This window comes from Wolbachia endosymbiont (group A) of Clivina fossor (genome assembly GCF_964026865.1).
Classification (GTDB): Bacteria; Pseudomonadota; Alphaproteobacteria; order Rickettsiales; family Anaplasmataceae; genus Wolbachia.
Genome location: NZ_OZ034707.1, coordinates 230,686 through 288,356 on the forward strand (window position 1 = coordinate 230,686; position 57,671 = coordinate 288,356).

General features: G+C 35.3%; 56 protein-coding genes, 5 tRNA genes and 4 pseudogenes (2 of these 65 only partly in view). 31 read left to right on the forward strand and 34 right to left on the reverse strand.

Translation table 11 applies throughout. From position 1 onward, the window contains the following. The 3 genes from AAGD99_RS01225 to mnmE all read right to left on the reverse strand — a co-directional run. A protein-coding gene (locus AAGD99_RS01225) for an NAD(P)/FAD-dependent oxidoreductase (protein WP_341822364.1) crosses the window boundary here: on the reverse strand, nucleotides 1–814 show its 5' portion. Its footprint begins 200 nt before the window's first position; 814 of the gene's 1,014 nt are visible here — the first part of the coding sequence; it begins with the start codon at nucleotides 812–814; its stop codon lies beyond the left edge, outside the window. A gap of 168 nt (nucleotides 815–982) precedes the next feature. Further along, nucleotides 983–1,070, reverse strand: a tRNA-Ser gene (locus AAGD99_RS01230). A 47-nt stretch (nucleotides 1,071–1,117) separates the two neighbouring features. Next, nucleotides 1,118–2,446, reverse strand: coding sequence for a tRNA uridine-5-carboxymethylaminomethyl(34) synthesis GTPase MnmE (gene mnmE, locus AAGD99_RS01235; RefSeq protein WP_264328417.1), 1,329 nt, complete (start codon nucleotides 2,444–2,446; stop codon nucleotides 1,118–1,120). Between the two features lie 213 nt (nucleotides 2,447–2,659). Here mnmE and nuoI point away from each other — a divergent pair, with 213 nt between their 5' ends. The 3 genes from nuoI to infC all read left to right on the forward strand — a co-directional run bounded on the left by nuoI (nucleotide 2,660) and on the right by infC (nucleotide 5,825). Next, entirely contained in the window at nucleotides 2,660–3,142 is a 483-nt protein-coding gene (gene nuoI / locus AAGD99_RS01240; RefSeq protein ID WP_341822365.1) for an NADH-quinone oxidoreductase subunit NuoI, read from the forward strand. Nucleotides 3,143–3,392: 250 nt separating this feature from the next. Next, complete coding sequence (gene thrS / locus AAGD99_RS01245; RefSeq protein ID WP_341822366.1) at nucleotides 3,393–5,294, forward strand: threonine--tRNA ligase; 1,902 nt, start codon at nucleotides 3,393–3,395, stop codon at nucleotides 5,292–5,294. A 12-nt stretch (nucleotides 5,295–5,306) separates the two neighbouring features. After that, the gene (gene infC / locus AAGD99_RS01250) at nucleotides 5,307–5,825 is read left to right on the forward strand and encodes a translation initiation factor IF-3 (protein WP_264730993.1); all 519 of its coding nucleotides are present in this window, start codon (nucleotides 5,307–5,309) and stop codon (nucleotides 5,823–5,825) included. Between the two features lie 28 nt (nucleotides 5,826–5,853). Here the strand turns inward: infC and nuoF are convergent, their stop codons facing one another. The 4 genes from nuoF to AAGD99_RS01270 form a co-directional block, all read right to left on the reverse strand. Beyond that, nucleotides 5,854–7,107 carry an NADH-quinone oxidoreductase subunit NuoF gene (gene nuoF, locus AAGD99_RS01255; protein ID WP_253309962.1) on the reverse strand — a complete coding sequence of 418 codons (1,254 nt, stop codon included), beginning with the start codon at nucleotides 7,105–7,107 and terminating at the stop codon, nucleotides 5,854–5,856. Between the two features lie 476 nt (nucleotides 7,108–7,583). Further along, a protein-coding gene (locus AAGD99_RS01260; RefSeq protein ID WP_341822251.1) for an IS630 family transposase occupies nucleotides 7,584–8,598 on the reverse strand; the annotation gives its coding sequence in 2 pieces (ribosomal slippage) (nucleotides 7,584–8,132 and nucleotides 8,134–8,598; 1,014 coding nt in all). A gap of 31 nt (nucleotides 8,599–8,629) precedes the next feature. Beyond that, the gene (locus AAGD99_RS01265; RefSeq protein ID WP_341822367.1) at nucleotides 8,630–9,004 is read right to left on the reverse strand and encodes a hypothetical protein; all 375 of its coding nucleotides are present in this window, start codon (nucleotides 9,002–9,004) and stop codon (nucleotides 8,630–8,632) included. A 13-nt stretch (nucleotides 9,005–9,017) separates the two neighbouring features. Next, the gene (locus AAGD99_RS01270) at nucleotides 9,018–9,329 is read right to left on the reverse strand and encodes a GNAT family N-acetyltransferase (RefSeq protein WP_341822368.1); all 312 of its coding nucleotides are present in this window, start codon (nucleotides 9,327–9,329) and stop codon (nucleotides 9,018–9,020) included. Between the two features lie 153 nt (nucleotides 9,330–9,482). On the opposite strand from AAGD99_RS01270, the gene AAGD99_RS01275 reads away from it, so the two are divergent. Then, complete coding sequence (locus AAGD99_RS01275) at nucleotides 9,483–9,641, forward strand: hypothetical protein (protein WP_341822369.1); 159 nt, start codon at nucleotides 9,483–9,485, stop codon at nucleotides 9,639–9,641. A gap of 43 nt (nucleotides 9,642–9,684) precedes the next feature. Here the strand turns inward: AAGD99_RS01275 and AAGD99_RS01280 are convergent, their stop codons facing one another. The 3 genes and pseudogenes from AAGD99_RS01280 to AAGD99_RS01290 form a co-directional block, all read right to left on the reverse strand. Then, a complete protein-coding gene (locus AAGD99_RS01280) occupies nucleotides 9,685–12,861 on the reverse strand; it encodes an ankyrin repeat domain-containing protein (protein ID WP_341822370.1) in 3,177 nt (1,058 codons plus the stop codon). 62 nt (nucleotides 12,862–12,923) lie between these two features. Next, nucleotides 12,924–13,130 carry a hypothetical protein gene (locus AAGD99_RS01285; protein WP_341822371.1) on the reverse strand — a complete coding sequence of 69 codons (207 nt, stop codon included), beginning with the start codon at nucleotides 13,128–13,130 and terminating at the stop codon, nucleotides 12,924–12,926. 332 nt (nucleotides 13,131–13,462) lie between these two features. After that, nucleotides 13,463–14,545, reverse strand: a pseudogene (locus AAGD99_RS01290) (IS110 family transposase); the annotation flags it as partial. Nucleotides 14,546–14,620: 75 nt separating this feature from the next. Between AAGD99_RS01290 and AAGD99_RS01295 the strand changes: the two are divergent. The 4 genes and pseudogenes from AAGD99_RS01295 (at nucleotide 14,621) to AAGD99_RS01310 (ending at nucleotide 17,930) form a co-directional block, all read left to right on the forward strand. Then, a protein-coding gene (locus tag AAGD99_RS01295) for an IS630 family transposase (protein WP_341822251.1) occupies nucleotides 14,621–15,635 on the forward strand; the annotation gives its coding sequence in 2 pieces (ribosomal slippage) (nucleotides 14,621–15,085 and nucleotides 15,087–15,635; 1,014 coding nt in all). An 87-nt stretch (nucleotides 15,636–15,722) separates the two neighbouring features. Next, a pseudogene (locus tag AAGD99_RS01300) lies at nucleotides 15,723–15,911 on the forward strand (hypothetical protein); the annotation flags it as partial. 65 nt (nucleotides 15,912–15,976) lie between these two features. Next, entirely contained in the window at nucleotides 15,977–16,897 is a 921-nt protein-coding gene (locus AAGD99_RS01305) for a helix-turn-helix domain-containing protein (protein WP_341822372.1), read from the forward strand. A 46-nt stretch (nucleotides 16,898–16,943) separates the two neighbouring features. Beyond that, nucleotides 16,944–17,930, forward strand: a complete 987-nt coding sequence (locus AAGD99_RS01310; RefSeq protein WP_341822373.1) for a helix-turn-helix transcriptional regulator — start codon at nucleotides 16,944–16,946, stop codon at nucleotides 17,928–17,930. A gap of 306 nt (nucleotides 17,931–18,236) precedes the next feature. Here the strand turns inward: AAGD99_RS01310 and AAGD99_RS01315 are convergent, their stop codons facing one another. The 14 genes and pseudogenes from AAGD99_RS01315 to AAGD99_RS01380 all read right to left on the reverse strand — a co-directional run bounded on the left by AAGD99_RS01315 (nucleotide 18,237) and on the right by AAGD99_RS01380 (nucleotide 27,980). After that, nucleotides 18,237–19,166 (reverse strand): patatin-like phospholipase family protein, encoded by a 930-nt coding sequence (locus tag AAGD99_RS01315; protein WP_341822374.1) that lies wholly within the window; start codon nucleotides 19,164–19,166, stop codon nucleotides 18,237–18,239. Between the two features lie 21 nt (nucleotides 19,167–19,187). Further along, a pseudogene (locus AAGD99_RS01320) lies at nucleotides 19,188–19,415 on the reverse strand (hypothetical protein). Between the two features lie 140 nt (nucleotides 19,416–19,555). Further along, complete coding sequence (locus tag AAGD99_RS01325; RefSeq protein ID WP_341822375.1) at nucleotides 19,556–20,098, reverse strand: ankyrin repeat domain-containing protein; 543 nt, start codon at nucleotides 20,096–20,098, stop codon at nucleotides 19,556–19,558. 37 nt (nucleotides 20,099–20,135) lie between these two features. Further along, nucleotides 20,136–20,579, reverse strand: coding sequence for a hypothetical protein (locus AAGD99_RS01330; RefSeq protein WP_341822376.1), 444 nt, complete (start codon nucleotides 20,577–20,579; stop codon nucleotides 20,136–20,138). Beyond that, nucleotides 20,521–21,219: a hypothetical protein gene (locus AAGD99_RS01335; protein ID WP_341822377.1), complete on the reverse strand. Its 699-nt coding sequence runs from the start codon at nucleotides 21,217–21,219 to the stop codon at nucleotides 20,521–20,523. Before AAGD99_RS01335 ends, AAGD99_RS01330 begins: the two co-directional genes overlap by 59 nt. Beyond that, entirely contained in the window at nucleotides 21,216–21,425 is a 210-nt protein-coding gene (locus AAGD99_RS01340; protein ID WP_341822378.1) for a tail protein X, read from the reverse strand. Before AAGD99_RS01340 ends, AAGD99_RS01335 begins: the two co-directional genes overlap by 4 nt. Beyond that, nucleotides 21,422–21,769 (reverse strand): phage tail protein, encoded by a 348-nt coding sequence (locus tag AAGD99_RS01345; RefSeq protein ID WP_341822379.1) that lies wholly within the window; start codon nucleotides 21,767–21,769, stop codon nucleotides 21,422–21,424. The genes AAGD99_RS01340 and AAGD99_RS01345 overlap by 4 nt, the downstream gene beginning before the upstream one ends. Then, a complete protein-coding gene (locus AAGD99_RS01350) occupies nucleotides 21,769–22,470 on the reverse strand; it encodes a hypothetical protein (RefSeq protein WP_341822380.1) in 702 nt (233 codons plus the stop codon). Before AAGD99_RS01350 ends, AAGD99_RS01345 begins: the two co-directional genes overlap by 1 nt. Beyond that, complete coding sequence (locus tag AAGD99_RS01355; protein ID WP_341822381.1) at nucleotides 22,406–22,882, reverse strand: phage tail tape measure protein; 477 nt, start codon at nucleotides 22,880–22,882, stop codon at nucleotides 22,406–22,408. Before AAGD99_RS01355 ends, AAGD99_RS01350 begins: the two co-directional genes overlap by 65 nt. Then, nucleotides 22,851–23,540: a phage tail tape measure protein gene (locus AAGD99_RS01360; protein WP_341822383.1), complete on the reverse strand. Its 690-nt coding sequence runs from the start codon at nucleotides 23,538–23,540 to the stop codon at nucleotides 22,851–22,853. Before AAGD99_RS01360 ends, AAGD99_RS01355 begins: the two co-directional genes overlap by 32 nt. 13 nt (nucleotides 23,541–23,553) lie before the next feature. Beyond that, nucleotides 23,554–23,973, reverse strand: coding sequence for a hypothetical protein (locus AAGD99_RS01365; RefSeq protein ID WP_341822385.1), 420 nt, complete (start codon nucleotides 23,971–23,973; stop codon nucleotides 23,554–23,556). Further along, entirely contained in the window at nucleotides 23,966–25,207 is a 1,242-nt protein-coding gene (locus AAGD99_RS01370; RefSeq protein ID WP_341822336.1) for a recombinase family protein, read from the reverse strand. The genes AAGD99_RS01365 and AAGD99_RS01370 overlap by 8 nt, the downstream gene beginning before the upstream one ends. After that, nucleotides 25,201–25,377 (reverse strand): hypothetical protein, encoded by a 177-nt coding sequence (locus AAGD99_RS01375; protein ID WP_182319925.1) that lies wholly within the window; start codon nucleotides 25,375–25,377, stop codon nucleotides 25,201–25,203. Before AAGD99_RS01375 ends, AAGD99_RS01370 begins: the two co-directional genes overlap by 7 nt. A gap of 782 nt (nucleotides 25,378–26,159) precedes the next feature. Beyond that, nucleotides 26,160–27,980, reverse strand: coding sequence for a heme lyase CcmF/NrfE family subunit (locus AAGD99_RS01380; RefSeq protein WP_341822386.1), 1,821 nt, complete (start codon nucleotides 27,978–27,980; stop codon nucleotides 26,160–26,162). Between the two features lie 22 nt (nucleotides 27,981–28,002). Between AAGD99_RS01380 and AAGD99_RS01385 the strand changes: the two genes are divergently transcribed. The 9 genes from AAGD99_RS01385 (at nucleotide 28,003) to ubiH (ending at nucleotide 39,309) form a co-directional block, all read left to right on the forward strand. Continuing rightward, nucleotides 28,003–28,182 carry a hypothetical protein gene (locus AAGD99_RS01385; protein WP_264328606.1) on the forward strand — a complete coding sequence of 60 codons (180 nt, stop codon included), beginning with the start codon at nucleotides 28,003–28,005 and terminating at the stop codon, nucleotides 28,180–28,182. Nucleotides 28,183–28,284: 102 nt separating this feature from the next. Next, a complete protein-coding gene (locus AAGD99_RS01390) occupies nucleotides 28,285–29,526 on the forward strand; it encodes a hypothetical protein (RefSeq protein ID WP_341822387.1) in 1,242 nt (413 codons plus the stop codon). 122 nt (nucleotides 29,527–29,648) lie between these two features. After that, nucleotides 29,649–30,974, forward strand: a complete 1,326-nt coding sequence (locus AAGD99_RS01395; RefSeq protein WP_264732082.1) for a dihydroorotase — start codon at nucleotides 29,649–29,651, stop codon at nucleotides 30,972–30,974. A gap of 208 nt (nucleotides 30,975–31,182) precedes the next feature. Beyond that, complete coding sequence (locus AAGD99_RS01400) at nucleotides 31,183–32,367, forward strand: dicarboxylate/amino acid:cation symporter (RefSeq protein WP_264732084.1); 1,185 nt, start codon at nucleotides 31,183–31,185, stop codon at nucleotides 32,365–32,367. A 3-nt stretch (nucleotides 32,368–32,370) separates the two neighbouring features. Further along, nucleotides 32,371–32,967 carry an orotate phosphoribosyltransferase gene (gene pyrE / locus AAGD99_RS01405; protein WP_341822388.1) on the forward strand — a complete coding sequence of 199 codons (597 nt, stop codon included), beginning with the start codon at nucleotides 32,371–32,373 and terminating at the stop codon, nucleotides 32,965–32,967. Between the two features lie 368 nt (nucleotides 32,968–33,335). After that, nucleotides 33,336–34,004 (forward strand): hypothetical protein, encoded by a 669-nt coding sequence (locus AAGD99_RS01410; protein ID WP_341822389.1) that lies wholly within the window; start codon nucleotides 33,336–33,338, stop codon nucleotides 34,002–34,004. A gap of 181 nt (nucleotides 34,005–34,185) precedes the next feature. Continuing rightward, the gene (gene typA, locus AAGD99_RS01415; protein WP_341822390.1) at nucleotides 34,186–36,015 is read left to right on the forward strand and encodes a translational GTPase TypA; all 1,830 of its coding nucleotides are present in this window, start codon (nucleotides 34,186–34,188) and stop codon (nucleotides 36,013–36,015) included. Between the two features lie 605 nt (nucleotides 36,016–36,620). Then, entirely contained in the window at nucleotides 36,621–37,631 is a 1,011-nt protein-coding gene (locus tag AAGD99_RS01420; protein ID WP_264736105.1) for an Mrp/NBP35 family ATP-binding protein, read from the forward strand. 529 nt (nucleotides 37,632–38,160) lie between these two features. After that, a complete protein-coding gene (ubiH, locus tag AAGD99_RS01425; RefSeq protein WP_341822391.1) occupies nucleotides 38,161–39,309 on the forward strand; it encodes a 2-octaprenyl-6-methoxyphenyl hydroxylase in 1,149 nt (382 codons plus the stop codon). 120 nt (nucleotides 39,310–39,429) lie between these two features. Here ubiH and AAGD99_RS01430 read toward each other — a convergent pair whose 3' ends face one another. Beyond that, nucleotides 39,430–40,431 (reverse strand): gamma-glutamyl-gamma-aminobutyrate hydrolase family protein, encoded by a 1,002-nt coding sequence (locus AAGD99_RS01430; protein WP_341823188.1) that lies wholly within the window; start codon nucleotides 40,429–40,431, stop codon nucleotides 39,430–39,432. 80 nt (nucleotides 40,432–40,511) lie between these two features. Continuing rightward, a tRNA-Phe gene (locus tag AAGD99_RS01435) sits at nucleotides 40,512–40,584 on the reverse strand. An 81-nt stretch (nucleotides 40,585–40,665) separates the two neighbouring features. On the opposite strand from AAGD99_RS01435, the gene coaD reads away from it, so the two are divergent. Beyond that, on the forward strand, nucleotides 40,666–41,172 hold the full coding sequence (gene coaD / locus AAGD99_RS01440) for a pantetheine-phosphate adenylyltransferase (protein WP_253309665.1): 507 nt from the start codon (nucleotides 40,666–40,668) through the stop codon (nucleotides 41,170–41,172). A gap of 68 nt (nucleotides 41,173–41,240) precedes the next feature. Continuing rightward, nucleotides 41,241–41,432, forward strand: a complete 192-nt coding sequence (locus tag AAGD99_RS01445) for a zinc-finger domain-containing protein (protein WP_341820626.1) — start codon at nucleotides 41,241–41,243, stop codon at nucleotides 41,430–41,432. Between the two features lie 24 nt (nucleotides 41,433–41,456). On the opposite strand, the gene AAGD99_RS01450 is transcribed toward AAGD99_RS01445, so the two are convergent. Further along, the gene (locus AAGD99_RS01450) at nucleotides 41,457–42,083 is read right to left on the reverse strand and encodes a phosphatidate cytidylyltransferase (RefSeq protein WP_264732170.1); all 627 of its coding nucleotides are present in this window, start codon (nucleotides 42,081–42,083) and stop codon (nucleotides 41,457–41,459) included. After that, nucleotides 42,073–42,768 (reverse strand): polyprenyl diphosphate synthase, encoded by a 696-nt coding sequence (gene uppS / locus AAGD99_RS01455; protein WP_015589050.1) that lies wholly within the window; start codon nucleotides 42,766–42,768, stop codon nucleotides 42,073–42,075. The genes AAGD99_RS01450 and uppS overlap by 11 nt, the downstream gene beginning before the upstream one ends. 353 nt (nucleotides 42,769–43,121) lie before the next feature. Between uppS and AAGD99_RS01460 the strand changes: the two genes are divergently transcribed. Next, the gene (locus AAGD99_RS01460; RefSeq protein WP_341822392.1) at nucleotides 43,122–43,514 is read left to right on the forward strand and encodes a hypothetical protein; all 393 of its coding nucleotides are present in this window, start codon (nucleotides 43,122–43,124) and stop codon (nucleotides 43,512–43,514) included. A 124-nt stretch (nucleotides 43,515–43,638) separates the two neighbouring features. Here AAGD99_RS01460 and frr read toward each other — a convergent pair whose 3' ends face one another. The 4 genes from frr to rpsB are packed head-to-tail and all read right to left on the reverse strand — an operon-like array spanning nucleotide 43,639 to nucleotide 46,638. Then, on the reverse strand, nucleotides 43,639–44,196 hold the full coding sequence (gene frr, locus AAGD99_RS01465) for a ribosome recycling factor (protein WP_341822393.1): 558 nt from the start codon (nucleotides 44,194–44,196) through the stop codon (nucleotides 43,639–43,641). Nucleotides 44,197–44,203: 7 nt separating this feature from the next. Beyond that, nucleotides 44,204–44,938 carry a UMP kinase gene (gene pyrH, locus AAGD99_RS01470; protein ID WP_182182811.1) on the reverse strand — a complete coding sequence of 245 codons (735 nt, stop codon included), beginning with the start codon at nucleotides 44,936–44,938 and terminating at the stop codon, nucleotides 44,204–44,206. Between the two features lie 10 nt (nucleotides 44,939–44,948). Continuing rightward, on the reverse strand, nucleotides 44,949–45,809 hold the full coding sequence (gene tsf / locus AAGD99_RS01475; RefSeq protein WP_264732175.1) for a translation elongation factor Ts: 861 nt from the start codon (nucleotides 45,807–45,809) through the stop codon (nucleotides 44,949–44,951). Then, entirely contained in the window at nucleotides 45,790–46,638 is an 849-nt protein-coding gene (gene rpsB / locus AAGD99_RS01480) for a 30S ribosomal protein S2 (protein WP_341822394.1), read from the reverse strand. The genes tsf and rpsB overlap by 20 nt, the downstream gene beginning before the upstream one ends. 192 nt (nucleotides 46,639–46,830) lie before the next feature. On the opposite strand from rpsB, the gene AAGD99_RS01485 reads away from it, so the two are divergent. From AAGD99_RS01485 to AAGD99_RS08975, 4 genes and pseudogenes are all read left to right on the forward strand, one after another. After that, a tRNA-Asp gene (locus tag AAGD99_RS01485) sits at nucleotides 46,831–46,907 on the forward strand. A 137-nt stretch (nucleotides 46,908–47,044) separates the two neighbouring features. Next, on the forward strand, nucleotides 47,045–47,491 hold the full coding sequence (gene yajC / locus AAGD99_RS01490; RefSeq protein ID WP_253302548.1) for a preprotein translocase subunit YajC: 447 nt from the start codon (nucleotides 47,045–47,047) through the stop codon (nucleotides 47,489–47,491). A gap of 32 nt (nucleotides 47,492–47,523) precedes the next feature. Next, nucleotides 47,524–49,335: a glutamine--fructose-6-phosphate transaminase (isomerizing) gene (glmS, locus tag AAGD99_RS01495; RefSeq protein WP_253309670.1), complete on the forward strand. Its 1,812-nt coding sequence runs from the start codon at nucleotides 47,524–47,526 to the stop codon at nucleotides 49,333–49,335. Nucleotides 49,336–49,539: 204 nt separating this feature from the next. Continuing rightward, a pseudogene (locus tag AAGD99_RS08975) lies at nucleotides 49,540–49,676 on the forward strand (IS4 family transposase); the annotation flags it as partial. A 637-nt stretch (nucleotides 49,677–50,313) separates the two neighbouring features. Here the strand turns inward: AAGD99_RS08975 and AAGD99_RS01500 are convergent. Then, nucleotides 50,314–52,215: an ankyrin repeat domain-containing protein gene (locus tag AAGD99_RS01500; RefSeq protein ID WP_341822395.1), complete on the reverse strand. Its 1,902-nt coding sequence runs from the start codon at nucleotides 52,213–52,215 to the stop codon at nucleotides 50,314–50,316. Between the two features lie 117 nt (nucleotides 52,216–52,332). Between AAGD99_RS01500 and glpX the strand changes: the two genes are divergently transcribed. Further along, a complete protein-coding gene (gene glpX, locus AAGD99_RS01505; protein WP_341823189.1) occupies nucleotides 52,333–53,250 on the forward strand; it encodes a class II fructose-bisphosphatase in 918 nt (305 codons plus the stop codon). 181 nt (nucleotides 53,251–53,431) lie between these two features. Here glpX and AAGD99_RS01510 read toward each other — a convergent pair whose 3' ends face one another. Further along, nucleotides 53,432–53,902 (reverse strand): hypothetical protein, encoded by a 471-nt coding sequence (locus AAGD99_RS01510; protein WP_410529928.1) that lies wholly within the window; start codon nucleotides 53,900–53,902, stop codon nucleotides 53,432–53,434. A gap of 213 nt (nucleotides 53,903–54,115) precedes the next feature. On the opposite strand from AAGD99_RS01510, the gene carA reads away from it, so the two are divergent. From carA to rplC, 6 genes are all read left to right on the forward strand, one after another. Beyond that, entirely contained in the window at nucleotides 54,116–55,207 is a 1,092-nt protein-coding gene (gene carA / locus AAGD99_RS01515) for a glutamine-hydrolyzing carbamoyl-phosphate synthase small subunit (protein ID WP_341822397.1), read from the forward strand. A 114-nt stretch (nucleotides 55,208–55,321) separates the two neighbouring features. Then, nucleotides 55,322–55,403 (forward strand) — tRNA-Tyr (locus AAGD99_RS01520). Nucleotides 55,404–55,407: 4 nt separating this feature from the next. Next, nucleotides 55,408–55,478: transfer RNA gene (locus AAGD99_RS01525), tRNA-Gly, on the forward strand. A 79-nt stretch (nucleotides 55,479–55,557) separates the two neighbouring features. After that, complete coding sequence (gene tuf, locus AAGD99_RS01530; protein WP_264329094.1) at nucleotides 55,558–56,730, forward strand: elongation factor Tu; 1,173 nt, start codon at nucleotides 55,558–55,560, stop codon at nucleotides 56,728–56,730. 14 nt (nucleotides 56,731–56,744) lie between these two features. Then, entirely contained in the window at nucleotides 56,745–57,065 is a 321-nt protein-coding gene (gene rpsJ / locus AAGD99_RS01535) for a 30S ribosomal protein S10 (protein ID WP_096616846.1), read from the forward strand. Nucleotides 57,066–57,074: 9 nt separating this feature from the next. Then, nucleotides 57,075–57,671: the 5' portion of a 50S ribosomal protein L3 gene (gene rplC, locus AAGD99_RS01540; protein WP_265021969.1), read on the forward strand. The gene runs 126 nt beyond the window's last position; 597 of the gene's 723 nt are visible here — the first part of the coding sequence; its start codon is at nucleotides 57,075–57,077; its stop codon lies off the right edge, out of view.

The window sequence follows — 57,671 nt, forward strand, 5'->3', positions numbered from 1 at the left end:
GGTCGACAATTATGCGGCCATGTTCTAACTCTATACCCCAACTGTTTATTGGACCAAGATTCATTGACAATCCAAAAAATGGCAGCAAAGAATCAGCGGATATTTCTTTTTCTTCCTTAGAGGCAATGTTTTTTACTATCACTGCGCTCAACTGCCCATTACCTCCTGCTAGTTCGTGTAATTGATATGGCACTACCAGTTCTATCTTTCCATCATTTTCAAGTGATTCTAATTTATTTCTAGTTTCAGGAGTGCAGCGAAATTCCTTTCTTCTATGTATCACATAAATTTTCTTTGCAACTTTAGAAAGTTCTACAGTCCAATCAGCTGCAGAATCACCCCCCCCTGCAATGACTATAGTTTTGTCCTGAAAATCAGAAATTTTATTTACACTGTAAAATACAGATTGATTTTCATATTCTAATATACCACTTAAGGGTGGACGGTTAGGTTCAAACATTCCGTTACCTGCAGCAACAATAACAGCCTTACATTTTACCTCTGTACCTGTGTTAGTTATGATAGTAAAGCTTTGATCACAGTTATTCGAAATCTTTTCCACTTTTTGACTTAAATGGTAAACAGGCTCAAATGGTGAAGCTTGCTCCATTAATTGCTCAATTAATTTTTGGGCAGTAATTACAGGATAACCAGGTATATCATATATTGGCTTTTCTGGGTAAAGAGCTGTGCATTGTCCTCCTGCTTGATCCAAAACATCTATTATATGACATCTCATATCAAGCATTCCCGCTTGAAAAGCAGTGAATATTCCAATAGGCCCTGCACCTATTATTACTATATCGGTTTTCATATTCAGATGGTAATCTATTTATAGATATTAGCTTTCTTCGCTAATAAGGTCAATTTACAAAGGGATGTATTTTTAAAAGATGTGGCTAGATTAGATAAGATTTCCAGCGTTATGAACCACATAGTCCAAATAAGCTCTAAAAATCAGCTAACATCGCGGGATGCTGTGCGGACGGAATGGGATTCGAACCCATGGTACGCTCATCACGTACGTCAGTTTTCAAGACTGGTGCCTTAAACCGCTCGGCCATCCGTCCATTTCTTTTCTATCACAACATTTGATTTTAAGCAATCTATAAAAGCTTTACTTGCCCACGCAAAAATTGCTAAACACACTACTCAATATTTCCTCAACATTAATAATTCCAATCACCGCACCAAGTTCAAATGCAGCAAGCCTCAAATCTTCAGATATTAACTCAATTGGATTATCGATATTAAAACGTTGTAAATGTTCCAGTGCTTTCTGCATGTGACTCCTATGTCTTTGCCGAGTAATCACAGGAGTGTCTCTATCATGCCCAAATTTTTCCTCTGCCTTCTTTTTTATGAGAGAGATCAACTTGTTTGTACCTATTCCCTTTAAAATAGAAATAGGTAGAAAATCTACACCGCCAATCAGTATATTTCTGTCATTAATTGCATCGTCAGCTTTGCTCAATACATAAATAGTATCGCTATTTACAACGTTGCAATTGATATTATAACGTTGTTCAAAAGGAAATAGTTCTATTCTTAGATCAGCTTCAAAAGACCTCTTTTTTGCTCGACTTATGCCTTCTGATTCTATCGGGTCTGAACTCTCACGAATTCCAGCAGTATCAGAGAGAATGATTGGGTATCCGCCAATGTCAATATGAGCTTCAAGCACGTCTCTTGTTGTGCCTGCATATTCAGAAACAATAGCAATATCACGCTTGGCTAAGAAATTAAACAGAGTTGATTTACCGACATTTGGTTCACCAGTTATTACAATATGTAAACCCTCACGCAACCTTTCGCCCCGTCTATTATCATTTAAATGCTCTTGTATCAACTGCACGAGAGATTGCACTTCATTATTAATTTTTTTCAATTCACTTTTTTCTGCCCAAATGTCCTCTGGAAAGTCTATATATGCTTCGATTTTGGATTGTATCGTTATTAATCTTTGCCTCCAATTGCTGTATAGTCTCTCCAATTCTCCTGATATCTGCTTAATTGCTTGTTTAGCTTGCATTTTCGTCTCAGCATCAATTAAGTCTGCAATCCCTTCTATTTGCGTTAAGTCAAATTTACCATTTAGAAAAGCCCTAAGTGAGAATTCTCCAGGCCTGGCCATAACAAAAATTTTTGATAATTCCTCCAAGATGATTTTTATGACTGCCTTGCTTCCATGCACTTGTAACTCTATAACGTTCTCGCCAGTGAAACTGTTTGGAGCAGGGAAATAGATGATTATTCCATTATCTATCAATTGATTGGAATCATCATATAGATCAACTAAAGTAGCAAATCTTGGTTTAATTTCTTTCTTAATATGAAAATGATTTAAAGCTTTAAGCGCGTAGTTGCCTGAAATTCTGATTACTGCAACTCCTGACTTACCCAATACGGTCGATAAAGCGAAAATAGTTTCATTTGTGTTTGTCATTATTTATATAAACTACTTAGCAATATTACACTTAAGAAACCAAAATACCTAATTTGAAAATATTCAAAATTTTTATCTATCTTGCTAGTTTATAGTAATATCATATTAATAAATACATTATATAAAAAACTGCAAAGGTCACTCAGGTGAAAATATTTATTTTGAAAACTGATAATATGATTTATAATTATCAACATAGGTTTTAAATATTTTATGCTCAAGAAATTAGTTTGGTATTGGTCTTTTGTAGAGTTAATTAAAGGGTTTGTTATTACATTAAAATATATGTTTAAGCCAAAGGTTACTTTGAGGTATCCTATGGAGAAGGGCCCTTTAAGTCCAAGGTTTCGTGGTGAGCATGCGTTGCGTAGGTATCCAAACGGTGAAGAACGATGCATAGCTTGTAAATTATGCGAAGTTATCTGCCCTGCTCAAGCAATAGTTATTGAAGCAGAGGAAAGAGAAGACGGTAGTCGTCGCACCACACGCTATGATATTGATATGACAAAATGCATATACTGCGGACTTTGCCAAGAGGCATGTCCAGTTGATGCAATTGTGGAGGGTCCTAACTTTGAATTTGCTACTGAAACAAGAGAGGAGCTAATGTACAATAAAGAAAAGTTATTGCGTAATGGTGAAGTTTGGGAAGACGCAATTGCACTCAGGTTAAAAAAGAATAGACCGTACTACTGATGTTAAAAATTTATAGCTTTCAAATCATTCCTCTGTTACCCAGGTGCTGTTTTTCTGTCATTTCAGTGTTCCTTTTTTTGTCATCCCAGTGCGTGACACTGGGATCCAGGTATAAAAATATTTGTAATTTGTGCAATGGACAACAGATTTTAGGAGCATACGTTAAACTAATTTCCATTATAAAAATAAGATGGATCCCAGTGTCACGCACTGGGATGACAAAGAGAGGGTTAGACAAAAGGGTCGATAAATGATTAAAATTACTTTTCCAGCTGAAAAAAGAATAGAAGAATATGACGATAAAGTCACTGGCTTTGATATATTACAACTGGATGCTTTGAAAGAAGCAGTTGCATTGAAAGTAAACGGTGAGTTGTATGATCTCTCACGTGAAATTGAATCTGATACAGAGATAGAGGTGATACAACTGAGTGACGAAGTGGGTTTGGACATAATAAGGCACGATGCTGCTCATATAATGGCGCAGGCAGTGAAAGAGCTATTTCCTAATACTCAGATTACTATTGGCCCAACAATTCAGGACGGTTTTTACTATGATTTTGCTACAGATCGTACCTTCACTACGGATGATCTTGCTGCAATAGAAAAGAAAATGAAAGAGATTGTAAAAAGTAATCACAGATTTGTTCGAGAGGTTTGGACTCGCAAGCAGGCAGTTGATTTCTTTAGTGGTATAGGCGAAAAATATAAGGTTGAAATTATATCCTCTATACCAGAGAGTGAAAACCTAACTGTTTATAGACAAGGCGATTTTGTTGACTTATGCCGCGGTCCACATTCTCCTTCAACTGGCAGAGTCAAAGCGTTTAAGCTTATGAAAGTTGCAGGAGCATACTGGCGTGGTGATTCTAAGGGTCCAATGTTACAGCGAATATATGGCACCGCATGGAGAAATAAGGATGAATTAAACGCTTACCTTGAGTGTCTCAAAGAAGCAGAAAAACGTGATCACCGCAAAATTGCTAAGGATATGGACTTATTTCATATTCAGGAAGAAGCTGTTGGACAGATTTTTTGGCATGAACAAGGATATACTCTATATAATGTTCTTGAGTCTTACATCAGAAAGAAGCTAATAAATAATGGCTATTTTGAAGTAAAAACTCCTATTTTGGTAAGTAAAGAACTGTGGGAAAAGTCGGGACATTGGGATAAATTTCGTGAAAATATGTTCATTGTTGATGAATCTGAAAGCAAAAAGCTAGCAATAAAACCTATGAATTGTCCTTGTCATGTGCAGATTTTTAATTCTCACACCAGAAGCTATCGCGATCTACCAATACGTATGGCAGAGTTTGGCACATGCCATAGAAATGAAAGCTCAGGCTCATTGCACGGACTGATGCGAGTGCGTGGTTTTACGCAAGACGATGCACACATTTTTTGTATGGAAGAACAAGTAAATTCTGAAACTGTAAAGTTTTGTGACCTTTTAAAAGAAGTATATTCAGAGCTTGGATTCAATGAAATTTCTGTGAAATTTTCAGACCGTCCAGATATTAGAGCCGGTAATGATGAAGTGTGGGATAGAGCTGAAAAAGCGCTGCTTGAAGCCATTAAAGAAGCGGGCTTGAGTTATGAACTGAGCCCTGGTGAAGGTGCATTTTATGGTCCAAAGTTAGAGTTCGTTTTGAAAGACGCAATAGGCAGAAATTGGCAATGTGGAACATTACAAGTTGATTTCATTTTACCAGAACGTCTGGGAGCTTTTTATATAGGGGCAGATGGGCACAAGCATCACCCTGTCATGCTACATAGAGCGCTTCTTGGAGCTTTTGAACGTTTTATCGGAATTTTGATAGAGCATTATGCAGGAAAATTTCCAGTTTGGCTTGCTCCAACACAGCTTGCTATCCTGAATATTACAAATGAAGCTGACGGTTACGCCACAGAAATTAGCAATATTTTAAAAGAACAAGGTGTGAGAGTCAAGACTGATTTGACCAATGAAAAAATTAGTTATAAGATACGTTTGCATAGTTCAAACAAGGTTCCTATATTATGGATTATAGGCAAAAATGAAGTTACAAGTAAAACTGTGTCAGTGAGAAATTTAGGATCAGAAAGACAGGAGTCTTTTTCTTTGGAAAAGGCTACTGAATCGCTGTTAAAAAGTATTAATTTGAATTAAGGGAGTTAAAGTTTGCAAGTTAAAAAGAACAATAAAAACAGAATTAATGGATTCATCACAGCTAAGGAGGTACGCTTAGTTGATCATAGTGGTGAAATGGTCGGAATCGTGCCAATAGAACGAGCTCTGGAATGTGCACAGGGTGTTGGTTTAGACTTGGTGGAAATTGCACCTGATTCAACCCCTCCAGTATGTAAAATTCTGGATTATAGCAAACAAAAGTATGATATAAAAAAGAAAGCAAGTGAAGCAAAAAAGAAACAAAAAACATTAACTATAAAAGAAATTAAACTAGGTCCTAATATTGGTGATCACGACTACGAAACAAAATTGCGTCAAGCAAGAGACTTACTTGCCCACGGACATAAAATCAAAGTTACAATGAGATTTAAGGGCAGAGAGCTTATAAACACTGAAGTCGGACTGGAAAAATTAGAACGGCTAATTAGAGACACTGAAGATATTGCAAAGGTAGAATTGGCACCTAAAAGAGAAGGGAATCAATATTTTTTAGCTCTGGTTGCTAAGTAGCAAGACGGCTTAAGAAGTATAAGTAGAGTTAAATTATCGCTCTCTCTTTGATAACATGGCGAAAATGTCTTATTAATCCTTGAATCGGCCAAGCTGCAGCATCACCAAGCGCGCAAATTGTATGTCCTTCTATTTGAGTTGTAAGGTCAAGCAGCTTATCTATTTCATCAGGCTTAATATCTCCTGCCACCATCCTCTTCATAATCCTCCACATCCATCCAGTACCTTCACGGCATGGTGTGCATTGTCCACAGGACTCATGCATGTAAAAGTGTGATAACCTCTCTATTGCAGCTATTATATCAGTTGATTTATCCATCACTATTACAGCAGCAGTACCAAGCCCTGATTGTGCGGTTCTTAATGAATCAAAATCCATTTCAATAGTATCGCATATAGATTTTGGAATTAATGGCACTGAAGACCCACCAGGTATTACAGCAAGTAAATTATCCCAACCCCCTCGCACTCCACCTGCGTATTTTTCAATCAATTCACGTAGTGGAATTCCGAGCTCTTCTTCAACATTACACGGGTTGTTTACATGTCCTGAAATACAAAAAATCTTAGTACCAGTATTATTTGGTTTACCAAGAGATGCAAACCATTCTCCTCCGCGATTTAGAATATCTGGAACCATGGCTATAGTTTCAACGTTGTTTATTGTGGTTGGACAGCCAAAAAGTCCAACACCTGCGGGAAATGGAGGTTTCATGCGAGGAAAGCCCTTTTTTCCTTCAATTGATTCGAGTTGAGCTGTTTCTTCCCCACATATGTAAGCTCCTGCACCCCTATGGATAAACACATCAAGATCATAACCTGATTTGCAGGCATTTTTTCCAATTAAGTTTTCTTTATAGGCTTCCTCAAGTGCTTTTTTTAGAACTAAATATTCATTATAAAATTCACCCCTGATATAAATATACGCAACTGATGCGCTGATCGCTTTGCCGGCTAGGAGAATTCCCTCAAGTAACTTATGTGGCTCATATCGCAATATATCTCTATCTTTACATGTACCAGGTTCTGACTCATCTGCATTGACTACTAAATATGCTTTTGGGAGATTTTTGGGCATAAAGCTCCACTTAAGGCCGGTGGAAAATCCTGCACCCCCTCGACCTCTCAAACCAGATTTCTTTACTTCATCAATGATCTTTTCTGATCCTAAATCTAGTAACTCCTTTGTTTTTTGCCAGCTACCACGTTTTTTTGCACCCTTAAGTAGTGGAGTTTCTTTACCATTTAGGTTGGTGAATATTTTGTCTTGTTCTTTTAGCATGTTTTTCAAAATTTGTGAGTGAAGGAGTAACACTAAAAAAGAACTCCTCTCACGCTTGCTTGTCAATTTGACAAAATTAGCGATATAGAATGCGTTTTATTAATCTTCACTCACGTAAGGATACACACCCAGTTGAGAACTTACAAGAAAAATTAAAGCAAATTTGTAGAATAAAATAGAATTGAGTCAATAAAAGATTTTTTGTTGTTACTAATTTCAACCAAGTTTTCTAATTTTTATAGCTTCCTTCAATCTTACTTTGCTTAACTTAAAATTCTGCCTATCTTCGAATTTGCCATCTACGCTTCTTCATATGCAACAAAGCCGAAGATACTTTAAACAATAAAACATAGCTTATTGAAGATACCGAAGCTATGGAGAGAGCAACTGCAACTACTACCACTAAATCAATAAATCTTAATAGGGGAAAACATTATGAAAACGTCAAAATTGACATTAGTATGTGATACCAAATCTCATAAATAAGTAGGCAAATAACTCACAGAACAAATGGTTTTGATCGAACTTTCCGTAATATTACGAATGAATGCACATACAGTATCCTCCAATAAACTAACAGAGTCATATATTCTATTTTTAATGAGATTGTCTTTCAAATATTGCCATAAACGCTCTACTGGATTTAACTCTGGTGAATATGGAGGTAAATAGATTAAGGTAATATTTTGTGGTATTTTTAAACCTTTGGATCTATGCCATCCTGCACAATCCACAACAAGAAATGCCTCCCTTGTTCCTAAATATTGTGACATCTGCTCAAGGAATATATTCATACAATCAGTATTGACGTTTGGTACGAATAAGCTAGAACTCTCTCCATTTCTAGGATTAACTGCACTATAGAGATAAAAGTTTTGCCTACCTAATTTTACCTTAACCTGTGTCCTAATGCCTTTTTTAAACCACCCGTGTCCAATCTTTGAATGTGTGCCAAACCGCGACTCATCGAAGAAAAATAGCTCTTTTTCGGGATACGTGACAATAGTTTCATTAAGATTTTTTTTTAAACTCTTCTTGTTTATTTTTATCCTGTTTATTGTGCACAGGCCTTGGAGTAATATACGAAAAACCTAACTTTTGCATCAGTCTATGTGCTGTAGACTTACTTACCTCAATAGAAAACATTTTCTCAATTATGATTTTTAATTTCTTAGCCGTTAGGTTGGCTCCTTCTTCTGCTATGACATTTTTAATTTCTTCTTGCTGCTTGTAGCTCAACTTCGGCTTTACTCCACGTCCTGGTTGTATTTTAAACGCATTGACTCCTCCTTCCTTAAATCTTGTAATCCACTTCATCAATGTAGTTCTAGTAATTCGGTATATTTGAACAACTTTTGTTATTCCATATTCTTTTGCAGATATTATTGCCTGTAATCTTCTTCCTATCTCTCCTCTTATGCCGTGCTTCTTTAATTCCAGGTTACACTTATTATATAATTCTTCTCCTATTGCTTTACTTTTTCCTGCCATAACTCCCCACTAATTCTTAAATTATTCTATTTTAGAAATTTTTCTTTATTCGTCTATTTATTTTTAGGAATTGGTATAAGAATAGTAGTAACAAAATTATCTTATAATGATAAGCTGAAAAATACAAAATAATAGATAAAGCTGCTCGAAAAACATCAGAATAAATCAAAATAGGTATTGGATTTTTATTATCTACTGATACTCCTATAATTGAACCAAAAAAGACGCTTGGAGCTGCCATAGCAATCTCAACAATAGCGAGCATTTGTGATGGTAAGCCAATATCATAGATGAATAATGAGGCAATAATGGGTATTATCATCCAATCACCTAAACTGGAAATAAAATCGGCAATAAGTAAGTTGACGTAGTTAGCATTACCGATCAAACGATTTATTTGTACCATAATCCATATTCCATTAAACTTTACATGCTAGATGGTATGCTTTAGCTTGAAATCCATTATTTAAATAAAATTTTAAACCTAAGTAGTTACTTACATTTATATCTAAATGAATTTGATTACAATCTGTTCTTTTACTTTCTCCTTTTATCCATTCAATTAACTGATGGCCATAGCCTTTTGACCGATACTCAGGTAAAGTTACCAAATCATCAATATAAATATATTTTCCAAATGCAAACTTATAGAGTAACCTATACCCTAAAATAGCAACAAGCTTGTTGTCTACGTATTTACCAATAACTTTATATCCGCTGCTATTACACAAAGACGTAAAATTAGTGAACTAATAGAAAAAGGCAATGTTGAAATTGAAAGAAGTAATGAGGATAGAGAAGGAGAAAATGGAGTACTAGATTTAGTGAGAGAGTATAATAAAATTGAGGATGAAGAAATACGTGATAAATTTTATTCATTAATTATGTCAGTATCTAAAAGAATACAGATTGATAAAGAAAAGGGTAAAAAAATAGGGAGAACAGAAATGGCAAAAAACCTACTTGAAGTGGGTATTCCTACCAATGTAATATGTCAAGTGACTGGCCTACACAATCTTGAAGCTATAAGACAATTTCTTTAGAAAATCTCTTAAACTATTAATTCAATATCACCATCTGTCCTTACTATGGACAACGGCTTACTGTTTCTTTGAAACTTGAGACTCCTCTTATTTCATCAAGTTTTGTCAAAGGACCGATTTTTCCATTAGATTGACTCATTGCTTCAGAACGCATCAATTTTCCAGACCTTTCAAAATATCCCTGTTCAATAGCATCGTATACTAAATACCCACCAAATGAGCAATTCTTCCCTATTTCTTCTTTACAATCTTTTAATTGCTTCAGCAAATCTTGATTATTTACTTCTACCCTTATAAGGTCTTTATTTCGCATATCAGGATATAATCTAACCTCTAATTCTCCTAAACTAGTATAGAAAGTTAATACTATATCGCTACCATCTGCAAGATCAGTGTAATGCCTTATGCCATTTGCCGTTATAATTTCTACCTCACTTTTACCGATTCTTATTATATCTCTTCCGTACTCTATTTCTCCTTGAGTTAGTCCTAAACTCCTTGCTCCATCTGTAATCTTCGCAACATTTATTGTGCTGTCCTCTGAGTATTCTAAGTAAAAAGTAGAATTATCCATTTTTGCATTTTTTACTCTACCAGTAGCTGCACTTTTAACGATTTCCATAAACTTAAAAGTATTATTGAAACATTCTTCATGAGCTTTTTTCATATTAGTTTTGTGATCTTTAAATTCTGACTCCAGTGTATCGATTACATCTATACTACTCAAGTTATGCAACACTGCTCCTTTTGATACTAATTTACATATTATATCACTAGCAACTTTAGGATTCTTTTTTAATCCACTAACCCTTTTTATTACATAATCTGTAAAATTATATGTATCTTGGTACATCATTTCACCTGGACGAACAAGAAAATTAAACCTTACTCCAGACTCTATAGCTTTATTTACAACTTGTTCTAGTTGATTCATGTCTTGAGCTTCACCTACTCTGTCTAAAAACATTTTCAACTTCTGCTGCTGGTTTAATATTAAATTATCCCATAGAGTTCCAGATTCAGGCGAATGTTCTTTTCTATCTAATCTTTCATAGTCAATCGCTCCCGCTTCTAACAGCAGTCTTTTTGCTTCTTCATAAGGAGTTTCGCAATAACGAAAATGTCTTGAGTAAAAAATGATTCTGAGATTTAGAAGAATTTCTGATTTTCCTTCACGATCACGAAGGTTCAAAATCCTTTTAAGATCTTGAGTATTCTTGTATTTATTCAAAAATACTTTTAGTTCAGTAAAGTCTGTACTTGCGTCAACAATACGACCAAATTCTTGGCACAATCTTTTTTGATTGTCAGTTAAAAAGTGCCTTTCAACATGGTAGTTATGATTATCAGTTGCAACTTGTAGCGGAGTTTTTTCCTGTTTATCCTTTTTACTGGAGTCAGCTCCGTGCTCTAGAAGAACATTTATACTTTTCTCATCACCAATACTAGCAGCGTAATGCAAAGGTGTTCTCTCTTCACTATCCTGCGCATTAGGATCAGCCCCTGCTTCTATGAGAGACCCTATATTATTATACGAAGCATAATGTAATGGTATTTTTCCTCTATCGTCCTTTATATTAGGATTAGCTCCAGCCTCCAAAAGTAAATCCACACATTTTTCTACTAACTTACCATCCATACTTGATATTACATGTAGTATTGTCAACTCAGATTCTCCTCTTGTAAGATTAAGGATGTATTTTAGATCGTCATCATCTTTATTCTCTCGTAAAAAATCACGTAAAATATCTTTATCACGATAACTTTCATCACTCAAATATGGAAGGTCTTTAAGAATACTTAACAATTTTTTATTCAACTCGTTTTGCTTTGGTGTTAAGCCAGATACGTCAGCAAACCATGTGCATATTAAATTATCAAATGTGTCTTTTCTAACAGTATCAATTAAGGAGTAACCTTTACGAAACAGCAATGAATATTTAAGCAATTCATATTCATCATCCACTTGCTCTTCTTCCCCTCCTGTTGTTGTTTTCTCTGCTTTTTTCGGAAGATGCTCTAAACTATTATTTTTGATTAATTCAATTAAACGCTTGAGAGTTCTATAACTTTTATTCTCCAATAAAGGATCTGCTCCTTTTTTCATTAAAGCCTTGACTGCTTCTGCATGACCACTTTGAACAGCAAGGTATAATGGAGTCACCTTATCAGATTCACTCAACACATTAACATTTGCTCCATTTTCTATGAAAGTATTTACTATCTCTGTATGACCCATTTGAGCAGCAAAGTGTAATGGAGTATATCTATGTCCATCTATAACCACTGCTTCAACATTTGCCCCGTTTTCTATGAGGGCATTTACTACCTCTGTGTGGCCATTTTTAGCAGCAAAGTGTAATGAAGTATATCCCATAATATCCACTGCATTAACATTTACCCCTTTTCCTATAAGGGTATTTACCATTTCTGTATAGCCATTTTTAGCAGCGAAGCGTAACAGAGTATGTTCATCAACAATTGCCCCGTTTTCTATGAGGGCTTTTTCTATTTCTGTATGGCCATTCTCAATAGCAAGGTGTAATGGAGTACATTTATCTCCTCCCACTACATTAACATGTGCCCCGTTTTCTATGAGAGCATTTACTATCTCTGTATGACCCATTTGAGCAGCAAAGTGTAATGGAGTCCAACCGTTTTGATTCACTGCATTAATATCTGCCCCGTTTTCTATGAGGGCCTTTATTGTCTTTATATGGCAATTTTCAACAGCAAGGTATAATGGAGTCCAGTTATTTTCTCCCACTGCATTAACATCTGCTCCTTTTTCTATGAGAGCATTTACTATCTCTGTATGGTCTCCTACAGCAGCAAAGTGTAATGGAGTAGACCCGTTTTGATTCACTGCACTAACAATTGCCCCTTTTGCTATAAGGGCATTTACTATCTCTGTATGGCCTTCTACAGCAGCAAAATGTAATGGAGTACATCCGTATTGATTTGCTTTATCAACTTCAACACCTTTTTTTATTAGAAACTCTGTTACCTTTGCAAGGCCATTTGCGGCAACTATATGCAACAACGTAAGTTGATCATTGCATGTATAATTTATGTCAAATTGATTATTCCTCCACTCTTTATATGTGCCTGGATCTTCTTTTTCTAACTTCTCTTTTATTTTTCCAATTACATTACTCTCATTTAAATCATTGTCAGCATTTATTGAAGTTAATATGCCTAACCACTGCTCATATTCCATGATTCACACCTCAAATTGTTTATTTTGCTATACTATATAAAGTTCAGTAAGATTACCTTTAGCTAAGGTCCTTGTACCATTTTACCGATACTGCATTCAATAAAGAAAGCTTTGTAATGTGCGTATAAACGTCTTTTAATCAATTCATGCTCACCACCCACCTGCTCTTTCTCTAGCTTTTTTGGCAACCCTTCCAATGTTTCATTTATTTCTGGATTTGTTTTCGCATTAGAAACCTGCTCAGGCTTCGAAATATCTCTAGTTAACATATTTCCCCCCAGTCTATAAAGATATTATGTATAATACATAGCACGAATAAAAGCTAATGCAAGTATAATTTTTATAACTTTGTTATTTTTTTAGAGAGCTGTGTTTTCTTTCCTTCTATACCCACCTTTCCTCAAATAGCTCACATGTTTACACAATGCTGTTTACTTTGTCCTTAAGAACGTTTCCACCTTTACGGATTCCATTCAAATTCTTGAGCAGCAAACCTTTTTCCTTATACAAAACCCCAAGCAGAGTGGAGCCAAAACCCACCATAATACTTGATACTTTCTATTTTCCTTCAACTTTACCAGCACTTTTCCTCCTAAGAAACTCACTCAACTAACTCTTCTTGTTGAACTAATATGTAGCCAAATTCGCTCGCTTTTTTGATCAAATTTTTTACAGTTCTATCTTTATAGCGTGTTTCATAGTATTCCATTCCTTTTTCTACATATTCCTGTCCGTATTTGAGCATACTATAAAATATGCATGCCATTTTTCTTGCAGTAGCTGTTATTGCTTTTGGTGCTCCTAGTCGTTTTTTCAATCTTCTGTAGTATGCACCCAACGCACTTTTACTATTTCCTACAGAATGAGCAGCTATTCGCAAAGCATTCGCAGCACGGTTAATGACTTTACGTGTTCTTGTGTTAAACACTTTTTCCCCTGTAACTTTATTAGCAGGACTGAGTCCCAACCACGACGAAAAGTGCTTTTCTGTTGGCCATTTACTATGGTTTATACCAACTTCTGAAATTATGGTTTGTATACTTAATACATCAAATCCAGGAATTTTAGTGAAATCCATACCAGTTATTCGGTGCAGTTCCTCATACAAAGCAAAGCTTGGCTTACTTTTGCTATTTTTATTCTTTTGCTTACTTAGCTGTTTGCTTTCACAAGACTTTGTTTCAAACGTTTTATAATAGGCTTCAATATTTCTATCACATTCTGCTATTTTTTCTTGATAAATATTATATAATTCAAATTCTTGCTTTAGCGTGAATAAGTGTTCCTCTCTATAGTCACCAGCTAACGCTTTTGCAATAGTAGACTGATCATTTTTCATTCGCACGTCCCTGAATTCTGCTAATTTTTCAGAATCTCTTTCGCCTTCAATTATAGCTTCAATGATTTTCATACCAGTTATCCCAGTAATATGACTAATAACCTTGTGTAATTGTATATTCATTTGAATTAATGCCTTCTGCATACGCAGAATATGTGTAGATGCACTTTCAGTGAGATTTTTGCGTTGCCGCACGTAACTGCGCAATACACACATCTGATTATCTGGCCTAAACGATCCATGAAGCAGTCCGTAGCTATGCAGTTGTTGGAGCCATTGGCAATCTTGAACGTCAGACTTCCTACCAGGTACATTCTTTACATGCCGTGCATTTACCAATCTTATACCAATTCCTAAAAATAAATAGACGAATAAAGAAAAATTTCTAAAATAGAATAATTTAAGAATTAGTGGGGAGTTATGGCAGGAAAAAGTAAAGCAATAGGAGAAGAATTATATAATAAGTGTAACCTGGAATTAAAGAAGCACGGCATAAGAGGAGAGATAGGAAGAAGATTACAGGCAATAATATCTGCAAAAGAATATGGAATAACAAAAGTTGTTCAAATATACCGAATTACTAGAACTACATTGATGAAGTGGATTACAAGATTTAAGGAAGGAGGAGTCAATGCGTTTAAAATACAACCAGGACGTGGAGTAAAGCCGAAGTTGAGCTACAAGCAGCAAGAAGAAATTAAAAATGTCATAGCAGAAGAAGGAGCCAACCTAACGGCTAAGAAATTAAAAATCATAATTGAGAAAATGTTTTCTATTGAGGTAAGTAAGTCTACAGCACATAGACTGATGCAAAAGTTAGGTTTTTCGTATATTACTCCAAGGCCTGTGCACAATAAACAGGATAAAAATAAACAAGAAGAGTTTAAAAAAAAATCTTAATGAAACTATTGTCACGTATCCCGAAAAAGAGCTATTTTTCTTCGATGAGTCGCGGTTTGGCACACATTCAAAGATTGGACACGGGTGGTTTAAAAAAGGCATTAGGACACAGGTTAAGGTAAAATTAGGTAGGCAAAACTTTTATCTCTATAGTGCAGTTAATCCTAGAAATGGAGAGAGTTCTAGCTTATTCGTACCAAACGTCAATACTGATTGTATGAATATATTCCTTGAGCAGATGTCACAATATTTAGGAACAAGGGAGGCATTTCTTGTTGTGGATTGTGCAGGATGGCATAGATCCAAAGGTTTAAAAATACCACAAAATATTACCTTAATCTATTTACCTCCATATTCACCAGAGTTAAATCCAGTAGAGCGTTTATGGCAATATTTGAAAGACAATCTCATTAAAAATAGAATATATGACTCTGTTAGTTTATTGGAGGATACTGTATGTGCATTCATTCGTAATATTACGGAAAGTTCGATCAAAACCATTTGTTCTGTGAGTTATTTGCCTACTTATTTATGAGATTTGGTATAAGAAGAAGCACAGAGTTCCTCCCTTCTCCACCTAATGCTTAAGCTTAAAACATTAGATGCTTTTGACAAGATACAAGAAGAAATAGGAAAAAATTGTCTTCTTGCTGGAGTAAAACTTAAAGAAGCAGTAGAGAGAGGTAATTTCACTAGATGTGGCATATGGAGTGAAAAGTATGCTATAAAAGAGATTAGCAATGATGAAGTATTGTCTTCATGGGTAAATAGGGTATGTGGAGGTAGTAAAGAAACCTTTAGGGAACTTTAATTCATTTATTTTAAGGTTCCAGAGTTTACTGGAGCCTTTGAGCTATAGTAGAAAATATTATATATATGGTTTTTTGCGTGGAAAAAAGTCTAGACTATGAAGTAGGACAAAAAGTAAAAAGTTGGAGGTTAGAGCGAGGTTATACTCAGAAGGGTTTGGCTGAGAAAATTGGTGTAAAGTACTGGGTAATACTGCAATATGAGAAAGGGAACCGTAAAATTCCAATTAAGAAGTTATATACCATAGCAGAAGCATTATCAGTGAATGTTAAAGGTCTAGTTTGTGGAGAGACACTACCAAATGAAAAAAGATATTTTGAAGAGGAAGAAATATTAAGTTTAGTAAAGGGATATAAGGATAAAGAATTACGTGAGATATTTTATTTATTAACCAAATTTATTCGTTTGAGCAAGGAAAGAAGCAGAAAAGCGGTAAAAATAGAAGTAGCAAGGGGTTTGATGAAAGTAGGAGTTTCTGCTCATGTTATCTCTCGAACAACTAACTTATCTATTGGTGAGTATGAGGAGAACAAAATTTCGGTTCCATACAAAGTAGGGCAAAGGATAAAAGAGTGGAGATTGATACGAGGATATACTCAAAAAGATTTAGCGAATAAAGTTGGCATAACAAATCAAGGAATATACGAATATGAACAAGGGCGAGCTGCTGTCTCACTTGAAATGTTAGATGAAATAGCAAAGGTATTATCAATCAGTATCATAGATCTACTTCCCGAATCAGATGAGGATAGTGAAGCGGAAGAAAAGCTATCAAACTTGATAGAAGAATACAAAAAGATTGAGAGTCGGGAATTACGCGATATGCTAATCAAGTCTTTATTTGAAGGTATACATGTTTGTAGAGAAAAGGTCAGAGAGGAAAAGAAGATTGAAGTTGCAAGGAATTTAGTGAAAGAAGGAATTTCTGTTGATATTATCTTGCAAACGACAGGCTTATCAAATTATATGATTGAGAAATTTTTGTGATTTCATAAAAACTTAGCCAATAGTGGATTTTTTTGTGATAGAATATATGTTTGCTTCTGTAGGAAAAACAGCTTTTAGAGGATTTATCTATGATAATTCAGAGCATATTGGCTCAGTAAGCTACGAGCTAGGGAAAAAAATAGAAGGTTGTAGGATAGTACAAGGGTATACTCAGGCAAAATTAGCAAGCAAAATTGGTTTAACACATAAGGAAATACATAACTTTGAACTAGGGTGCAAGGCTATTACAATCAAAGAATCTTATATAATAGCAGGAGCATTGTCAGTTAGTGTTGTAGATCTACTTCCAGGACCAACAGTACTAAGAGAAAACGGTTGGTACAAAGATGAGGATAAAGAAATAGTCTATCTAACAAAAATACATAGAGAAATTAAGGATCAGGAATTACGCAAGAAGCTGTATCCATTAGTAAGGTTTGTATATATTAGCGAGAAAATTAGTCAAGAAGAAGCGAAAATAGAAGTAGCAAAGAATCTAGTGAAAGAAGGAGTTTCAGTTGATATTATTTCCCAAGTGACTCGCTTATCTACTTACGAATATGGTGATATAGAGAAAGAAATTTGTACTGATTCTATACTCTACAAAGTGGGGAAAAGGATAAAAGAGGAGAGATTAATACGGGAATACACTCAGGAGGACTTGGCAAATAAAATCGGTTCAACACCTAAAGAAATACACGACTATGAACGAGGATATACAGACATTCCAATTGAAATATTATATAAGATAGCAAAGACATTATCAGTTAACATTAAAGCTCTTGGACTAACAGAATATGAAAATGAGCCAATTTTGCGGTTTGTAGGTAAATGCGAAAAAATTGAGGATCAAGAATTACTGGATACGGTAGCCAGATCTTTATCTGAAGGAATGCAAACTAGTAAAGAAAAGGTTAAAAAAGCAGAGAAAATCAAGGTTACAAAAGGTCTAGTTAAGGCAGGTGTTGCTATTGATATTATTGTGCGAGCAAGTGGTCTAACTGCTGATGAGTTGGGTGATTGTGAAAATTGAATTGTGTTAAAGACGGTTGGGAGTGTTAAATAATATATTAAGATACAAGTAAAGATAGTTATATACTTAATATAAATAAAGGTTGCAAATAATCTACTTATGTTGGATGTTTCTATTGATGCTATTTCTAAAATAACAGATTTATCTATTGAGGAGCTTGAAAATTATGCTTTCAAAACTTAGCCTGAATTAAAAACAGCAGTAGGTTACTGATTCACAAATAATATACTAAGATATAAGTAGAAATAATTATATATTTAATATATCTATTCTGAACCCTTGTTTAGCTCTGCAGAATTTGACGTATCAAGATGCAACATCACAGAATTTATCTATCAGTTCCTGATTGTCCTTTATCATTGCCTTTGCCTCTTGCTGAAGAGATTTGATATTTTTTGATGTAATGTTATCCATGTCAGCCGACGCTAGCTTCAATTGCGATTGTATTCTTACGTATCTATTGCCTATTACTTGATTCATCTGATAATTTACGCAGTCCAATCCAGAGGCAAACATCACATTTAACAAAGGTTTTATCCATCCTATTTTTCCAAATCTCTTTGAATTGGCATACTCTATGCTTCTATCTGTTCTTCCAGTACCTATCGATAACAATAGAATATCATCATTTGGAAATAACCTCTTACCACTTGCATATGCGCAAGCCGCAGGATTATTGGCAAACACCCCACCATCCACTAATAATCTGTCTATCTGGTCAATTTTTAGATATTTTGGTATGAAATAAGTAGGTGCAGCCGTTGCAGCTCTGAGTGCATCTTTTAGCCTGATAAAATTTCTGTCTTCTCTCCAGCTCTTAAAAAAGAAAGGATAGTTGTTGTTAATATCATAACTTGTTATCAGTACCTTACTTAATGTGTTTTTTAGAATATCCTCTCCAAAATATTTATCCAGTACAGATTCAATATTTTTATGTGGGTATTGTGCACAGTTAAACCAAGATAGTATTGATCGCCTCAAGAATGATGACTTGAAAATATATGCTCCGTACTTTTGGTAAAACTCAACTAGGTCGTTGGCTGAGTATTGGGGATTTCCCCGTTCATCTTTTTTACATAATCCCGCTACAACAATTCCACCGGTTGAAGTACCTGCCATAAGATCAAAGATTTCAGCTATCGGTTTCCTTGTCCTTTGCTCTATTTCTGCGAGAATAATGGCTGGTATGATGCCTCTAATTCCACCTCCATCAACGGATAAAATGTATTTAATCAATTGTAAATTTAGGTAAGGATATTAAGATTTAATTTTTCCGCTTAAAACCTGCAATTTAAACTCATCTAATTCTTCAGAAAGATTTTTTACCCTTTCCTCAAGTACTAATACTTTTTCCATTAAACCATATTCAATAAGTTTATCGTGAAATTGTACCCTTGAGTCTAGCTTGGATAACCATCATATCAATGCTACGGTTTGGATTAATATGGTAATAATTACTGTAATTGGGATTTTTTGGTTTAGCATATTTTGTACTGGTTGTAAAATAACTGCAAATTACTGGTAAAAAAGAAATATGTTCAGTTTCTATATTTTGCTGTGGTAGTCACTATTTGAATTCGTATTACTCTTCTGCAGATCCTTATGACTCCAATATATCTTTGATATTACTTGCTATTTTTGAGCGAGCCTTCTGCATTGGAAAGTAGTTTTATTACTTCCCTGTATTGCTTGTTTTTATCTTTATTACGTTGTTCTGATATTACAGCCATGCTTCTAGGTGTTCTTCCATCTTTAGCTATAGCACTGGGATCTGCTCCTTTGTCTAATAGAAATTTAACAATTTCCAAACGTCCTTGATCTGCAGCATAATGCAGCGGTGTCCATCGCTCGTATCCGTCAGAAGCACTTACATCAGCTCCTTTTTGTACTAGAAACTTCACGACTTCTAAACAATCTACCTCTGAAGCATAATGTAATGCTGTTAATTTAGGAACCTGCACATTAACATCTAATAGATTTTCTACCAAAAATTTTACAACCTCTAAGTTACAATTTTCAGAAGCAATTTGTAGTACTGTTTTATAATTACTCACAGCTTTACTCTTTGTATAACAACATGTAACAACAACACATATAACTGTTATCATCAGCCATAGAAAATTTATCTTATTCTTTATGTTCTTACTTATTTTGTTCATGTCTAACATTTTTTTAGAATTAAATGACCATTTGCTTAAGTTTCACTTAAACAGCTTTGCTCACTGCTGCCTCTACTATAGTTTGATATCCTCTATTATTCAGAATATGCTCTGCCTTGCTAATTACCCATTCACCTTCAATTTCCTGACAAAATCCTGAAAGGCTGATCTTAGCTTCTGCAAATAATTCTGGATTACCAGGAACAGTTACATTTAAATTTGATGTACTACGTTTTAGTTGTTTTAACTTAGCTGCTGCTGCACTAATTGCTGATTCTGCAGTAGAGTAAAGCGTTTGCAGAGTATAACTTGGACCCTCATTTCCCACTTTCTCTTCTATAGTTTCTCCCTTTTCATAACTGTGCCATTTTGCAATAACAGATCCATATTTGTTACGTACATTAAAATTTACCTCCCAATTTATAATATCTTTAGGTGTTATACCAAACTTCGTTATTGGGAAGACAAATAGAATATACGATAAATTCACTTAAACCTCCAGTTATAGGCGGAAAGCACTCTTTTTCATTTGTCTCATTATTATTGAGAATTGGTATTAATACTGTTGTACCTAACATCTTTCCAGTTGCTGATCTTGCTTCTCCCTTTGGAATAAAAATTATATATCCTACTGCTGGTTTTACTAACGCATCATATTTTTTGCCTAATCCTTCCAAAAAACTCATGTCGCTTTCATCTGCTTGAATGGTATGTGGTATAAATATATTTTCAAATCTTTCAGCGACTTTACCTTCATACCCATGCTTTTGTGCTATTTCTTTAATTAAATCTCCTAAGGTAATGTCCTTCCATTCCTTTGATTTTCTTTCCTTTAATGATCCTCTTAAACTTGCAGCATCACATTTTATTCTTAAAGTTTGCGGTGGACTTTGTATTGTAATTTGATTTGCCTTATATACTCCCATAGGTAGTAAACCTGTTTCTTTGTATCCTAGAAAAATTTGTAAATTACCCTTAAGTTCTAAAGCGCTAGAGTTATAACTAATATATATCTCAGCTTCGTCACTTGTAGTACCTGATCCATCAGTGACACGTAGTAATATTAAACTCTTTTTTAAAACCTCTGTTACTGGGTTATTTTTTGCTACTATATCAAAATCTGGTGTCATTCATCTAAAATATTTATAACAGATTCTTTCAATATTCTCTGAATTTTAGGAAGCTTAATTTTTAATCCAGCGGGCAAAAAGCTTCCGTATTTTGCAAGGCCTGGATTTTCAAGCAATATTTCCTCCACTGCTCCACTACTGTATCCATAATGTTTCCAGCAAATGTAATCCAACATTTCATTTTCTTTAGTGTAATAATAAATCATTTATTATAACTTTTTAACTTCAAAATAAACTCAACTTTTCTTGGTTTTCCATCAGGAAAAAATAATATCTGTTTTTCTTCTACATTAGTAATGACAAAATTTCCAAGTATATTTCCTGAATTATCAACCAGAACGTGCGGTTCTTGAGTATCACGTATATTTTTTAGTTGTTCTAAGCCATTACTCTGATAACGTGGATAAATCACTCCTGTCAGATCAATACATTCAATTCCTGAACCAATGTTTTGTAGCAACGTTTTTTCAATACATTCAATCGTATACCACCTTTCTTCTTTACTGTATCTTAGGCTTGTTGGTTCAAGCTTACATTTTCCAAGCAACATTAATGCAGCTCTTCAACTATATCAAAAAGTGCTCCACGTGCTTGTTCTCTAAACCTTTCTATTACTGCATCAGCAACACTGCGGACATCTTCAGACTTAATATTGATATTAAACGTTTGATAGAATGCTTGGTTATATACTTTAGATTCCCTATTTTCATATCTACTTTTCTTGAATGCTTTCTCAACTTCTTCTTGTTCTATAGCTCTTTTTTCTTCTATAACACTTTTAACTTTAAAACTCTCAAAATTGCTTTTACTATTTTCTGAAAATTGTTTAATAGCACTATTATTTGTCAATGGGTTTCCATTACTGAAAATGCTATTTTTAGAAAGCTTATTAACAAAATTTCCATTACTTTCAAATTTTCTAATCGGGCTGTTCTCAGTAAATATGCTGCTTCCCATCCACGAAAAGGCTTCTCCTATAGGTTTAATGATTGACTTCCAAAAGCTAGAGAAAAAGTCTTTTACTTTCTGCCAGTTAGTTAGAACATAAGCTGCACCAGCAACAAGACTCGCTATTAAAAGTCCAATTGGGTTACTCATTGCAGCGAGTGTTATTGCTCTTAGCCCTGTTATTACTGCAGGAAAAACTATACTTGATAAAGATGAAAATGTTGTCAGTATCGTTGCTTTAAGACCAAAAATTGTACTTCCTAATAAAGTAATTCCGTAGCCTACTCCCACTACTAATACCAATTCTCAATAATAATGAGACAAATGAAAAAGAGTGCTTTCCGCCTATAACTGGAGGTTTAAGTGAATTTATCGTATATTCTATTTGTCTTCCCAATAACGAAGTTTGGTATAAGACTTTCAAACTTATCAAAGCTGCTAAAGTACTCATGATTGCCGTAGTTAAAGTTGGATGTTTTTCTGCAAAAGAAGCTATACGCTCTGTTATTGCTTTCAAACTTCCAGCTACATAATTTAAAGTAGGCAACATTACTGACCCTAGATTCATGCCAGCTTCAAATACTGCATTTTTAAGTAATTGTAATTTATTAGCTGTAGTATTTGCCCGATTGTTAAATTCGTCCTGCATTGAAGCGTTATATTTTTCTTTATCAGCTAAATGTTCAATAGCTTTCTTGTAAATGTCTAATACCAATTCTCAATAATAATGAGACAAATGAAAAAGAGTGCTTTCCGCCTATAACTGGAGGTTTAAGTGAATTTATCGTATATTCTATTTGTCTTCCCAATAACGAAGTTTGGTATAAGCTTCCTACTAAAAGAGCAATGTCATCTTGAAACCCAGCACCAAATAGATTCATAAGAATACCGGCACGCTCTTGGTCATCTATTTTTTTTAAAGTTTCAAGAAATTGCAATATTGCCTCTTGAGGATTTTTTTTAATAGTTTGTTCGAGCTCTTCTATACTTGTTCCCATCTCATCTAATGCATCGTGAAATTCAGGACTTTGCTCCCTTGCGGTCTGTAGTTTACTAAGAAAGTTATTTATAGCAGTTGCTGCTTTTTCAGGTTGTTTACCTAAACTTATGAACGCACTTGCTAAGCTACTTGCTTGATCAATTTCTAAACCAAACTGTTTAGCATTACCACCAATTCTATTCAGTGTAAGAACCATTTCCTTAGCTTTGGCAGCAGTATTATCTGAGAGATGGTTTATTATGTTACCTACATTTTCCATGCCATCAACTTTAATTCCGTAGACATTGGATATTTTCGCAATAGCATTACCAGCTTCTTCTGCCGACATATCAAACGCTGTGGTCATTTTAGCAACTACTGTTGTAAACTTCATAAGATCATTTTTGTCAATACCAAGTTGACCACCACTTACCCCTACAACAACATTGCAAGCATTGATTTTTCTCCATATGAAAAGAGTCTGGAAGCTCTTTTACTCTAAACACGATGTTTACATCCTCAAAATTAATCTCAATTCGCTTAACTAACGTTCTAATAATATCACGTTTAGTTAGCCAGTCTGCATTATTAAGACTTGAGTTAATACTAGAGGAAAACCCCTCTAAATTTGTTACTACTAGAGTTAACTCTTGTGTGAGTTTTTTCTGATCAAATATCTTTTTCTTTTGTTCTTCAACCATTTTTAAGTTTTGTTTCATTGCTTTAATTCTTGGCTCAAATTCTTCTTGATCAATATATTCTTGAGTATAACTATCAATTAACCTTGCAATACCTCGTTTTAATTTATCTTCTTGTGTTTCAAGCAAAGCGCTTTTTTGATCTAGTGGTAAGTTCTGAAAGTCTACGTTTATACTCCTCTAATATTCTATTCGGATTTTTTAATAGATGTTTCACCTCTTCCCACACAGCCATGTCTAATGTATCTGTACGAATTAATTTGTTGTTACACATTTTATTACCGCCAAAACGGTATGAATCCGTGCCAACACAACGATAATATACCTGATTATTAGTTTTTTTCCCCTCCTTATTCCTTGCAGTGCTAGTACCATAATATGCATAATTGCAAAGCTTACATACTACTAAACCTTGCAATAAATGTCTTGCTCCTCTTTGTCTTGTTCTTGCTATTTTTCTATTCTCAGCTAATTGTTCTTGAACGATTTCAAATAAATCTTCGCTTACTATACTAGGTACTTTAATATAAATCCAATCCTCTTTTGGAACAGGATAAGTAGAATAATTATCTTTTGGATGCTCGCAGGAGTTTTTTTTCGGTCTTATATGTTTTAGTTTTACGCCAAACCTTGTTTTACCAAAAGCTGCTTGTCCTTTATAAGCAGAGTTTTTTAACATACTCAAAACTACAGCCCTATCCCAATACTCTTTTCCAGTTCTCGTCATAATGGACATAGCACTTAGCCTACGACATACTTCTCCTATACTGGCTCTTTCTCTTCCTACCAAAGAAAATACTTTACGAACAACTTCAGCTTCTTCTTCATAAATCTCAAATAAGGCCTGTCCTGTTTCTGTATTTTTGTTTATATAACGATAGCCATAAGGAGCAGCACTCATTACACTTATACAACCCTTATTTGCTGCATAAATCTTTCCTCGACGACTTCGTTCCATGATTTTTGCACGTTCGTATTCTGCTATCATACCTTGCATTTGTAATAGTAATTGAGATTCTGGATTATCGCTAATTTGATAATTTAAAAAAATGACTTCCACTCCTAATTTCTTAAACTCTTCAAGTAATATCATCTGATATGCATACTTACGAGATAAACGATCAGGAGAATGAATATAAACCTTATCAATGTTACCTTCTGCTATTTTATCACGTAATTTTTCCAAACCAGGACGGATTATGTTAGAACCACTATAACCATTATCAATAAATTTATATTCATTTAATAATTTATGTCCATCCATACTAATTTGATTCTCTATAGCAGCAATTTGGCTTGCTATTGTATCTTCTTGTGCTTGCCTACCTGAAGAAACTCTTGCATATAAACTAACTGTTACCATTTTACCGTCCTCAAATCTACTTTCTTATATTCAGAGTTTTCTTCCTTTTTGCTCGCTTTTATTGGTTTACTTAACACTAATTTTTCATATGCATCTAATAGATACAACTCTGCTAATCGATTTACTTCATAACTACAACTAATCCGAACTATTAATTTTTTGTTGCCCATGAGCTCTACCATATATTATTCATCGAGACATATGGTTATTTGATCATTAGCTCTATAAATAAATTCAACTCTCCGTTCTTTTTGTAGAAGCTTTCGAGAAATAGTCTTCTCAAGTTTCAGGTTTATTGCAATATTGTTGGCGGAGTCCCGCCGCGGTATCTCTTAGCATAGATCCCGCTAACACATAGCGGAATGACGAAGTTATCGTCATGCCACCGCGAACCGTCATACCGCCGCGAATCGTCATACCGCCGCGGTATCTCATCCGCTAACAAGAGATCCCGCTAACACGTAGCGGGATGACGGTTGTCGTTTAGCTATAAATATTAAGGAATTTACCAAACAAAAAAAAGGCAAAAGAAGCCCTAGTCATTGTCTATTTTCAGTATTTGGCGTTTTTTAAGTCTTAAACACTGCAATTTAGCTGCTTTTAAGTGCAACTAACTTAAGCTATAAATGTTTAAGAAATTCACTAAGCAGAAAAAAAGGCAAAAGAAACCCCGCGTTAGCTAGTTGTCACTCTCTAATCCTGCAAATTGGCGTACTATACTGTCTTAAACGACTTATAAGCGCGTTTCAGCTTGTGTAGGTAAAAACCTAGAAATATTGTGAAGACATAAGGTGCACATAGTGCAAAAAATTAAAAATAAGACGCCAACTACGTTGTTTTCTTGCTGTTTAATCTGCACAGATGAAGATAACTGAATACCTTCAATACCATGATAAGGGCGCTGGCGGAGTTTGTCAAGGAAGTTTTTTCGTTATAGTATAAAGGAGTCCTATTAAAATCTTCTCAATAAAGGAAAAGCAGCAAGGAGCGAACCAAAAGCGATGAGAAAGGATCCAAACCAGATTATAGACATTCCAGGTTTATAGTGCACTTTAGCTGCGATTTTGCTCTTACTCTTATCAATCTCACCGATTACAACATAAATATCAGAAAATAAATTGTGGTAGATACTGCTTTCAACATTTTTCTGACCTTCCACAAGGTAAAATCTATATTCAGGGGTTATCTCACCCAATATCTTATTATTCAGCAAATTCCTAATGTCCATTGTACCTCTCACTGCATGGAAATTTTTTTCTTTTATTAGCTCAATATTTCGTAAAGTAACTTTAAATTTATTGACTGTTATGCTATCCCCTATTTTTAAGTAATTTTCTTTTTTCTCCTGCCAACCAACTGAATAAGCTATACCAAGCACTAAAATTGCCACTCCAGCATGAGCTGCCATCATTGCATAGTAGGATTTAGAAACTTTTCTTGCTAATAAAATTGATTCACCAAATGCTACCTTAAATAAACAAATTCTTTTACTATATGCTTCTAAAACAAAGATTAATAATGCTATGGAGATAGTAATTGATAGCACAATTATTAGCTCCATGTGAAAGATAAACGGCAAAATAGCTGCAGCACTACAGAATGAAAATCTGTATTCACGAAATATTGGCAATAGACTATTTCCCTGCCAACGGCAGTATTGCCCGATCATGGTGAGCACTAGAATAGCCAGTGCAATAGGATTAAATAAAGAATTGTAATATGGTGCTCCAACTGAAATTAATTCACCGGTTAAATACTCAAGCACTGTAGGGTATAAAGTGCCAACGAACACAATGAAAAAGGCAGTAATAAATAATAAATTGTTCATCAGCATCATCGTAAGGCGTGAAAAGAATCTTCTACCCTCTGTCACTTGAGTAGCAGATTTCTTTCTGGATTCCAATGTCGAGCACTGGAAAGATGTGCGATTTTTTCTCGTAAACACTACAAATATTACTAAGCTACTGACTGTAATTACACCAAGTAGAGCTAATATATACAGTCCATACCTTGAGTCATCTGCAAACGTGTGCACTGAGGTGAGTATTCCTGAGCGGACTAGAAATGTTCCAGTTACACTCAATATAAAAGTTGTAAGCGTAAGTAAAATAGCGAAATTCCTTAAAGTATTGAAATTTCGTACAACGAGCAACAAATGTGTCAGCGCCACTGCAATTAGCCACGGTATCAAAGAAACGTTTTCCACTGGATCCCAAAACCAAAATCCACCCCACCCAAGTTCGCGATATGCCCACCAGCTACCCAAGCTGATGCCCAAAGTGAGCAGCGACCAAGAAATAAGTACCCAAGGCCTGACAATTTTAGCCCAAACATTTCCTTCAGTATTTGCAATTAATCCAGCTATAGAGAGCGAAAAAGGAACGCTAAATCCAAGGTACCCCAAATATAATATCGGTGGATGAATAGCAAGGCCTATATCTTGCAATATCGGATTAAAACCCAATCCATCTTTTTCAACGCTTGGCATTTTAGTGAAGGGGCTGGATTCAAGTAAAGTGAACAGTAAAAAACAAAAGCAAATCAAGCCTTGGGTGATCAAGGATACTTTCTTCAATTTACTGTCGTTATCAGTAAAAATACCCATCAGAAATAGGTAAAAGGTAAGCACTAATGTCCAAAGCAACATAGACCCTTCTTTATTTCCCCAAACTCCACAAATCTTATAGATCAAAGGTTTTGTTGTGTGTGAGTGGTAATATACGTTTTCGAGTGAGAAATCATTTGTAATGTGGCAGTAGATCAAAATAGCCATTGATGTTGATACACAAAAAAATATGGCAGTGGTAATAAACCGACAAGAACTAAGTGGTAAAAACAAATATGTCAAAGACAATAAGCAGGCTACCAATAGCAATATATTCCCAAGCTCAGGCATAAAAAATTATAGTTTTTATATAAACAATATTACTGATGACAAGTTAGAAGTTAAAGTGTTAATTGACGCTTGCTATTGATGCTAGCATAATGCCCCCGTAGTTAGCTGTGCTAGTATTAATTAAAAATTAAATATTAAATCTTTATACTTTTATAGATAGCGTTAATATTGAGGTAACATTGTGGGTACAACTAAGATTAGTAAATTTCCATTCAATATAAAAGGTAAAGTGGCAAAACAACATGCCGAACCAATAGTTGAAAAAAATCTCTATACTATTTTAGGATTCAAAAGTAGAGAAGATTTTGAAAATAAGACAAGTAAGCTTGTTAATAAAAAAGTTTGGCAATCATTTGTTGACTGCTTTGCAAAAGAAATAGATTATGCAGCAACTGAAAAAGTTGTAAAAAACATCGTTTGTAACATTGCAAAGAGTGATCAAGGTAATGCTTTTACCAAAACTGAACATCTGATATTAAATGAAAAGCAAGATAATAAAAAGAGAGAAAAAGCGATTAGAAAAACTGTTGGTATTTTGAGAAAAATCAATCCAGAAAAAGCCTTCAATGAACTTTCAGTAATAAAAAAACAAGCTGAAGATTTTTTACAAACCGATTTTTATAAAGCTCAGAGTAAACCACTTCAAGGATTTGCTCCATCTGGTGGACAGCTCTTTGCGGAAGTTCTGAAATATATAGAAACACTAGAAAAATTATCCGAAGTAAAAAGAGAAGGGCTAGTTAAAGATTTCTTGTTAAATCATGTTAGTTCATTGAATAAAAAGTATCCTAAATCACAAGGTAAAAGGGAAGATGCTATAACAATACTATCAAGTAATGAGTTGAAGAATTTTTACAATAAAGGTGTAGAAGAAGGAATATTACAACCAATGGTATCTTACAAAGAATGCAGAAACCTGTATGACAAAATGAACCAAATGAAAAATGAATCCAAAAGTATAATTAAAAGAGAAGGACGGGAAGAAAATTTGAAGAAAATAGATAAGTCGATAGTCAGTGCAATTAATGACATAAAAAAACATAGAGAAGCAATCCTTAACTGTAAAGACTTTCAAAGTTCTTACATAAAAGAGAAAAAAGAACATCCATTTAGAGGCAACGCATGTCAAAAAATAATTGATATATATCAAGAGAGAATTGCTGGATATCAGGAGAAAATTCGTCAAAATTTAAACCAAATAAAAGCGATATTAAAAAGTGCTCCGCAAGAAATGGATGATGTGGAAGAATTAGAGGAAATAATCGATGGTATGCATGAAGCGAAGCAGTGTGATGAAAATTTTGACTCAGCTTTGATTTGTTTATCGAACATACAGAATGAGCTAGATATTCAACTGGAAAATCCTTCAACAGAGCTAAGAGTTTTTCATATTAACGTTAAAACTGAGCTAACTCGGTTATAAGAGCCAAATTTTTGGGACAATTTTAATTCAAGACAGCTCTCGCAACTTTAGTCTGCGTTTTTATTTGGTTGTGTTTTGTTAAAAAAACTTTAGATTTATTTTATAATCGATACTCAAATATAATGACTCAAACTTGGAATTTGTTGCAAACAGGGCAAAAAGAAGGCTATAAAATTGCGTATACTAATGCTCGTATTATCGACCCGGAAACTAAACTTGATATAAAAGGTTCATTATTGACTGAAGGGGATAAAATTGTTGACTTTGGTGAATCATTATTTTCAACAAGTGGGGTCGATGAAACAATAGACTGTAAAGGGCTTGTTCTAATGCCAGGCCTTATTGACATTCACGTACATTTTCGTGAACCAGGCCAAGAACATAAAGAAACTATATATACAGGCAGCAAATCTGCAGCTGCGGGAGGCGTTACAACTGTAGTTTGTCAGCCGAACACTGTTCCAGCAATTGATAGCGTTGTTTTGGCTAAATATTTGAAATATAGAGCACTTGAAACTTCACATGTAAACGTTGAATTTTACGCTAAAATTACCACTTCGGAAGAAAAGTTGACTGAAATGGCACTTTTAAAGGAAGCAGGTGCGGTTGGGTTCACTGATGATGGCATGCCAGTTATGAACCCAATGATTATGAGACAGGCGCTGCTTTATTCAAGTATGCTGGGTGTTCCTATTGCTCAACATGCAGAAGATTTAAATTTATCAGCAGGTGGTGCAATCAACGAAGGTAAAATTTCTGAAGAATTGGGAGTAAAGGGAATCTTGAGTGCGTCAGAATCGGTTATGGTAAATCGTGATATACTGCTCATGAAAGATATGGAAAATGTGCACTACCATATTCTACATGTCTCTTCAAAAGATTCACTTGATGCTATTAAACGTGCGAAGGATTTGGGATTAAATGTTACATGTGAAGTAACCCCTCATCACTTCACTTTGACTGAAAATATAGTAAAACAACATGGAGCAATTGCAAAAATGAACCCGCCGCTTCGCACTGAAGAAGATCGTTTAGCTATGGTTGAAGGTTTAAAGACAGGTGTGATTGATTGCATTGCAACCGATCACGCTCCGCATGATCGTAATTCTAAAGATCTTCCACTTGAAAATGCTGCATTTGGTATTGTTGGCCTTGAAACAATGCTGCCCCTTTCACTTGAACTTTACCACAGTGGGCAAATGGGTCTACTTGATGTGCTTGCAAAATTGACATATAAGCCTGCAGATATAATACACGTATCACGTGGTCGTATACAAAAAAACCTTGCTGCAGACTTAATTTTAGTTGACCTCAATCATGAATGGGAAATTAAAACTGACAACTTTGCTAGTAAATCAAAGAATTCCCCTTTCGATGGGCGCAAAGTAAAAGGGCACGTGGTACGTACTGTTGTGTCTGGCAAAACTATATACTCACAGAAAAGTTAGTTATCATACCTTATCTGTTCCAATTTGTTATCACCAGAATGGGCTAAGTGCACCTGAATTTAAAGTACATCGCATGACATATTTTTAACACTTAATTAATAATGAAATGTTACTTATCTTTCCCTAATCTATAAAGTTATTTTGTCTATCAATCTGATTCCAAAACAGCAAAATTGTTGTATAATGTTACTTTGAAGTTTTATTTTCAATGCACAAGTTTGCAATACTCTTTTCTATACTGTTTGCAATAGTTGCTTACTATTTAAACAGTGAGATTATATTTGAAATAGCAAAGCTGTTTAGTGACATATTTGTTAGTTTGTTGAAATTAATAAGTTTACCTTTAGTTTTTCTATCGATAGTTTCCACAATTTCAGGACTTAAAGACTCAATCGAAATTAAAACCTTAGTTAAGAAAACACTATTTTATACGCTGCTTACAACTATTATAGCTGCGTTTGTTGCATTATTGTTTTACCTGCTAATAGACCCAGTGAAAAAAAATTTCATATGTAACACGATAGGAAGTTTGGATAATAACAATTACAGTTACTTTTCATACTTAAAATCACTCATTCCTTCGAATTTTGTGCAAGTTTTTCTTGAAAATAACGTTATTGGTAGCATATTGATCGCTTTTTTGATGGGTGGAGCTATTGTTTCACTTTCAAAAGAAAAGCAGGACATATTACATCAAATATTCTCTGCACTTTTCGATACGTTACTTAAAATTGCTCAGGGGTTACTAAAGCTTGTTCCACTTGCTGTGTGGTCTTTTATTACATGTTTTTTGCACGAATTAAAAGGTGGTAGCGAGTTCTACAGTCTTTTATGGTATTTTGTTTGCATAATGTCTGCAAATTTTGTGCAGGCATTTCTGATTTTACCGCTACTTATGTGGTATAAAGGCATATCACCAATTCAAACGCTGAAAGGGGTTATGCCGGCACTCACACTTGCGTTTTTTTCTAAATCATCCAGTGCAACATTGCCAACAACTATAGACTGTGTGCAAAATAAGCTAAAGGTGCCAAAGAAATTGTCGTCCTTTATTTTACCAATATGCACAACAATTAATATGAATGCATGTGCTGCATTTATACTAATCACTGTAATGTTTGTTGCAGAGATGAATGGATGCGCATTTTCCTTAAGCGAAATGTTTATATGGATTTTTTTAGCAACTAGTGCAGCAATTGGTAACGCTGGAGTGCCGATGGGGTGCTATTTTATGGCAACCAGTTATCTCATGTCGATGAATGTTCCTCTGCATATTATGGGACTGATTTTGCCTATTTATACAATCATCGATATGTTTGAAACTGCAATAAACGTGTGGTCTGATATTTGTATCACTCAGATAATTAATAAAGAATGTAATAGTGAAACTTAAAAAATGATATTAGACGAAAACAACCTAATAATAAAAGAATTTAAAGAAGCAGAAGCAATTTTGCATGGGCATTTTGTTTTATCTTCTGGATTGCATAGCAATACATATATACAATGCGCTAAAATTTTTGAAAATCCAAGCAGAGCCATGAAAGTTTGCGCATTACTGGCAGATAAAATAAAAAAAGAATTAAATAGCTCCATAGATTTAATATTATCTCCTGCAATTGGTGGAATAATTGTGGGTTATGAGATTGGCAGGCAGCTTGGAATAAAGACAATGTTTTGCGAGCGCGTTAATGGCAAGTTTGAATTACGCCGTGGATTTAAGATCAAAAAGGGTGAGAAAATATTACTTATCGAGGATGTGATAACCACAGGCAAATCTTCACTTGAAGCAGTGAAATGTGCAGAAGGGGAGGGAGGTAAAGTCATTGCTGAAGCTTCTTTAATAAAGAGGAATAGTGAAACGAAACTGCCTTTTCCTGTCATATCTTTGATTGAACTGAACATCCAAAACTACAGCGAGGAAGAACTTCCAAGTGAATTAAAACAACTACCCATAACAAAACCTGGGAGTAGAGAATATTTAACAAAGTAATCCTATATAGCACAAAAAATAGATCCTTTTTTTCAATGTCGTTACAGCATTATATTACTTAGTTAGCGAGAAAAAGAGAGGTAGTGGTATAGTTGTTAAGGACAGAAGAAGTACATAAGCTTGGATTATCTCAAAACGTCTGTGAGGTGTGCAATAACTTTGGAATTAAAACTGTATTAATTGGCTATAATAAAACAATCAGTCTAAAAAAAAATTCAAGAAGAGTTTGCAGAGCAAGATAAAATGCTGGTGGGAAGGAATGTCAAGTAGCAACATTAGTTGCTATAGCAATTATAAAAATTTCTCTGCAGTTGACTAATATATAATTTTGCATTACTATTAGCATTTAGTTAATGTGAGGGAGTTTCATGATAGATGATGTGTATCTTAATAGTGATGGTCTTAATTCTTTCAATTCAGAATCTGAAGCATATTCTGATTCCGAGAAAGCTTTGTATGATTTCTTTCATGAGAAGTCTAACGCTGATTATGAAATTTCCATCAACCGTCAATTTTTGAATGATTTAATCGGTGGTGAGCTGCATTATAAGGTACACGTAGGTGATTTATTCTCAAAAGGTTCTCTTGCTGGTAACCACTGGTCACCGTATCAAGAAGAGATTCACTATAGGCAAGACATAATTCGACATGGCCATTTATCTAGTTTGGTTAACTATTATTTCAATCCTTTTGCTTATGGGAATAGAGTATTTAACATTAATGATCATGGGTATTACAATACTCATGTGATTGAGATGTCACCAGGATCTTCTTATACAAAAGGAGTGTATACAAGTCAAGGCAATGCCTCAACTTACTACATAAGGATGGAGTTAGATCCGGATGAATTAGAAGTTAGAGAAAGTTTTTGTGCATCATTAGGCTGTGGGGAATATAGATACAAAATAGATCCAGAAAGCATTAAGATTGAAGAAAATTCAGTATCGTTTTACACAGGAAGGGAATATAAGAGTATACCGGAGGGGCTAGAAGGGAAAATAGAAGTTACTATTAAGAGAAAATACTCTTGGGTTTAGTACTTAATCATTAGAATTTTTGTTTCAATTATATAAAATAATTTAGCTAGCATAGTATTAGCACTAGGGATGGCACTTTATGGTTATTGCCTATAATACTTTGAAGGTGTAGCTTTAGTTATTTACTCTAAGTATATTATACGTATACTTATTATTAAATTAAATTTGAAATGATGAAGAAATGAGTGAATTTAAATTAATCCGAAATATAGCAATAATTGCACACGTTGACCACGGTAAAACTACTTTACTTGATAACATGTTAAAACAAAGTGGCACGTTCCGCGAGAATCAAGAAGTTCAAGAACGAGTGATGGATAGTGGTGACCAAGAGCGTGAACGCGGAATTACAATACTTGCAAAATGCACATCAATAATGTGGGGTGATGAAAAAATCAATATTATTGATACGCCAGGGCACGCAGACTTTGGTGGAGAAGTAGAAAGGGTATTGTGCATGGCAGATGGCGTGTTGCTGCTGGTTGATGCTGCAGAAGGTCCAATGCCACAAACAAAATTTGTGCTCTCAAAAGCACTAAAAGCAAATTTGAAGCCAATTGTGATAATCAATAAGGTCGACCGACCAGACAGCAGAATTGATGAAGTATTAAATGAAATATATGAGTTATTTTTTAACCTTGATGCAACCAACGAGCAGCTAGATTTTCCAGTGTTGTATGCTTCTGGTAGAAATGGTTGGTGTGCTAAGGAGCTTTCTGATGAAAGAAAAGATTTAAGCCCATTATTTTCAACGGTTATAGATTATATAAAACCTTCTGTTTATGATCAAAATGCCCCTTTTGCTATGTTGGTCACTCTACTTGAGTCTGATAAGTTTCTTGGCAGAATATTGACAGGAAAGGTTTATCAGGGCGTTGCAAAAGTCAATTCAGATCTTAAGGTACTTGATCTGGACGGTAAAGTAATTGAACGAGGGAGATTAACTAAGTTGCTCTCATTTTCTGGCTTGAAACGTATTCCAGTAGAACAAGCTGTGGCGGGAGACATAATTGCAATTGCAGGACTTGAGAAAGCTTCAGTTTCTGACACTATAGCAGTACCAGAGGTTACAACTGCAGTAAGCTCAACTCCAGTTGATCCGCCGACGATGGCGATTACTCTGAGTGTTAATGATTCACCTTTTGCCGGACAAGAGGGAACAAAGCTTACCTCAACCATTATAAAGGATCGTTTATATGCAGAAGCAGAAACAAATGTTGCAATTACCGTAACTTTGGCATCAAGTGGTGAAGCGTTTGAAGTAGGTGGACGTGGTGAGCTACAGCTTGGAGTGTTAATTGAAAATATGAGGAGAGAAGGTTTTGAGCTTTCAGTATCACGCCCTCGCGTGCTATTTAAGGAAGAAGATGGCAAAAAACTTGAACCTATAGAGGAAGTAGTAATTGATGTAGATGATGAATATAGTGGAATCATCATGGAAAAACTCAGCTTCCGAAAAGGTGAAGTGACTGACATGAGACCTTCTGGTAATGGTAGGACAAGATTAACGTTTTTAGTGCCATCAAGAGGATTAATTGGTTATCAAGGAGAGTTTTTAACTGATTCTCGGGGCACAGGCATAATTAACCGTTTATTTCATAGTTATGCTCCACATAAAGGTCCAATTTCTGGAAGGCGCAATGGAGTTTTAATTTCTACAGATAAGGGTGAGGCTGTGGCGTATGCAATTTTCAATTTGCAAGACAGGGGAATTATGTTTATCAAGCCACAGGATAAGGTATATTGTGGCATGATTGTCGGCCAGCATAGCCGTGACAATGATTTGGAGATAAACGTGCTAAAAGGTAAGCAATTAACAAACGTAAGAGCTTCAGGTAGTGATGAAGCCATAAAACTCACTCCTCCAAAGATAATGACACTGGAGGATATGATAGCGTATATAGATGATGATGAATTGGTGGAAGTAACTCCAAAATCTATACGTTTACGCAAGAAATTCCTTGATCCAAATGAACGTAAGCGTGCAGGAAGGGCAAAGAATAAGGAGTAGAGGTTTCTTTTTGCAGGTAATTTTCGTAGCAGCGTACTATCTCGCTTGTCAAGCGTTTAAAACATAAAAAACGCCAATATTTTAAAGCGGATAATAACCACGGGGCTTCTTTTGCCTTTTTTTTCGTTTGGTAAATTTCTTAATATTTGTAGCTAAACGACAACCGTCATCCCGCTACGTGTTAGCGGCTAAGAGATACCGCGAATGAATCGCAGTATGACGGTTCGTGGCGGTATATTCGTCATCCCGCTACGTGTTAGCGGGATCTATGTTAAGAGATACCGCGAATGAATCGCGGTATGACGTGGGACTGCTGTCATTCCAGTGCTCCTTTTTTTGTCATCCCAGTGCATGACACTGGGATCTAGAAAAAAAGAACCAGTGTCAGCTACTTTCATGACATCATCATAAAGTAAACCAGTGTCAAGCTACTCGGATGACAGGAGAAGGGGCTACTTGGATGACAAGAAAGAGGCTACTTTCATGATACTGTCATAAAGTGAACCAGTACTTGGCTTGTGTTCTAGGCAAAACCTGCTATAACATTTAACATACTGTTTCCGAAACAAATGTTCCGCACTGGGATCTGCTATGTAAGAGGTCTAATGATCAACGAAGAAATTGTAAGAGAGAACTTAAAAAAAGTCATAGAGCAAAAAAGCGGCAAAGATGTGATCGCTCTTGGCATAATATCCTCAATCATTATTAAAGGCGGGGACATTGGTTTTGCGCTTGAAGTTGCCGGTAACACGCAAGCAAACGAAGAATTAAGAAGAAATTGTGAGCAAGCTGTTAAAGCTATACCGGGGGTGACAAAAGTGATCGTGGTTGCTACTTGTCAAAAACAAACTGGGCAACAAAAAGCTAAATTACATATCGAAGGAGTGAAAAATATAATCGTTGTGGCCTCTGGTAAAGGCGGTGTGGGCAAGTCCACAGTTGCGCTAAATCTTGCTCTCTCATTAGCAAAGTTGAAACATAAAGTTGCGCTGGTTGATGCAGATATATATGGTCCTTCAATTCCTAAAATGCTTAGCACTGAAAAATTAAAGCCAGAAATACAGGGTGGAAAAGCAATACCTATAGAAAGGTATGGACTGCATACTATTTCAATCGGCTATTTTGTTGACAAGGATCGTGCAGCAATATGGCGCGGACCTATGATCACAAAAGCACTTTATAATCTGCTCATGGGAACAAAATGGTCCGATATAGAGTATTTGATAGTTGATACACCACCTGGAACTGGCGATGTGCATTTAAGTCTTATGGAAAATTTTAACTTAACCGGGGCGATAATAGTTTCAACTCCACAGGAGCTCTCTTTAATCGATGCTCGCAAAATTTATGATATGCTTAAAAAGCTCAGTATACCGATTATTGGCATTGTGGAAAACATGAGCTATTTTACTCAAAGCGGCTCAGAAATATACATATTTGGAAAAGACGGCGCAAAAAGAATGTCTGAGGAGCTGGGCATCAAACTCCTAGGCAGGATTCCTCTGGATCCACAAATATGTCATGCTTCTGATTGTGGAAATCCTTTAATGCTAAGTGAAGATTTGGCAGAGATTTATGAAGACATTGCTAAAGATGTTATAGCTAAAGTGGCTTAGGTTTACCTACAATTTGAAAAACCGTCATTCCGCTACTAGTTAGTGGAATTTATACCGCGAATGAATCCACAACTGTACGAACATTGTCTACCAGAAGGGTGTCATCCCAGTCTGGGATCCAGGAATTTTATTAAGTATAAAAATAGCTGTTTTATGTTAAAATACAACGTTTTGATGATTATGGAAAGGCTGGATTCCAGACTGGAATGACATCATCCTTTTTTCTGAATTCCAGTGTCAGCTACTTCCATGACATCATTATAAAGTAAAATGAGATCCCAATGTCACGCACTGGGATGACAAGAAAGGGCTACTGGGATGACAGGGGAGTTGCCTTTTTTCTACTTAGTTTGGGTTATGCAAGAAATCTAATATGATTACTTCTATGCTTAGCCATTTTCAAGACAGGTTCTAAGAGACTTAATTTGTATATAGGAAAACCTTAAAGTCTTTTACTCATAGTATACAAAGTTTGTTTAAACTATTTTCAAAATAGATAAAATATAATTTTACAATTAGCGTGAATAAAATGAATTATGATGTAATCATTTCAGGTGGTGGGTTACTTGGTCTTATTACTGCCATTGGCCTCAGTTGTGACTCTGTGTCTGTAGCTGTGATTGAAAAAAATAGTCTACCACGTGTAGTAGATGACAACCGAGCATTTGCTATTTCTCAAGGCTCGAAAAAAATATTGGAAAAATTAGGGATTTGGCAGTTTATAGAAAGCGAAGCTGAGCCAATACTTGATATATGCATATTAGATGCGGTTACTGTGCATTACAATCATAAAATGGTTGGTGAAGAACCAATGGGTTATGTTATTAACAATGCTACTATATGGAATGCAATCAACAATAATTTTCTGAATAAACTAAATATATACTCTCCACATTCCTATAAAACAATTGCTTGTGATTCAGGATATGTGGAAGTTATTCTTGATAATAACCAGGAATTAATATCATCGCTACTTATCTGCGCTGAAGGCAAAAACTCTAAACTACCAGAGTTATTTTCTATACCGACAGTGAAATTTGATTATAAACAAAGTAGCATAGTATTTAATGTAAAGCATGAACTGCATCACCAAAACTTAGCTGTAGAGCGTTTTTTTCCTGGCGGTCCATTTGCAATTCTACCGATGAAGGGTGGCTATACTTCTTCGATAGTTTGGACAGAAAAATCTGGAATTTCAAAAATGCTAATGGATCTGTCTGAAGAAGAATTTATTATAGAGCTCAAAAAAAGATTTGGTTCTTATTTAGGAGAGATAAAATTAGAGGGTGAAAGAAAACTTTATCCTTTAAGTTTTGTTTTCGCAAAAAAGTTATATAAGGGTAGAGTTTTGCTTATCGGCGATGCAGCACATTCAATTCATCCAGTTGCAGGTCAAGGGCTTAATCTTGGAATTAGAGATGTAGAAAGTGTTATAAAGCACATAGTTGCTGCAAAAGCATCTGGTATTGATGTTGGCAGTAGTTATTTATTAAAGAAAATTTTACGTAACAGATACTTTGATAGTTTTACAATGGCGCTTGCAACTGATGGATTAAATAGGATGTTCTCCAACAGAATATTCTGCGCTAAAGCACTAAGAAATCTTGGCTTGATTGCAGTTGAAAATTCAAATTTTCTCAAAAAAAGCTTCATTCGGCATGCTATGGGATTTATATAAACTACTATTTTATAGCTAATGCAACTCATACCGCCGCGGTATCTCTAGATCCCGCTAACAAGCAGCGGGATGACGAATTTGTCGTTTATCAAATCGTCGGTAAGCCTAAAGCTATAGCCATTAAGCACGATAAAGAAAATCATTTATAATCGCTATAGCAACTAGTGTAGACACTTGACGTTCCTTGTGATTTGATAAATAGAGGTTTTTATCTGATTTTACAACAAGGGCTTCTGGATGACATTGAAAGTAAATATTACCGTGCTTATCTTCAATAGCCTCTATTACCCCATCACTGGAAAATGCTGCAACTTTATATCCAAGTAACTCCAATTTTCTTCTATTTTCTGGTGTATTACTTACTGCCCCTGAATGAGCATCTGGAAAATATGTTGAAAACCAGCCATTTTCATTAGGTATTAAGAATTTAGCTACTAATTCCGCTAAACGACTGTTTGGAACGATCTTTATCTGCTGGAGAGGTGCATCCTCTTTATGTGGATTAGATGCTGATTTTAAATGAGATCTTCGCTTCTCTTCATCACTCACAACACTCACTACTTCAATTCCCTTTGCATTCATTATGCCTTCACATATGCCAAGTAAATGAATTGCAGGGTTATCATCCACTATTTTTGCAATTGCTTCAGTAACAAGCTGGCGACAAGGAGTGGGTGCTGAGTGTAAATTATCCGGAATAAATATTCTATTTATTTTGTGCTCTTCAATAAACTTTGCAACTTCAATTTTTATTCGGTCTAATGTCAGCTTCTTTGCCAATGTTTCATCTTGTTTTGCGAGATTAAGTGACTCTGTCTGAATTTTTTTAAGGCTAATTATCTTATTATAATCAATCAGTACAGTCTTAACCCCAAAGTTATTAAACATCTTGTAGATATTTTGAGATAGCCCAAGCTCATGTGCTTCTTCCGTTTTCAACAAACCAACAACTATGTCATTATTTACTGTATTTTCTGCCGTCAAGGCAGTTGACGCTGGTTCTTCTTTTCTGGTTACATGTTGAGATGCCGGTTTTTCACTAACGCCAGCATAAGTAATATTGCTTAATAATAGAACTATAATTAATAAGATCTTAAATACTTTATTGTAATATTTATACACCATAACTTGCCTCTCTAATATTTATATTACGATATAGAGTATTTTATAACAAAAAGGCAAATTTGCCAAGAAAGAGAAGGTGGCCTGAGCAGGAATCGAACCAGCGACACAAGGATTTTCAGTCCTTTGCTCTACCAACTGAGCTATCAGGCCAACTGTATACTTTCATTTTTAGATAAAAAATGTTATTATGTCTATCAAAAGTTTTTAAAGTAGTTTATATAAAAATAAAGGATGAACATTAATAACAGAATAGGAATCTACCCTGGCACATTTGACCCTATAACTTTTGGGCATATTGACATAATCAAAAGAGCGTGTAAACTAGTCGATAAATTAATAATAGGAGTTGCAGAAAACGTTAATAAGCATGTTGCCTTTGACACAAAGCTACGCACAAGCATGGCTGAAAGTGAAATCAAAGGGCTAGGAATTGATGCAGATGTTATATCTTTTAATGGGTTGCTAGTGAAGTTTGCCAAAGAGCAGAATGCTTCTGTTATTATTAGAGGATTAAGAGCAGTATCGGATTTTGATTACGAGTTTCAAATGAGTTGGGTAAATTATAAACTTCTTCCTGAAATCGAAACCATATTTCTTCCTGCTTCTGAAGATACTCAATTTATCTCATCAAGTTTTGTAAAGGAAATAGCAAGATTAGGAGAAGATGTTAGCAAATTTGTATCAAAAGGCGTTCAAAACGAATTGATTAACCTGAATAGGATAAAAAATGGAGAATAGTGCTTGTTGTTTTTTATTTCTGAATGGGTATATTCAATATATAAAATGTTATAAGCTAAAGGAGTAGCATGTCAAAAGTGAGGGTTAATAATAGAAAAGTTTGTTGTCATGGTGATGAGAATAATGAGGGTTCCGGCCATCCATTAATATATTTAGATATGGGAGAAGAAGAGGAAATAGCCTGCCCTTATTGTGAAAAGACGTTTGTCCATGACTGTACTGTAGAAGCGGTTGGGGAGCTGACTAGGGATGAACTCTAATGGCACTTTATTTCTTCTGCAGACTTAGCTTATGTAAATAGCAAGAAGAGGGGCAGTAAAAATGAAACTATCCATACGATCGAGCACTCCTCCATGGCCAGGTATCATACTTCCACTATCTTTAACACCGTAAGCTCTTTTAACAAGCGACTCAGTGAAATCGCCAAGTTGCGCTAGAATAGCGATTGCAAGACCAATGATTGGAGAATAAAAAATTGAAAATAGACCAAAAAATATTGATCCAAAAATTGTGCACACTACTCCAGCTAAAATCGCACCAAGAAGTCCTGTCCAAGTTTTTCCAGGGCTAAGAATTGGGCAAATTTTAGCTCCACCAAAATTCTTACCAAATAGGTAGGCAGTAATGTCAATTCCCCAAATGGTTAAGACGAACCATACTAATGCGTATTTTCCCTGTGGTAGGTTATATAAATATATTAATGAGGCGCTTGGTAGTGCAATCAATAATAATGCGAAAACGTATAAAATTTTGTTTCCTTGGGTTAGATTATACCATTCAAAAGAAGATAAAACTGCTATTGAAAAAATCAATAGGTAAAACGATAAATCACTGAAATATGTAGCAAAAGAAAATATGAATAATATTACTATTGAGGACAATATTCTAATTATAAAATTATTATCTACCATATTTTTTCTCTCTTTTTGTATAATCTTCTAATGCTTTGCTCAAATCTTGACAAGAAAAATCAGGCCATAAAGTATCACAAAAATATAATTCAGCATAAGCTGCTTGCCATAATAAAAAGTTGCTTAACCTTTTTTCGCCGCCAGTGCGAATTAATAAATCCAATTTTGGCAGATCTTTAGTATATAGAAATTTTTCAAATTCCTCTTCTGATACATAAGCAATATTTTCTTTTATAATATTGCTTATAGCTTGTGTAATTTCTTGCTTTGCTCCGTAACTGACTGCCACAGTGAGTAATAAACCATCGTTCTTATGTGTCATTTCTTCTGCTTTTTTAATTTGATCCAATATTTTACTGGATAACAGACTTAAATTGCCAATAAAATTCAACTTAATGTTACAGTTGCAAATGAAATTGACTTTATCTTCATTAGTTAAAACGGAGTAAAATAAATCAAATAGACAGTCAGTTTCGTTTTTGGGTCTAAGCCAATTCTCCATAGAGAATGCATACAAAGTTAAGTAGGGTATGGTTAGGTCCGTACAATACTTGGCAATATCGTATGCAACTTCACTGCCCTTTTTATAACCATCAATTTTTACCTTTCCTTGATTGTTCGCCCATCTACCATTACCATCCATAATAATTGCTAAATGTTTCGGTAAAGATTCTTGATTCAACATTTAAAGTTCACCTAAACCACCCGATATCATCTGAGTGCTTAACATATCACTGTACAAAAATAGTGATTTAGTAGCAATCTCTACTTGAAAGGTGTCATCCCAGTAGCCCTTTTTCCTGTCATCCCAGTGCGTGACACTGGGATCTAAGTATAAAAATATTTGCAAATTATGCAATGAACAACAGATTCTTGGGGCATATAATGTCCATGATGAAAATAAGGTAGATCCCAGTGTCACGCACTGGGATGACAGGAAAGAGGGAAATGGATAACAGATTCTTGGGGCATATAATGTCCATGATGAAAATAAGGTAGATCCCAGTGTCACGCACTGGGATGACAGGAAAGAGGGAAATGGATAACAGATTCTTAGAGCATATAATGTCCATGATGAAAATAAGATGTATCCCAGTGTCACGCACTGGGATAACAGGAAAGAGGGAAATGGATAACAGATTCTTAGAGCATATAATGTCCATGATGAAAATAAGATGTATCCCAGTGTCACGCACTGGGATAACAGGAAAGAGGGAAATGGATAACAGATTCTTAGAGCATATAATGTCCATGATGAAAATAAGATGTATCCCAGTGTCACGCACTGGGATGACAGGAAAGAGGGAAATGGATAACAGATTCTTAGAGCATATAATGTCCATGATGAAAATAAGATGTATCCCAGTGTTACGCACTGGGATGACAGGGAAAAAAGGCACTGGGATGACAAAAAAGAGGACACTGGAATGACATCATTTACTGTATAATACTGTGCAATATTGCAACGTTCATACAGTTGTGTGTCGACTACCTCCATGACACCTTTGCATATAATTTTTTCTTTTTCACTACTGAAGGTTTCTTTCATATTACCTTAGTGATGCAATATATCCTTTTCTTTGATGGACAATTCACCATCAATCTTTTTTATATTATCATCAGTAATATTTTGTATTTCCTTCTTAGCACCATGAAAATCATCTTCTGAGATCTCCTTATTTCCCTTCATTTTCTCTATTTCTTCCATAACATCTCTGCGTATATTTCTGATGGCAATCCGCGCATTTTCAGAAAACTGATGCAATAATTTTACTAATTTTTCACGGGTTTCTTGTGTTAAATCCGGAAGAGCTATACGTATGGTATTGCCCTCAACAACAGGATTTAAATTCAAGTTGGCATTTAATATAGTATTTTTCACTTCACCTACAACATTAATATCCCAAACTTTAATTGATAGGGTTTTGTTATCTATAACTGAAACGCCTGCAACCTGATTTAACTTTTGATGTCCACCATAGATATTTACAACTATACCATCAAGCAACGATGCGCTAGCTCTACCAGTGCGTACGCCTTTAATATCATCATGAAAGGACTGAATAGTTTTTAGCATTCTTTCTTTTGTTTTAGCTTTTATTTCATTTAACATAAATTACCTACTGTTTACAATCTGAAACTATAGTATAAGTACCTTGACCCTTAATAATATTGACTATTTTTTCTCCCTTCAAAGAAAAAACTATAATTGGAATAGAATTCTCACGAGCAAGTGAAATTGCTGATGCATCCATAACTTTTAAATCACGAGTCAATAAATCCGTGTAAGAAAGCCTATCATACATTACAGCATCCTCATTTTTTTTCGGATCAGCGGAGTATACACCATTTACTTGTGTACCCTTTAGAATAACATCACAATTCATTTCAACAGCACGTAAGGCTGCAGCTGTATCTGTAGTAAAAAATGGGTTGCCTGTGCCTGCTGCAAAAATTACCACTCTACCTTTTTCTAAATGACGAATAGCTTTCCTTCTTATGTAAGGTTCACATACAGTGGCCATGGGTATTGCAGATAATACCCTAGAAGCTACTAAATTTTTTTCTAAAAAGTTTTGTAAAATTAAAGCATTGATTATAGTTGCAAGCATTCCAATATAATCACTGCTTGCTCTTTCACAGCCACTTAAAGACGCAGATGCGCCACGAAAGATATTACCACCACCAACAACAATACATACCTGAACTCCAAGCCTGTTAACATCAGCTATATCTTTGCATAATTGGCTTATTATTCCCATATCATGGCCAAAAGACTGTGACCCCATCAAAGCTTCACCAGAGATCTTCAATAACACTCTAGAGTATTTTACTTTATCTGCTAAGGAAGACATTTCTTGCCATTTAGTTTGCACTGCCCAAAACAAGTAACTTGTAATCAGATAATTTAATAGCACTCACCTCGCTTGATTTTATAAAATCAGAAACCTTCATTTTATCATCTTTTATGAACTTTTGTTCTAGTAAAACAACTTCTTCATAGTACTTAGCCATTCGTCCATCTACTATTTTTTTTGCTACTTCTTCAGGTTTATTTAAGCTCCTTACTTGCTCTTCAATTATAGAACGTTCATTTTTCAACTTCATTTGATCTAAATCATCTATAGACAAAGCTTCAGGCTTCATAGCAACTATGTGCATCGCTATTTGTTTTCCAATTTCCTGTAACTTTGCCTTATCACCGGGTGATTGCAATGCAACTAAAGCGCCAGTTTTACCTAAACCACGTACATCACCGTGTACATAACCAGCAACAACTCCATCCTTAGTCTCTAGGTAACAAAGCTTGCTCAACTCTAACTTTTCACCAAGAACTGACGTACCATTCATAATAGCTTCCTGCACTGTGCCAATGCTTTCATACTTGGCATTTTTTAACTCATCAACGCTGATACAGCGTTCTTGATGAGCAATTGATGCTAAATTTGAAACTAACTCTATAAATTTCTCATTCCTTGCAACAAAATCGGTTTCGCAATTGAGTTCAACCAATGCACCATAATTTTCAGTCAAACACATAGCAACGAGCCCATCTGAAGCTACTCTATCAGATTTTTTGTCAGCTTTAGCAAGACCTATTGTACGCAACTTATCAACGGCTTTCTTGATGTCACCATCACATTCTTCTAATGCTTTTTTACAGTCACTTAAGCCAAGCCCTGTCCTATCACGTAATTCCCTTATATTATCTGGATTCATCTTCATTTGTTACTACCTCCCTTTCTTCTTCTTTGTAAACTTTACTACGTTTCCTTTTAGTTTGCACAATACTATCTTCTTTTTCTTGAATAAACTCATCACCTTTTATATTATCAATCTTAACTCCAGATCTTGCTAGACTAGACTCTATTCCAGCTAATATAGAGTCGGTAGCTAATTTACAATAGAGCTCTATTGATTTTCTTGAGTCATCATTTCCAGGTATTAGATAAGTAATATCATCTGGATCAGAATTAGTATCAAGTATTGCAACTATTGGAATTCCTAACTTTTTAGCCTCCTTAACCGCAATATGCTCTTTATTAGTATCAATGATGAATAAGATATCAGGAATTGCTCCCATTTCTCTAATACCACCAAGCGCCTTATCAAGCTTTTGCTTTTTCTTTTCAATGTTCCCCAATTCTTTCTTTGTTAAAATGCTATCCTCGTCATTTAATATTTTCTCATATTGCATCAAGGTTTTTATCGAAGAAGAAACAGTGCCCCAATTAGTAAGCATACCACCAAGCCATCGATGATTCACATAATATTGACCACAACGAATCGCTTCACTTGCAATAATATCAAAAGCTTGAAACTTTGTACCAACAAATAGAATGCGACCACCTTGAGATGCAACGTCATATAAAGCCTTCATGGCCACCTGTAGCAATGGTAATGTTTTTCGCAAGTCAATTATATGTATACGATTTTCTTGATGCACTCCATATATGTATGGAGCCATTTTTGCGTTCCAGCGACTAATTTTGTGACCAAAGTGTACACCAGATTCGGCTAAATCACGCACAGTGACTTCAGGCAAATTTGTCATATATCATTCCTCCAAATAGTTTATCTTCCATGGCATAACCCTAATGGGACTACTTGTACAAGCCATGTGTGAAATTAAATTATTTACATAGTAATAGAAAAGACAGCAAAGCGCAAACAAAAAATATTGACAAAGGGCAACATGTTTATTAGCTTTAAAGTCGAAGCCCGAAAACGCTAAAAAGAAATTAGGGGGGGTGTAGCTCAGTTGGTTAGAGCGCATGCCTGTCACGCATGAGGTCGTGAGTTCAAGTCTCATCACTCCCGCCATAGTGGTTTTAGCATAATCTAAAATCCGCAATATTATTGCCGGTATTTAGAAACGTTTTCACCAGACTTGACATGGCATGGTATTGTAATTAATACTTAAATAGGTTTGTTTTTATCATTAACAATTAGGATTAAATATGCTCATTTCTGAAGTTTTTGCAGCAGATGCAACTAGCAATGCATCAAGTATCGGCGCATCTTTTGCTAGTTTTATTCCATTGATTTTAATATTTGTGGTATTTTATTTTCTCATTATTCGCCCAAACCACAAAAAACTAAAAGAACATAGAAAAATTATAGATCAAATAAAACGTGGTGATACAGTCATTACTTCTGGCGGGATAATAGGTGAAGTTAATAAAGTTGATGAGGCAAATGCACAATTTATAATAGAAATAGCACCAAAAGTTGAGGTGAAAGTCCTAAAGTCCGCTATATCTGAAGTTTTAAACAAAGAAACTCAAAAAGTGGCAGCTAAACCAATTGAAAAAGGCAAAATCGAAAAGAGTGATAAAAAGAATAAAAATCAACCACCAGAGGAAAGTAAAAAGGGAAAAGATGATAAAGGCAAAAATGCTGCATAACTTTAAAAGAAAGTTCATTTGGTGATCCATTTGTGTGCGGAATATTTGGTGTAGTAAGTAGCGGTGATTCAGTAATACCAACTTTACTAACTGGGTTGCAAAAATTGGAATATAGGGGATATGATTCCTCAGGTATAGCAATCATAAATAACGAAGGCGAGATAGAAGTCAAAAAATCAGAAGGTAAAGTTAAAAGATTGTATGAAGTTGTTGATGAAAGCAAGATGTCTCACAGTACAGTTGGTATAGCACATACTCGCTGGGCTACACATGGAGTTCCAGGCCTTAAAAATGCTCATCCCATTCATACAAATAATGTTGTTGTTGCTCATAACGGCATAATTGAGAATTACAATCTGCTAAAAAAGGGTCTAGAAGAAAGGGGAATGTTATTCCATACTGATACTGACACAGAGATCATACCAAATATGCTAACCTTATATCTTGATGAAGGATTGTCGCCAGTTGATTCTCTATTTAAGTGTTTAAACAACTTACATGGCTCATTTGCCTTGGTCTTATTATTTGCAGAATATCCAGATGCCTTATTTGTTGCGAAGAGAAATTTGCCTTTAGCAATAGGCTATAACTGTAACACAGTGTTTGCTGCATCTGACTCTAATGCTTTAAGTGCATTTGTGGAAAGAATATCGTATTTGGAAGATGGCGACATTGCAGTGATAAAATCTAGTGGAGTTAGTATATACAACAATGGTACACAAGTTAAACGTAGTATAGAAAATAGTAGTCCAAGTGATTTTCTAATTAGCAAAAATGGGTATCCTAGCTTCATGTTAAAAGAGATTTTTGAGCAACCGCGTGCATTAAACAAAACAATAAATCAATTTTACAAGCAATATAAAGAGGTCAACAAAAAATTGTTTTCTGAGCGGAGTTACATTACTATAGTTGGATGCGGGTCATCTTATTTTGCCGGGCTAATAGCAAAATATTGGCTGGAAAGTGTCGCTCAAGTTCGAGTATATCTAGAAATCTCATCAGAATTTAGGTATAGCAACGTCAAGCTAGAAGAAGGCAGCATTGGGTTATTCATCTCTCAATCTGGCGAAACTGCAGATACCATAGAAGCGCTGCGTTATGCGAAATCACAGAAGCAAACAATCATTAGTATAACTAACACATTTAACAGCAGCATTGAAAAGATCTCAGATATTGTGTTACATACTCTTGCTGGGCCAGAAATTGGTGTTGCTTCAACAAAAACCTTTTCTGCGCAACTTGCAACTTTAGCATGCTTTGCCGTGGAGCTTGGAAAAATAAAAGGTATACTGGGTGGAGAGAGAATAAAACAGCTAAGCAGTGCTATCAATTCTATTCCCGAGTATGTTGAGCACGTTTTGAATGTGATGCAAATACAACATATATCGGGCAGTATATTAGAACACAATAACGTTATTTTAATCGGCAGAGGAAGTTCATACGGAGTTGCAATGGAAGGCGCATTGAAGATAAAAGAGCTTTCATACATTAATACCATTGGCATTGCAGCGGGAGAAATGAAGCACGGTTCTATTGCTTTAATAGACTCTACTGTGCTTGTTATAGCAATTATCCCTTATGATAGTTTATTCTTTAAAACGCTATCTAATATACAAGAGATTATTGCAAGAAAAGGCAAAGTAATTGCCTTCAGTGATAAGCAAGGAGCGCCATTCCTAAGGGGAGTTTGCGCAGATGTGGTGCAACTTCCAGACACTGATAATTTTATCTCTCCTATCATCTATAGTGTTGCTATGCAATTCCTTGCTTACTATACTGCAGCAAAAAAAGGGTTAGATGCCGATTGTCCAAGAAATTTAGCTAAGTCTGTCACGGTTGAGTAGTCCATTTAAAGTTAAAGCTAGACTTCTAATTAAGGTAACCGTTCACTCAATGGCGTCAACTTAAGGAAAAATGTCTGCGATTGTGTGTAAAATTTCTCTCTAAAATTTTTACCATTAAATTACCCAAAAGCTGCAATAAACAGCACTTTTATTTCTGTTTTATTTCAACAAAGAAGTCTAAAATGTGTCCTTTTTAGGTGAAACATGCAAAAAGGAAAAAATCTTATTCTACAAATTAAAAATATAATATACTCGAAAACTTTTCAGAAGATCCATTGTGTTGGAAAAAAAGTTTCACACGCACAAGAAAACTTCCTTTTACGACAGTATTAGACTTCCTGCATAACCAATAACGAACTTTTATTGGGAATAGAGACGAAAAAACCTACTTGACAAACTCCGCCAGCCCCCCTTATCATGGTATTGAAGGTATTCATTTATCTTCAATCTGTGCAGATTAAACGACAACAGTATTACGTAATTGGCGTCTTATTTTTAATTTTTTGTACTATGCGCACCTTATGTCTTCACAACATTTCTAGCTATATAAGCTGAAACGCGCTTATAAAGCGTTTAAGACAGTATAGAACGCCAATTTGCAGGATTAGAGAGTGACAACTAGCTAACACGGGATTTCTTTTGCCTTTTTTTCTGCTTAGTAAATTTCTTAAGCATTTAAACTAAGGTGAGTTGCATTTAAAAGCAGCTAAATTGCAGCGTTTAAGGCTTAAAAAACGCCAATACTGAAAATAGACAATGACTAGGGCTTCTTTTGCCTTTTTTTTCATTTGGTAAATTTCTTAAATGTTTATGGCTAAAGTAATTTAGGCCTACCGACAACCGTCATCCCGCTACGTGTTAGCGGGATCTATGCTAAGATACCGTGAATGAATCGCGGTATGACGTAGGGCTGTGCTAGTATAGATCCCAGTTTTAGCTACTCGGATGACACCCTTCCTAGTGGAGATTTTTCTCAAATCACAATGTTTGTGTAGTTTTTGAACTCACGTTTTCAACTTTATTTTTTTCCATTTCTCTATAGCTTGGTAATGTAGAATTTTTTACATGTAATCCGATATATGTTGCAACCAAAGCAGCTATAACACCACAAACCACCGCACCAGCCGCAAATGGAACCATTACAGCAGCAGCAATGAATAATCCTGTAATAACAACTCCAACAACATCTTTTGTTAATGAGGTGTAAAAATTTTCCTTGCTTTCTTTATATTTAGCTTCTTTTTCATTTGGCACAGAAAATTGAGCATTTGTGAGGTTGCTAGACTTATCATTACCGCTTGACATAGCGGGTGTGCCGGCGTTTGTTGATACTACAGGAGATACTGGTTTATTACTAACACTCCTACCGTTACCACTATTTGGTACAGTAGTTGGATTTGTTTCCTTTGTTAATATAGGAGACACTGTTGCCGTAGGTTTATTACTAATATTTTTGTTAGGTTCTGTTCTATTTTCTTCTACGCTTGGCGTAGTAACAACCTGGTCAGTTCCTGTTACTACAGGTGTTTCATCCTTGTTTACTGCTGATGCGCGTGTTTCTTGATCGTTCTGTATTAGCACTGTCGCTGCTACAGAATTCTTTTCTGCAAAAGCAGTGCAGAATGCATCATCTTTTAATTGTTGGTATAATATGTATAATTCGTCTTCATGATTTAACTTTGATTGCTCTGCATTAATATTTCGCAGTAGCGTGCTTAGAATCTCAGCATTACTGTTATCAGTATAATGAACAACAGAGCATAATATAGATTTGTCTTCTTCAATTTTGCTAATGTAATGCCTTCCTTCTTGACTGATTGCGTTGATGATAGTCACTTCATTTTGTAAGAGAAACTTTATAACATTTAATTTTTCATCTTTAATTGCGTGCTCTAACAATGCATTTCTGAAGACAGCACCTTGCTCACACTTGCTCTGAAAGCTAATTTTTTTTCTATTCAAATCCTGTTGTAAGCTTTCAAAGCTAACTGAGTTTATCGTTCTAGCTATACTTGAATAAAATCTCGTAACAAAACCACTATCCGGCACGGCAACTTGACCAGTACTTACATTTCCATTACTGCTGCTGGATCCTGCTCCATTTTTTCCTGCGTCAGGTGTATTTCGCTCCTCTTTTTTGTTTATTGCCGATCTAAGCAGTGCAATTATTACACAGTTTGAGAGGTACGTATGGTGATTAGGGTTGTTGAAGTCTAATTTAAACTCAGAATCTATTTTAAGTTCTTCTCCAAGTGATAATTTCCTCTCTTCAATTATTTTTAGAAGATTTCTTATACCATCTTCTGGTATACCTGTCATATGCTTTAAAAGTAACCTAACTTTTGGTAGATCATCATCTATAGCGGCACCAATCAGAACCTGAACTTTTTCTTCTCCAGTAAATCTCTTATTATCTAAAAGCACCTTCATAATGTCAATGTTCTCATTACAAGAAGCTGTGTTGAGAGCCTCCAGTATTTTCGCATGATCTATGTAATCTAAAAACGGCTCAAACTCTTGAACATTGCCTTGAATAATAGCACTATTTAAAGCACTAATTTTTTCTTCTTCTTCAAACTTACCACTATCCAAAAGTATCTTTACAACATCAGCTTGTTTATTTGTTACAGCTATGTCCAACATAGTTCTACCACCGCTGCTTTTTTTAACTTTAATATCTAACTGCGCAAACAATTCAACAATTTTTAGAAATACAGCAAAATCGTCTGAAACACCGTGCCTTTCTGAATTGATGGCATCTGCAAGTAAATCAAAAATTTTTGCATCTGTTGCCCCACCTTGCTTTAGCTCCTTACCAAACTCCTCAGCAGTTATATCAGGATTTTGAGTTACAATTTCCTTTATCTTTTCATAAGTCATGTCAAATTTTACCACTATTACTATCTAATTTATTATGCAACTTTCCCACAACCAGTCAAGACATATTGTAGTTTCAAGCAGCATGATATATATTGAATATAGTTCTTAAAGCAAATGATGGAAGATTTAGCCTATAAGTTAGTGAAAGTGACCGAAGCTGCAGCACTTGCTGCATATAAATTGGCAGGCTTCGGCGATGAAAAAAAGGCTGATCAGGTTGCAGTTGATGCAATGCGTACAGTATTAAATTCAATGGAAATAAATGGTACTATCGTAATTGGTGAAGGTGAGAGAGATTCAGCACCAATGCTATATATTGGCGAGAAGGTTGGCACTGGAAATGGTCCTGAAATCGACATTGCTGTTGACCCACTTGAGGGTACCACAATTTGCGCTCACTACAAACAGGGGGCAATGTCCGTTCTTGCTGCAACGAAAAAAGGTGATTTTTTACACGCACCTGATGTTTATATGGAAAAGATAGCAGTAGGAAAAAATCTCCCAGAGGGTGTAGTCTCACTAAAAAATAGCATTGAAAAGAATCTAGACAATTTAGCCAAGGCAAAAGGATGTAAAGTAAATGATCTTACAGTAACTATACTTAATCGTGAAAGGCATGATGAATTAATAGTGAAAATCAGGAAGTTAGGAGGAAAAGTTAAACTAATAGATGATGGTGATGTTGCGGCCGTAGTTTCACTAGTAAATGGCAATCATGATATGTATATCGGCATAGGAGGAGCACCAGAAGGGGTGCTTGCGGCTGCAGCGCTGAGTTCAATCGGTGGACAGATGGAGGGAAGATTAATATTTGACACAGATCAGTTAAGAGAAAGAGCAAAAAATTTAAATATTGATGACCCAGAAAAAATCTACACCATAAAAGATATGACAAGGGGTGAATCAGTGTTTATTGCAACTGGAGTAACAAGCGGAGAACTTGTGGATGGAGTTGAATTGAATCATAATACCTATTCAACTAATTCTTTAATAATTCTACCTAACAAGCTGATAAAGGTGCAAGTTATAAGTTAGGTTAATTATTTTTCAATATATTATGTAAGAGTTAAAGGGAGTGTTAAAATGTTAGATTCATTTTCTCAAGAGAAACTAATTGTACAAGAAGTTCCTCAAGACCGACATAAAAAGAAGGCTGAACCCTTTTCAAAACCTTCTATCTATTGTTTCTTAAACCACTCTGCTGAACGGAGACAGTTTAGGTTGTTATGCCTGGCGGCTTTGTTGGAATAAGTTTTTCAACATTGCTAACAATAAAATTGATTGTATCGTCAGCTACCTTATCGAATTTATCATTTATCTCTTTTCCTATTTCTTCATTTTTAACATATTCGTGTAGAGCTAAAGCAGTTATAGCTGCACATGCTGCAATTAAGCCAGTTTTTGCTATAATGAGCATTGATAATCCTCCTGCAAATATAAATGTTAATCCAATAGCTAGGTTTATAATTTTACTTTGTGTTGTTTGTTGTGCTGCCTGATTCTGATCTACTTTTTCTTTTTCAAGAGCGTTTGATATTGTTTTTGAGGAAATTTTTACCGCGATTGTTGCAATTGCGATCATAGCTAATCCTATGGCTATTTTTGCTAAGAGAAAAAATGATGGGAACACCATCGCAAAGAATAGTAAGCCAGCTCCTACAATTAGTAACTTATTTTTAGGTTGGATTTCATTTTACATAATAAACCTCCATTTCATAACTGCCGGAGTATACCTAATATAAAATACGGAGATAGTCAACATATTTTATGAAAGGGCACGTTAAAAGTTTTTTTCATGTTGTTTTTCGCCGCCTCGTGGTTAAATTTGGAATTTTAGAAAGAGTTACGTATTATTTGAAATTCTTGTATACTGTTTTGAATCAGTTAAATAGATAATGAAGTGCAGGACGCAGTTTTAATTTTACAAGATGGCAAGTGCTTTTGGGGAAAATCAGTAGGTAAAAAAGGCAAGTGCATAGGTGAGGTCTGTTTTACCACTGGTATGACCGGTTATCAGCATACTATAACTGATCCTTCTTTTGCTGATCAAATTATAACGTTCACTTTTCCTCATATTGGTAACATTGGAATAAACCATAAAGATAATGAAGGAGAGAAAATTTTTGCAAGTGGTGTGGTTATGCGTGAACTTTCTTCTATGTCCCACCCTTCTTCATATATCAGTTTAAATGATTGGTTAGAGAAAAATAACGTGGTTGGGATATCAGGAATTGATACTAGAGCTTTAACGAGACATTTGAGAAAACATGGATCTCAAAATGGAATGATATGCCCGTCAAGCGAGACGCATGTGTTGGACAAATTGAAGGAATACAAATCTGTAAATGGGATAGAAATAACCAATAAAGTCAGCTTGCATAGTAATTTTAAAAGTGACCTTAATGCAAAATATAGGGTTGTAATCGTTGATTTTGGCGTAAAAATCAGTATAGTTTCACGCTTAATAGAACTTGGTTGTACAGTTGAATTAATCAGACCAAGCACAGGTTTTGCTCAAAAAGTGTTGAGTATGAATCCAGATGGTATAGTGCTTTCAAATGGTCCTGGTGATCCGCAAGAAATAGGAGAAAGTGTAGTTTCAGAGATAGACATTATTATAAAATCTAAAATACCAATTTTTGGCATATGCATGGGTCATCAATTACTTGCGATTACTTTGGGAGCAAAGACCATCAAGATGGATATTGGTCACCGAGGGAGTAACCATCCAGTTTATGATGTAATTAGTGGAAAAGTTGAGATCACTAGCCAAAATCATGGTTTTGTTGTTGATTCAGCTTCTCTTCCAAGTAATGTTGAAATTACTCGCATTTCTCTATTTGATAATAGTGTAGAGGGAATAATGATGAAGGATTACTCAGTCTTTTCTGTGCAATATCATCCAGAAGAAGCGCCAGGTACGCATGATTCGCATTATTTATTTAGACGTTTTATTGGCAATATTGTGTTGTATAAAATGAAATCTGCATGATTTTAATCAGGGTAGGTTTTATTGCTTGATTTTTTAATTTTAGGCGTTTAGTATTAAATACAATAAAAGCTTGAGTTAAGGTACTAAAATAGCGTTCTCTTAACAAATTTTTGTGGAGGAGTGACCGAGTGGTTAAAGGTAACAGACTGTAAATCTGTCCGCATTGCGTACGTAGGTTCGAATCCTACCTCCTCCATTGTGCGGGTATAGCTCAATGGTAGAGCTCTAGCCTTCCAAGCTAGTGACGTGGGTTCGATTCCCACTATCCGCTCTTTTTTTTTGTTGTATTTTTATAAAATCAACATATTATTTATTGATGTATTTGTATTTTAGGTAGAAAAGTTTAAATTATGACAGCAGTAGTGGAAGCATTTGGAAAGCCGCATGTAAATGTGGGAACAATAGGACATGTGGATCATGGGAAGACAACGTTAACAGCGGCGATAACAAAGCATTATGGAAATTTTGTAGCGTACGATCAGATAGATAAGGCGCCAGAAGAAAGGAAAAGGGGAATAACGATAGCAACAGCGCATGTTGAGTATCAGACGGAAAAAAGGCATTATGCACACGTTGATTGTCCTGGACATGCTGACTATGTAAAGAACATGATAGTAGGTGCAGCACAGATGGATGCGGCGATATTGGTAGTGTCGGGGGTTGATGGGCCAATGCCACAAACGAGAGAGCATATATTGCTAGCGAAGCAGGTAGGTGTTGGATATATCGTGGTGTATATAAATAAAGCTGATGTTGCTGATGCTGATATGATAGATTTGGTAGAAATGGAAGTGAGGGAATTGCTGAATAAATACGGATTTCCAGGGGATGAAGTGCCTGTGGTAGTGGGGTCTGCATTGAAAGCGCTGGAGGATGACAGTAGCGAATATGGAAAGAAATCAATAGATAAATTGATGGAAAAGTTAGATGAGTATGTGGCGGTTCCACCAAGGCCTGTGGATTTACCATTTTTATTGCCAATCGAGGATGTATTTTCGATATCGGGGCGAGGAACGGTGGTAACAGGAAGGATAGAGAAGGGAGAGATAAAGACGGGAGAAGAGATAGAGATAATAGGTCTGAAAGCGACGCAAAAGACGATATGCACAGGTGTAGAAATGTTTAAGAAGTTGCTGGATAAGGGGAGTGCAGGACTCAATGTAGGAATATTGTTAAGAGGAACAAAAAGAGAAGAAGTGGAGAGAGGGCAAGTATTAGCAAAACCGGGGACGATAACGCCGCATAGAAAGTTTAGGGCGGAGGTTTATATATTAAAGAAAGAGGAAGGAGGAAGGCATACACCATTTTTTGCGAATTACCAGCCACAGTTTTATTTAAGGACAACGGATGTAACCGGGAGCATAAAATTGCTAGATGGGAAGGAGATGGTAATGCCAGGAGATAATGTGAGTGTAGAAGTAGAATTGCAAGTACCGATAGCAATGGATAAGGGATTGCGTTTTGCGATAAGAGAAGGCGGTAGAACTGTTGGTTCTGGTGTTGTTTCTGAAATTTTGGAGTGAGAGTAGTAACTAAGATGAAGCAAGATATATATATTAACATTAAGGCTTTCGATTGTTCTTTATTGGAGGAGTGTGTTCGAAAATTTGTTGATGAATTAAAGCGGTCCAATGCAAAATTATCTGGTCCGATTGCGTTGCCAAGAAAAGATTCTAAATTTATTGTTAATAGATCTCCTCACGTTGATAAAAAATCTCGTGAACAGTTTGAAATGAGAACTTCTAGGCGTTTGATTGTTTTACATGATCTTACTCCTACTATGATGCAGATGCTTACAGGTTTATCTTTTTCTGCTGGCGTAGAAGTGGATTTAAAAGTCAAGGAAGTTAAGGTTTAGGAGAAGGAAATGAAGAGAATAAATTCACTGAGGAGAATTGGTTTATTAATGACGAATATTGGTCATACTGCTATATACTCTGACAATAGTCGCATGGCTGTAACTTTATTGCATCTCAGCGAAACTTATATTGTTGATATAAAAGGACAAGATAAATGTGGCTATAATTCAGTCATTTTGGGCACGGGAGATTTTAAAAATATAGCAAAACCTCAGTTGGAATATTTAAAGAAAAAGGGTATAAATAATAAATGTAAGTTATACGAAAGTAGATTAAATGACCTGTCGGGAATAGAATGTGGTAAAAAAGTGGGAATCAATCATTTTGTGGTTGGTCAATATCTTGATATTACGGGTTATTCTATAGGTAAAGGATTTGCTGGTGTGATGAAGCGGCATAACTTCAGTGGGCTTAGGGCATCTCATGGTGTTTCTATTGCTCACAGATCACAAGGTTCCACTGGTCAATGTCAGGATCCTGGTAGAGTATTCAAAGGAAAGAAAATGGCTGGTCATTTAGGTAACAGCAGAATAACTGCACAAAATATGAAGATATTATCCATTGATCATGAAAATAGTATAATTGCTGTGAAGGGTAATAATGTT

What these genes read in the sequence shown, in the direction of transcription:
- mnmE (WP_264328417.1), bottom strand. Translation starts at nt 2,446, where the DNA reads ATGACAAACACAAATGAAACTATTTTCGCTTTATCGACCGTATTGGGT.
- nuoI (WP_341822365.1), top strand. Translation starts at nt 2,660, where the DNA reads ATGCTCAAGAAATTAGTTTGGTATTGGTCTTTTGTAGAGTTAATTAAA.
- thrS (WP_341822366.1), top strand. Translation starts at nt 3,393, where the DNA reads ATGATTAAAATTACTTTTCCAGCTGAAAAAAGAATAGAAGAATATGAC.
- nuoF (WP_253309962.1), bottom strand. Translation starts at nt 7,107, where the DNA reads ATGCTAAAAGAACAAGACAAAATATTCACCAACCTAAATGGTAAAGAA.
- AAGD99_RS01265 (WP_341822367.1), bottom strand. Translation starts at nt 9,004, where the DNA reads ATGGTACAAATAAATCGTTTGATCGGTAATGCTAACTACGTCAACTTA.
- AAGD99_RS01275 (WP_341822369.1), top strand. Translation starts at nt 9,483, where the DNA reads ATGTCAGTATCTAAAAGAATACAGATTGATAAAGAAAAGGGTAAAAAA.
- AAGD99_RS01280 (WP_341822370.1), bottom strand. Translation starts at nt 12,861, where the DNA reads ATGGAATATGAGCAGTGGTTAGGCATATTAACTTCAATAAATGCTGAC.
- AAGD99_RS01285 (WP_341822371.1), bottom strand. Translation starts at nt 13,130, where the DNA reads ATGTTAACTAGAGATATTTCGAAGCCTGAGCAGGTTTCTAATGCGAAA.
- AAGD99_RS01305 (WP_341822372.1), top strand. Translation starts at nt 15,977, where the DNA reads ATGGTTTTTTGCGTGGAAAAAAGTCTAGACTATGAAGTAGGACAAAAA.
- AAGD99_RS01310 (WP_341822373.1), top strand. Translation starts at nt 16,944, where the DNA reads ATGTTTGCTTCTGTAGGAAAAACAGCTTTTAGAGGATTTATCTATGAT.
- AAGD99_RS01325 (WP_341822375.1), bottom strand. Translation starts at nt 20,098, where the DNA reads ATGTTAGACATGAACAAAATAAGTAAGAACATAAAGAATAAGATAAAT.
- AAGD99_RS01335 (WP_341822377.1), bottom strand. Translation starts at nt 21,219, where the DNA reads ATGACACCAGATTTTGATATAGTAGCAAAAAATAACCCAGTAACAGAG.
- AAGD99_RS01340 (WP_341822378.1), bottom strand. Translation starts at nt 21,425, where the DNA reads ATGATTTATTATTACACTAAAGAAAATGAAATGTTGGATTACATTTGC.
- AAGD99_RS01345 (WP_341822379.1), bottom strand. Translation starts at nt 21,769, where the DNA reads ATGTTGCTTGGAAAATGTAAGCTTGAACCAACAAGCCTAAGATACAGT.
- AAGD99_RS01360 (WP_341822383.1), bottom strand. Translation starts at nt 23,540, where the DNA reads ATGAAGTTTACAACAGTAGTTGCTAAAATGACCACAGCGTTTGATATG.
- AAGD99_RS01370 (WP_341822336.1), bottom strand. Translation starts at nt 25,207, where the DNA reads ATGGTAACAGTTAGTTTATATGCAAGAGTTTCTTCAGGTAGGCAAGCA.
- AAGD99_RS01375 (WP_182319925.1), bottom strand. Translation starts at nt 25,377, where the DNA reads ATGGGCAACAAAAAATTAATAGTTCGGATTAGTTGTAGTTATGAAGTA.
- AAGD99_RS01380 (WP_341822386.1), bottom strand. Translation starts at nt 27,980, where the DNA reads ATGGCTATTTTGATCTACTGCCACATTACAAATGATTTCTCACTCGAA.
- AAGD99_RS01385 (WP_264328606.1), top strand. Translation starts at nt 28,003, where the DNA reads ATGGCAGTGGTAATAAACCGACAAGAACTAAGTGGTAAAAACAAATAT.
- AAGD99_RS01395 (WP_264732082.1), top strand. Translation starts at nt 29,649, where the DNA reads ATGACTCAAACTTGGAATTTGTTGCAAACAGGGCAAAAAGAAGGCTAT.
- AAGD99_RS01400 (WP_264732084.1), top strand. Translation starts at nt 31,183, where the DNA reads ATGCACAAGTTTGCAATACTCTTTTCTATACTGTTTGCAATAGTTGCT.
- pyrE (WP_341822388.1), top strand. Translation starts at nt 32,371, where the DNA reads ATGATATTAGACGAAAACAACCTAATAATAAAAGAATTTAAAGAAGCA.
- AAGD99_RS01410 (WP_341822389.1), top strand. Translation starts at nt 33,336, where the DNA reads ATGATAGATGATGTGTATCTTAATAGTGATGGTCTTAATTCTTTCAAT.
- typA (WP_341822390.1), top strand. Translation starts at nt 34,186, where the DNA reads ATGAGTGAATTTAAATTAATCCGAAATATAGCAATAATTGCACACGTT.
- AAGD99_RS01420 (WP_264736105.1), top strand. Translation starts at nt 36,621, where the DNA reads ATGATCAACGAAGAAATTGTAAGAGAGAACTTAAAAAAAGTCATAGAG.
- ubiH (WP_341822391.1), top strand. Translation starts at nt 38,161, where the DNA reads ATGAATTATGATGTAATCATTTCAGGTGGTGGGTTACTTGGTCTTATT.
- coaD (WP_253309665.1), top strand. Translation starts at nt 40,666, where the DNA reads ATGAACATTAATAACAGAATAGGAATCTACCCTGGCACATTTGACCCT.
- AAGD99_RS01445 (WP_341820626.1), top strand. Translation starts at nt 41,241, where the DNA reads ATGTCAAAAGTGAGGGTTAATAATAGAAAAGTTTGTTGTCATGGTGAT.
- AAGD99_RS01450 (WP_264732170.1), bottom strand. Translation starts at nt 42,083, where the DNA reads ATGGTAGATAATAATTTTATAATTAGAATATTGTCCTCAATAGTAATA.
- uppS (WP_015589050.1), bottom strand. Translation starts at nt 42,768, where the DNA reads ATGTTGAATCAAGAATCTTTACCGAAACATTTAGCAATTATTATGGAT.
- AAGD99_RS01460 (WP_341822392.1), top strand. Translation starts at nt 43,122, where the DNA reads ATGGATAACAGATTCTTAGAGCATATAATGTCCATGATGAAAATAAGA.
- frr (WP_341822393.1), bottom strand. Translation starts at nt 44,196, where the DNA reads ATGTTAAATGAAATAAAAGCTAAAACAAAAGAAAGAATGCTAAAAACT.
- pyrH (WP_182182811.1), bottom strand. Translation starts at nt 44,938, where the DNA reads ATGTCTTCCTTAGCAGATAAAGTAAAATACTCTAGAGTGTTATTGAAG.
- tsf (WP_264732175.1), bottom strand. Translation starts at nt 45,809, where the DNA reads ATGAAGATGAATCCAGATAATATAAGGGAATTACGTGATAGGACAGGG.
- rpsB (WP_341822394.1), bottom strand. Translation starts at nt 46,638, where the DNA reads ATGACAAATTTGCCTGAAGTCACTGTGCGTGATTTAGCCGAATCTGGT.
- yajC (WP_253302548.1), top strand. Translation starts at nt 47,045, where the DNA reads ATGCTCATTTCTGAAGTTTTTGCAGCAGATGCAACTAGCAATGCATCA.
- AAGD99_RS01500 (WP_341822395.1), bottom strand. Translation starts at nt 52,215, where the DNA reads ATGACTTATGAAAAGATAAAGGAAATTGTAACTCAAAATCCTGATATA.
- glpX (WP_341823189.1), top strand. Translation starts at nt 52,333, where the DNA reads ATGGAAGATTTAGCCTATAAGTTAGTGAAAGTGACCGAAGCTGCAGCA.
- tuf (WP_264329094.1), top strand. Translation starts at nt 55,558, where the DNA reads ATGACAGCAGTAGTGGAAGCATTTGGAAAGCCGCATGTAAATGTGGGA.
- rpsJ (WP_096616846.1), top strand. Translation starts at nt 56,745, where the DNA reads ATGAAGCAAGATATATATATTAACATTAAGGCTTTCGATTGTTCTTTA.